Here is a 56,812-nt window from a genome sequence, read left to right as displayed (position 1 = left end):
CTTCGCGCTCCAGCTTCTCCAGACTCAGCCCCGATACTGCCAGTGCTTCTGGGTCGTGTTTTGGACTGTCAGGTCGTAGTTCAAGATAGATGGACGTGGCAGGTTGATCTACAAGGCAAGCTCCAATGGAAAGCAGGCTGTATTCGCCTGGTATAGGTCCAGAAGTCTCGACGTCGACGGAAACATAAAGCTCATCAGGGTTCATGTCATATCCTTTTCGTGTAGTTGCCAGATCACGCTCAAGCTCGGTAAGCGTCTGCCGAACACATCTTGTACCAGCCCGTTTGGTGTAGACGGACGCTCGAAACACCCTGTCGAGGCTATCGCGCTATTCGGTTTCGATGGCAGCTTGCTCCCCCTATGCTCTTGACTCGTCTAGGAGCAGCAACCAGAGCGAACCCCAGCAGCAGGTTCAAAAAGTGACTCAACAATCGTGCAGTCTGGAGTGTTCAAACCTAGGCATGTTGACTCACACATACCTGCCATTGAGAGCAGCTCTACCCGGATTTGCTGAAGCTTTGCTACCTTCGACTCTACTTCCGCTAGGTGCTTCTTGACCACCGAAAGCGCGTCAGCGCACGGACGATCAGCATCTGCTGCGAGCGCGATGAGTTCTCGGATATCTTCGAGCGGGAAACCCAATTCACGATTCTGCCGGATGAAGACGAGTCTTGATCGATGCTTTTCAGTATAGATTCGATGCCGCCCAGTCGACCGCAGGGCGGGAGGTAAAAGGCCTATTTTCTCGTAGTAGCGAATCGTTTCAATGTGGCAACCCGTTGATTTCGACAGCGCCCCGATTCCTGACATGCAAACTCCCCAAGCATTTTCTTGAACCTGTAGCAGCTACAGATATTAACCTGTCTTCAGAAAATAATTTCACGCGCTTGAAGGGCATTTTGTGGACAGAGAACAGCTAGAGACTAACCAGATTCCCATTTACTTCGTCGCGGTCATTGTCGCGGCCCTCGGAGGCCTGCTCGCCCCCAATGCGTCTGAAGCATTAGGGTCGACGGTGACACCCACCATCGCAGTGCTGATGTACGCCATGTTTCTACAGATCCCGTTCTTGGATCTCCGTAATGGCCTCGCAAATAAGCGTTTCATGGCAGCGCTGCTCACAGCCAACTTCGTGGCCATCCCCTTGCTGGTTTGGGCATTGACGATGGGGATAACCAATCACCCGGCGATTTTGGTGGGTGCCCTGTTGGTCTTGCTGACGCCTTGTATCGACTATGTGGTGGTTTTTACCCATATCGGTAAAGGCGACTCCAAACTCACTCTGGCGGCCACCCCATTGCTTCTTTTGATGCAGCTTGTGCTGCTGCCGGTGTACCTGACCTTCATGCTGGGTAACGACTCAACAGTGGTCATTTCTATAGGCCCATTTGTTGAGGCCTTTGTGATGCTGATCGCTTTGCCTTTGGTCTTAGCGGTAGCAACAGCTGCCGGGGCAAAGAGATCACGCATCGTTGAAAGCTGGAACAACGCATGGGCCTGGATGCCTGTACCGGCTATGGCGGCTGTATTGGTCGTAGTGATCGGCGCTCAGATTTCAACGGTGGTCAGAGACATCGACAAGCTGCTGCCTGTTATTCCCGCCTACATTGGTTTCACGCTCTTGGCACCGGTGGTAGGTGCGCTGGTGGCTCGGGCGTTTAAGTTACCGGCCAGCACGGCAAGATCAGTCGCTTTCAGCAGTTCGACACGAAACTCATTAGTGGTTCTGCCATTGGCATTGGCCTTGCCCGAGGAAATCAGAGGGCTCGCTGCGGCAGCAGTCATTACTCAAACGCTGATTGAGTTGGTCAGCGAACTAATTTACATCCGAGCAATTCCTGCTTTGGTGTGGCGCAAAATGTAGATGCCAGGGCAGACACCCTGCGCGATTAAACAGGCGCCCACATGTGCGGCAGCAGCTTGTTAATCTCACTCGCGCGCTGCGTCGGCAGGCGCATGAGAACATCCTTTAGATAGGCGTACGGATCATGGCCATTCAGCCGTGCTGACTGGATCAAGCTCATGATCGCCGCAGCCCGTTTTCCGCTGCGTAGCGACCCGGCGAAGAGCCAGTTCTTGCGCCCAAGAGCCCATGGCCGGATCTGGTTCTCCGCCCAATTATTATCAATGGGAACCGCCCCGTCATCGAGGTAGCGCGACAGCGCTGCCCAGCGTTTAAGGCTGTAATCGAGTGCTCTGCTGATGGCCGAACCTTCGGGCACAAGATCACGCTGCGCGATCATCCAGGCATGCAGCCTATCCATCACCGGTACGGCTTTTTCTTGCCGTATTCGGCGCCGTAAATCCGGCTCCAGGTCTCTGACTTCTCTTTCGATTTCGTACAACAACTGGATATAGCGCAGGGCTTGCTCGGCGAGCGTGCTTTTATTCGTAGCGTGCAGTTCGAAGAACTTGCGCCGTGTATGGGCCATGCAGCCGATCTCTGTCACGCCGAGTTCAAAGCTGGCCTTGTAGCCGCCAAAATCGTCGCAGACCAACTTGCCCTTCCAGTCCTGAAGGAAGTTGCGAGCATGCTCTCCGGCGCGACTGGAGCTGAAGTCATAAACCACCGCTGCCACATCCGAGAACTGGCTGGTAGCGTAGGCCCACACATAGGAGCGATGGGTTTTCTTTGTTCCCGGCATGAGCATCTGCACCGGTGTTTCATCTGCGTGGATGACTTGTTGCCCAAGCACTACTTCGCGCAGCGCATCGACCAGCGGCTGCAACTGAACTCCGGTCACGCCAACCCATTGAGCCAAGGTTGAACGTGGAATCGCCAGGCCCGCTCGACCGAAGATCGATTCCTGACGGTAAAGCGGCAGATGGTCAGCAAACTTGGCGATCATGACCTGTGCGAGCAGGCCCGAAGTCGGGATGCCCTTATCAATGACCTGCGCCGGAACCGGTGCCTGGATCAGCGTTTCGCAGTTATCGCAGACCCACTTGCCACGGACATGGCGCTCGACGGTGAACACGCCGGGCGTGTAGTCCAGCTTCTCGCTAACGTCCTCACCTATGCGCTTGAGGGCGCAGCCGCATGGGCAGTGAGTGTTGTCCGGTTCGTGATGGATCAACGTTCGCGGAAATTCTGCCGGCAATGCCGTGCGCTTGGGCTTTTGCTTTTCCTCGGTCGCCGTTGGTGCTATTTGCAACGCCTGAAGCTCGGCCTCAATCGCCGCGATATCAGTATCGATCAGGTCATCTAGCAGGCTGGCCTGTTCAGGATTCATCTGCTCGCTGCGCTTGGCAAACTTCAAACGCTTGAGCTGGGCGATCTCATGGGTCACTTTCTCAATGACTGTTTGATCACGGTTGATTTTCTTGCCCATAGTGTCGACTTGCGAGAGCAACTGCGCTGCGAGGACGCGCAGTTGAGTGGGAGACAGTTGGTCGAGATTGGGCGAAGAAGTCATACGCCGGACTTTGCCAGAGCAGGCGTTTCGCGACGATAGACCGATAGGCTAATGGCAGCCGTTAAAGCAGTATGATCGAGCCTCCAGAACCTGCGCGTTGCCATGGCAGCCCCAGCACCAATGCTTGAAGTTGCTCGGCATCCAGTTCCATCTCAGAACCATGGCGAATGCCAGGCCAGTGGAACTTGCCTTGGTTTAACCGGCGCGCCGCCAGCCATATTCCGAAGCCGTCATGCACCAGCACTTTCATGCGATTGGCGCGACGGTTGGCGAACAGATAAGCGCAGTGCGGCTGCGCCGCACCGAACACCGCGATCACCTTGGCTAGCGCCGTTTCGGTGCCTGCGCGCATGTCCATCGGTTCGGTGGCGAGCCAGATAGAGTCGATGCGAATCATCGCAGAATATCTCGAAGAAAAGCCGCGCAGGCGGCAGCACTTTCAGTGGGCCAGTTCACTTTGATGATGCCGCGCGGGTGCTGTATTTCAACGCAGATATTCGATGATGCTGGATGGGAGTTCGCCCCGGCCAGCGGCATGGCTAACGGAATAAATGCAGGTGGCGGCGCCGGGATTTTCTGCGCTTGCAGCCGAATCCATTTGTGGACGAGGTTTGCGTTGAGGCTATGACCGAGCGCGACGCTGGCAACCGAAGCGCCTGGTTGGGCGCACTCTTGAATGATCTGGGCTTTAAAGGATTTGGAATAGGAACGGCGTGTTGGCTGCATGAAATACCCGCTTAAAAGGCTAGAACTGGTGTCCACTTAATTTAAGTGCACACCATGTCTTCGCTTTGCAGGGCTGGGTAGATGACTTGGCCGGACGGTTACCAAGCTCGTAACCATGTGACGGTGGAAAGGCGGCAAAGCCATTGCCCCATTTTTTGCTGTTGCACTCGCTATCCGGCGTTCGAGCAGCGGCAGTGCATGTCTACTGGAGGAGTGCACGTTCCTTTGGTCAGCTCTGCGCCCGAGCATAATGATGTGTGTCATTCTCTAGTCGCGGATGAGGGCCGGACAATCATGAGCGAGCATTGGATAGTCAAGTGCCAGAATACTGAGGACGGTACTGGCGACATCATCATTGACCTACCTCCAGAGTTGCTTGACCAAATGGGGTTAGGTGTTGGTGATCATTTAGAGCTAACGATAGCGAATGGCACATTAGTGCTGACGCCCATGAACAGTGCAATATCAGTACGGCCGATGTTTGCTGGAGTCCTGCGTGAGGATGCCTATCATGCTTACCGCAAGCGGTTGGCTGCGTATCTCCATATCCCTTCCAACGCTTCGGATCAAGACATTCACGACATGATAGTAGCTGGCTTTTCGGCCGGCCTGATTTCATCGCTTTGTGCTGATGGCACCGTAAATCCGCAAGAACGCGACATAATCATTCACCCCAAAACGCTCAAAACAAAATTGGCAAGCGATCAGCTTTTAACGTCGGATGAGAGCGATCGCCTGTTCCGGTTCGCACACATTACCGCCATGGCCGAGATCATGTTCGGGGACGAAGGGAAGGCCAAACAATGGCTTTCCAAACCCAAAGCCCGTTTTTTGGGAAAAAGCCCACTGGCAATGGTCACTACGTCTCACGGCACACATCTAGTTGAAGAAATGCTGATTCAGGTGTCTGAAGGCATGTCATTTTAATCCTGCCACAGTTAACAGTGTGGACGGAAATAACGGGCAGCAGCATGCCCACTTCTATGACTATCACTGAATCTGAGAGTCAATCACTATGATCAACGCAAACGCTCTAGCCGGTATAGGCATCAAAGCCCAAGCGTTGGTTCATCCCTCAACGGCGTGCGTTACGTCATTGCACCTGCGACTCTTGATACCGCCAAGACGGAGTCGAAACCACCACATAGTCGATATAAATGATCAGTTCATTCAACAGGACTCCCGCCAAAATTGTGGGGTGGCCGGTTAGCATCCTTAACGGGGATTGGACATCGACTCGATAATACGGCACTGCTCGATCACGCCGCCCTCGCAACAAGCAATCAAACGCTCCAACTCCACCTCCAAGCCTTGCAGGTCTCGGATGCGCATTCGAACCTGCTCTAACTGCCCCTCGATTTTTGCGTCCACCCTGGCGCAGGAAGCGTCGCGGTTATCCGCAAAGCCCAGCAACTCTCGAACATCGTCAAGGCTGAAGCCCAGTGTGCGGCTACGTCGGATGAACAATAGACGGTCGCGCTCCTCGTCGGTGTAGAAGCGATAGCCTGATGCTGAACGCCCTGCAGAAGGCAGGAGGCCGACCTGCTCGTAATAGCGGATGGTCACCGCTTTGGTATCAGTCGCCTTCGCCAGATCACCGACTGTGTATTTGGTCGAACTCATTTCGCTTGACCTTATAGTTGCTAGAATCTTCATTCTACGCGCCTTAGGCGATAAGCAAATCTGCGTGCGCTCAATAGAAAAGTGGACTGAATCCTATGGAAGCCCCCTTAAAACAACATCAATCCGGAGCTTGGGCGCTGTTGCTCTGTGCCTGGTTGCTTGCTCTGGTATCAACAATCGCCGTGCTATTCGTTGGTGAAGTCATGGGGCAACTGCCCTGTGTGCTCTGTTGGTTTCAACGAGCCTTCATGTTTCCACTCGTCCTGGTATTGGGCGTCGCCTGCTGTTTATCGGACACCGGTGTTTGGCGCTATGCACTGCCATTAGCAGTCATGGGTTGGCTCATCGCTCTGTATCACAACCTGCTTTATTTCGGACTGATTCCTGAAAGCATCAAACCTTGCGGGGCCGGCCCTTCCTGCTCCGGTGCCGACATGACCATCCTCAGTGGTGTTCCGCTGCCACTTTTATCGCTGGGCGCGTTCAGCCTGCTGATCATTTTTCTCGTTCTTATCCGTCGGAGATTTACCGTATGAGCAGACGCGCCGTCGTCCTCTCCATCAGCGTGCTAGCCATCGTAGGCTTTGCCGTCGCAGCATTTTTCTACAATCGTGCTGCCACTGTGCCCCAGGCTACAGCACCTGTACCGCAAACCAGCGCGCTAGTGCGGTTTAACTCACCAAGCTTCGGCCCTGCCGACGCCCCGGTGACAATCGTAGAATTCTTCGATCCATCTTGTGAAAGCTGCCGTGCCTTCTACCCCATCGTCAAAAAGATGATGTCACAACACCCAGGCGATGTTCGCTTAGTGCTGCGCTATGTGAAGCTTCACGTAGGGTCTGAAGAAGCCATACGTCTGCTCGAGGCTTCACGTAAGCAGGGTGTTTTTGTGCCGGTACTTGAAGCTGTCCTCGCTGCTCAACCGCAGTGGCATGACGATGCGAAAGCATCAGCAGCTTGGGACGTAGCGGCCCAAGCGGGCTTGGACGTGGCTAAGGCTCGTGAGGACATGATGTCGCCGGAGATCACCGCCACGATAGAAAGAGATGCCGCTGATGCCAAAACTGTAGGTGTGAAGGGAACACCGACATTTTTCGTTAACGGTAAACCCCTGACTAACTTCGGCGCTCAACAGCTCTACGATCTGATTTGGAGCGAAATCAACCAAGCTCGTTAATAAGGGCGCGTGCGGAATGCGGAATGAAAAAAGCTCACCGGGCTCGACAATCCGCTTGACCTTATAGTGGCTATAGGGTGTTCACTCTTCACAATAAATTGTGGAGAGTGCCTTTATGAAAAGCTGTTGCGGTGATGAACAAACACCGAAAAGTGACGCCGCCGTTGAGGTATTTGACCCGGCAGCACCGACCGGCTGCTGTGCACCTGCCGCGACTATGTGTAATACAACTACAGCACAGTCCAACAGTAGTTGCTGCTCCGCGAAAACTTTGGACGTCAGCTCAGCGCCTTCTTCAGTAAAGGGCGCGGGTTGCTGCTCCCCCGGCTCCGATATCAGTAAATCGAACTGCGCTGTCGTAGCACCGCCATCTGCCCTGTACAGCCTTGCCGAGCCGAGCCAGCCTGCTGCTACGGTTGATAATGACCTTTTTATCGATGCTTGCTGCCCACCATCTGCTGCGGGTAGTCCCAAAGTCGGCATCGAAAACGTGTCTCCCACCAATACCGACGAAGCGACTCGTTTCAGCAGTTTCAGGATTGGGCAGATGTGCTGTCCTTCCGAGCAGACCATGATCGAGGACAAGCTCGCGAAGATGAGCGGCATTCAAAAGCTCGAGTTCAACATGATGAACCGCACGATGGCTGTCTGGCACGAGCTACCCGACACCTTGGGTATCGAGGCAGCAGTGCTATCGCTGGGCATGCACGCCGAACCTTTGAGGGCTAATGGCAATGCAACCAGCGCAGATACGCCAGAAGTCCTTCCCCAGGCGGAATCACCTAAGAGCACATGGTGGCCATTAGCGCTTTCCGGTGTCGCTGCCGTGGGTGCTGAAGTCCTGCACTTCACTAACTCCGCGCCTGAATGGGTGATAGCGGTCATAGCCTTGTTCGCCATCGTGCTCTGCGGGCCTACGACCTACAAGAAGGGTTTGATCTCGATCAAACACCTCAACCTGAACATCAACGCGCTGATGAGCATCGCGGTTACCGGAGCGGTGTTGATCGGACAGTGGCCAGAAGCCGCGATGGTCATGTTTCTCTTCACCGTTGCGGAAATGGTCGAAGCGAAATCGCTGGATCGTGCGCGCAATGCGATCAAGGGGCTGATGGACTTGACCCCTGAACGAGCTACCGTGCGCCAACCCAACGGTAGTTGGCTGGAAGTCGATGTAAAAACGGTCGAGATTGGGGCCTTGGTTCGTGTCCGCCCCGGCGAACGAATTGGCCTGGATGGTAAAGTCTCTTCTGGTAACTCTACTGTTAACCAAGCGCCCATCACGGGCGAGAGCTTGCCCATCGAAAAAGATGTCGATGATCCTGTCTATGCCGGCTCCATTAACGAATCCGGCTCCTTCGAGTATCGAGTGACAGCTGAGGCCAACAATACGACCCTTGCTCGAATCATTCACGCGGTTGAAGAAGCCCAAAGTTCGCGAGCTCCAACCCAGCGGTTCGTTGATAAGTTTGCCAAAATTTATACGCCAGGGGTGTTCTTTTTCGCCGTCGCGATTGCGGTATTCCCACCACTGTTTATGGGCGGATTGTGGACTGACTGGATCTATCGTGCACTGGTGCTTCTGGTGGTTGCTTGCCCTTGTGCGCTGGTCATTTCCACTCCGGTGTCCATCGTCAGTGGTCTGGCGGCAGCGGCTCGCAAAGGCATTTTGGTTAAAGGCGGCATCTACCTGGAAATAGGCGCCAAGCTGAGTTTCGTCGCGCTCGATAAAACCGGCACCATTACCCATGGGAAACCGGTTCAGACAGACTACATTCCGGTAGCCGAAGACTCAGAGGTACATCCTCAGATTGTTGCCGCCAGCCTCAGTGCACGCTCGGATCACCCCGTATCACAGGCAATTGCCAAGTACGAAGGCTCGGACGCATCAACGTTCCTGCAAGTGGAGAGTTTTGAGGCCCTTCCCGGTCGCGGGGTAAAGGGGATGATTGAAGGCCAGCTCTTCTACCTGGGCAATCACCGACTGATCCAGGAGTTGGGGCTCGGTACTTCGCAGTTGGACGAATCTCTGACTAGCCTGGAGCGCCAAGGCAAAACAGTCGTAGCCTTGACCAGCGCCAGTCAGGTTTTTGCGTTGTTTGCTGTAGCCGATACCGTAAAGGACTCAAGCCAGACAGCGATCAAGGAGCTGCATGCATTGGGTATCAAGACCATGATGCTTACAGGCGACAATTCGTACACGGCTGATGCGATTGCCAAACGAGTTGGGATAGATGAGGCGCGGGGAAACTTGTTGCCCAGCGACAAGCTTTCAGTAATTGATCAATTGAAGGGCCGTAAGCACGTGGTGGGGATGGTCGGTGATGGGATAAACGATGCACCTGCATTGGCCAAGTCTCAGATCGGATTCGCCATGGCCGCGGCTGGCACGGGAACCGCTATTGAAACGGCTGACGTTGCTTTAATGGATGATGATCTGCGCAAGATTCCGGCCTTCGTCCGCCTGTCACGCGAGACAGCTGTGATTCTTAAGCAAAACATTTTGTTCGCCTTAGGTATTAAGGCCATTTTCCTTGTGTTCACCCTCATGGGTTTGGCCACCATGTGGATGGCTGTTTTTGCAGACGTTGGAGTGAGCATACTTGTCGTGCTCAATGGACTTCGATTGCTAAAGAAGTAGATCGCGAGGTGAGGATGAAAGATAAAAGCGTCTTCGCCCGGCCAAGCAACTTTGTGGATGGCTCTTTTCGCCGATATGGGGACGAGCCCGCTTGTGGTATTCAATGGACCACAACTATTGCGGTATTGATTCGAAAGCTACATTGTCAAAATTGATTACTCACATAAGGAATTAAATATGCAATGTCCTATCTGCAAAGATATAGCTTTAGTAATGACTGAGCGCCAGAGCATAGAAATTGACTATTGCCCGCAATGCCGCGGTGTCTGGCTTGACCGAGGTGAACTCGACAAGATTATTGAGCGTAGTCAGCGACAAGAGACCGTTAGATTGCTTCCACAGAACCTCACATCACCTGTCCAAAGTTCGACGCCAGCAGAACAACCTGGTTACAACCAGTACGGGAATAAGCATGGTCATGGAGATCGAGGGAGCCACAGCGGTGGATGGAAAGAAGGTGGCCATCAAAGTCAAAGTGGGCATCAGGGACAACCGAGTCGCAAAAAATCGTTTTTGCAGGAACTATTTGATTAAGATGGCGATTTCTCGCTTATGATCTGAATACTACATCAAACCAGTATCCACCTTTGAATGATTGGTTTGATGATATGGAACGGTTTGGGTGCTAGTAGGTCTTTATATTCTACAGTCCACTCGTTGGATCTTCATTAGGCTACATTTGGGGAAAAATCATGAGTTCAGGGCACAGTCACGGTCAAGTACGTGCGGGTCATGAAAAGATGTTATGGATCGCACTCGCCCTGACGACAAGTTTTATGATTGCTGAGGTCATCGGAGCCTTTGTCACGGGCAGCCTAGCCTTACTGTCGGATGCTGCGCATATGCTGACAGACGTTGTGGCTTTGGCAATATCCTTGCTGGCTATTCATATTGCCAAACGCTCTGCTGACAGGAAGCGCACGTTCGGGTATGCACGATTCGAAATACTTGCAGCCACATTCAATGCTGTCTTGTTGTTTTTAGTCGCTATATACATTGTCTATGAAGCGTATCTTCGACTTAACGCCCCCGCAGAAATTCAGTCGACGGGCATGTTAGTAATTGCAGTGATGGGACTGATAGTTAACCTCATTTCAATGCGTCTGTTGAGTGCCGCTAGTGGGGAAAGTCTCAATGTGAAGGGCGCTTATTTAGAGGTTTGGAGCGATATGGTGGGGTCTATTGGCGTCATCATTGCAGCGCTTGTAATCCGCTTCACCGGTTGGAGTTGGGTTGATTCACTTGTTGCAGCAGGTATCGGATTCTGGGTGCTGCCTAGGACTTGGTCACTGCTCAAGGAAAGCATGAATATATTACTGCAGGGCGTTCCAGAGGGCATCGATATTCAAAAGGTGGAGGCGAAAATATACGGAATCGTAGGAGTAAAAAATGTGCACGATTTGCATATATGGGCTTTAACCAGTGGTAAGAGTGTAATGAGCGTTCACCTGGTCGCTGACTATACCTCCCGCAGTGAACAAGATATTTTAACTGAAGTCACGTCGCTTATGAGTGAAGAGTTTCAGATCAGTCATACTACTGTACAAATGGAAAAAGCAGATTTCCATAGCCAATTAGTTGACGATTATGAAGGCAAGGTCCACTAATTGAGTTCCACTTTTAAGACAAGTTGTTATTTCGGGGATCCACCCCAGAGGGCTAGTTAAAATGAAAAAATTATTTTAAATTGTGCTCTGCATGATAATGCTTTTGTCTCTAACAGTAGAGCCGGTTTTGTCGAGCCCGGCTAGACCAGAAAAGGTATTCGGGTGGATTGAAGAAGGGATACTTTTACCAGAAAATATCGCCGTGAAAATAAAGTTGGATACTGGGGCTCTTACGTCATCCATGGATGCGAAGGACTTAAAAAGATTCCAAAAAGATGGAGAAGAATGGATTCGGTTTAACGTTAAAGTCAAAGACACCAAAACTAAGAAGGTGAGTAGCGCACTCTTCGAACGACGGATTGAACGAAATGTAAAAGTTAGAGGTGCCGGCGGCGCTGAACATCGTCCAGTCGTCATGATGACGATGTGCATAGGAGATAAAATTTATAAAGAGGAATTTTCTCTGAAAGATCGAGGCGAGATGAACTATCCCGTACTGATAGGACGCCGAACATTGGAAGCTTTGGGAGCGGTCGATGTTTCGCGCAAATTCACCGAGGAACCCCACTGCAGTTAATTTTAAATATATTTATATTATAGTTTTAGAGTTACTTTATTTGCAAAGCACCTGGAAGGCATACTCGTATTGAGTGTTGCAAAGGCCGACTGAATCGTCAAATAAAAAGACGGACAGTCGGTCGCAGTTTTTTTAGATGCTTGAAAACTTACCATTCTAATATGAATGGCTCTGAGTGGAGTGTGCGTTAATTTTAATGATGATCTTTAGACTTCATTCTTGCCACTAGTTGGCTGCTATTACTGCTGCTGGCCAGTCATTGAAGTAAGTTTTAATGAGGCCAAGGCTTTGGATTGACATGCGCTAAACAGATCAAGCTCAGGTCGATATGCCGAAGTTTGGATATTCATCAATCCTAATATCGAATGGAATAAGTTGTCATGGGATAGTGATGCGCCTCGCTGTTCCCTCAAGCATTGAACGTCTAGTTTTTGACGAGATTGCATGTTTTTGGAGATCCAGAGAACCATGGGAATGCTAGTCTGCTCTTTGGGCGCCATAGCATAAGGCAGTCCGTGCAAGTATATCCCGTTCTCGCCGAGAGACTCACCGTGATCAGAGACGTAAAGCATAGCCGTATCAAAGCGCTCAGCGTTGCGCTTTAGCAAGTCAATCGTTTGTCCAAGTACATAGTCTGTATAGACGATACTGTTATCATAGGCACTGACTATGCTCTCGCGCGTACATCGCTCTAGTTGGTTATTATCACAAACGGGACCAAATCGCTCGAATTCGCGTGGGTAGCGCTTGTAGTAGGATGGGCCGTGACTACCTTTCATGTGGAGAACCACGACTGAATCACCCTGTTGTTGATCCAAGTAAGCTTGCAGGTCTTGCAATAAGACTTCGTCGTAACACTCGCCTGCTCTGCATAATCCTGATGTTTTCTGATTGTTCAATTTCTCATTTTTTACTCGGTCACAAATACCTTTACAACCCGAATTGTTATCTCTCCAAAGTACCGATACTCCGGCCCGCTGCAACACGTCTAATAAGCCTTCTCTCCGTAACGCCATACCGTCTTTATAGCCTTGTTTACCCGCATCCAAGAACATGCAAGGTAAGGAGATTGCCGTAGCTGTTCCACATGAACTGACATTGGTAAAACTTAAGACACCACGCCGAGTCAATTCCGGATTGGTATCGCGTGTGTAGCCATTAAGCGAGAAGTTCGCGGACCTAGCGGTTTCACCCACAATTAACAACGTCAGGCGTGATTTTTTTACACTCGCAGTAGTTTCTCCTTGGCGGGCATCAGCACCAATGATTTTTAGTTCTGTGGGCTGTGCTAGCTGGCGACGCATATACCCATGGATTGCCGAAACCACATTCGAAGGAACTAACATCAATCTGAGTTCGCGATGGTTACGTACGAGCGATGCATAAGATTGGTAAAGCGTAAATACGATGATTGCCAAACAGGTAAGTGCTGCCGCCAGCCCCATCAATCGATGAGCAAGCGCGCGGGTGCGCGATCGTTGTATCAAACGGACTCGGGTGATAAGCAGCACCGGTAGAACACCAAAACCCAGCATCCATCGCAGTAACTCCCAGTTCAGCAGGTCCGTGGTCTCAGAGATGTCTGTTTGAATAACATTCGTTAGCATGCTGTAGTCAATTACAATGCCGTAGCTATTCATAAAGTAACTCGCTGCTGCCGCAACCAACAGAACAATGGCTAGCACAGGCTTTATGAAGCGTCCCCAAGCCATCGCGCTGAGTAACACGTACAGCCACATCAACACGAACCAAGGCAGGCTAAGCACAAATAAGATGCTTCCGTCTTGTAGGCCTCCCACGCTTTTCCAAACAACTCGCCAAAATGGCCAGTTACTGAACAACAGAAGCCAAGTTGAAACTGCAATAATTAATTGATTGCTACTGAGTATAATTTTCGTACTCAGAATTGGTATTTTTTTATTCATGGGTATCTCGGAATATCTCGACATGATCGTGCGCGCAAACTGTCACTGGACTGCCGCTACGTTTTAGGGAAGAAAAAATCAGCAACAGAGCGATGTAATTCATGGATGCACCAGTGACCCTCAACGCTTTCCTCGGTTGGTTGAAGCTCCACGATTAGCCAAACCGCCAAAACGCCAAAACCGATGAGGATTTTTTTCATGAGATGCCCCCCAAGTAAGTGTTGTACTGATAGATCCGCTCGACTTGACTTAAAAAACAATTTTTTTTGGAGCGAAATGATGGTGGTTGGGTCGCGGGGGTATGGTTTTCTTGCTGACGTTGCGCATCTGTCTTAGTATCGAAGGCATAGGTGATGAAATTGTTTAGATCACTATTCTGATAGGCGCGACTAGTTGTCTAAAAAGGAATTCTAGTTGCGGATGAGAGACCAAAGCGGTCTTGATGCGCTTACCAAGTTCACCACTTTCGAATGCCGATAATCCTCATTGCGCGAAACATCGCCGTACTCGCATAACGCACACTCCTCGGAGTCAGGCGACGCCTTGCAGTTGATTTCAAATATTCGTTGAAAGCTTTGGCAGCCGTTTTTAGTACGGCATCGGGGTTCAAACTCTGTTAAAGCCTGGCTGCGCTATTCTGTATTTCCCGCTCGGCGTCTGCGAGTCTTGGCTCATTTGATAATACGGGTTGGTGACTGTTCCTCGTCTTACATTGGCTGGCTCATGCGCGGTCGTCATCAATGATTCCCGAGGCAGGGAATCAGCCGACCACAACATTTTTCTAATGCGAGATGGCATCACAAAATTTTCGCCCCCAAGGCGCGCCGTTTTCATCGTTTAACAGTAGGGACATCTGCAGCGTCTAGAGTGTTTAGATATATTGCATGCTCAATGTACTGCATAAGAGTTATCGCGAGGGTGACTGAAGAATTACAAATTTGTAATAAGACCATCTATCGTCATCAAGTAGTCTAAAATCTATTTGCCGTATGGTCGTGTGTCTCAATTCACTCATTTAACAGAAACTGAAAAAATGCGCGATATTCTGTAATGGCTTAACTCATCCAGTTGAGATGCTAAAGTGAACCGGTGAGTAAAGTTGCCTAAATGAGTGTGGTGGTATTTTCAATTAGTATCGAGACTTTATAATAAATGCGTATCTTGATAATAGAAGACGATCCGAAAACCGCTCATTATTTGCGCCAGGGTCTGACTGAAAGCGGCTTTATCGTTGATTGCATACAAAACGGAATCGATGGCATAAACTTAGTCTCCCAACAGGCTTATGACCTTGTAGTACTAGACGTAAACCCCCCGCAAAGTGACGACTGGGATCTACTTGTAAGTATTCGCGAGGTAATTATTACCCCGATCATGATGCTTACCGAGAAAGGTAGTGTTGAGGATAAAGTCTTGGGTTTTGATCTAGGCGCTGACGATTACATGGTCAAACCAATTGAGTTTCCTGAGTTGTTAGCTAGAGTCCGTACTTTAATGCGTCGAACTGGGTCGTCGGCATCGCTAAATGTGCTTCGCGTTGGCGATTTGGAGCTCGATCTGGGTAGGCACAGGACCTTTCGCGCTAACCAGCGAATTGACCTGACTAACAAGGAGTTCGCCTTGCTACACTTTTTGATGTGTCAATCAGGCACGACGCTATCGCGCACGCAGATTAAGTCTTCTGTCTGGGGTCTGAGTAGTGATTGCGACACGAACGTTGTTCAAGTAGCAATGAGGAGGCTTCGAGCTAAAATTGATGATCCTTTTGACGACAAGCTTATCCATACATTGCGAGGTGCTGGATATGTCCTTGAGTCGCGTGCCCATTAACCCCGTTTAGCCATTCTTATTTTGATATTGTGCGAAATAATTGGATTGCACTAAATTAAACGCGCTGAAAATATTGATTATAGAAAGGCAGTTATGTAATCTCTAAAATTGTCTCAGGAAGCGGAATGGTTCTGCAGTAGGGATTTAATTTTGCACCAAGCGCTTAAGATAACGTTAAAATCTAGATTGCACGAAAGTCTATACGATTTGCAGTTTAGAATAAACATGCTGAATTTAGCTTAATTCCGAAGTAGGGGGTTGCGACGCTATATCTGCAAGACCACACACTCTCGAGTGATTATCCATGAAGGCATGATCAACCTGCGTAATAGGTGGGTATCACAAAGATCGGTACCAATAGATGTTCACGTTGGATTGCTCTTGGGCACTAGTAATGTATCTTGACGAAGGTTATATTTTGCACAGGGCTATTAAATCTTCACTATCCATTGGTGAGTCATCGGTTTCATCTCTGGCTGAGCAAAAAGAGTAATGTTGTCTTTGGGTTTTTAAGCATCGATCCCCACTTATATATTACCTAGTGATCTGACTCGTGCAGCCAAGCTGTTTTATATTGCTTTTGATTAAATTAAATCCTAACTAAAAACCTCCCCCGGTCTTTGAGAGTTTAAGTTACTAGTTGAAATGTTCTTCGGGAATGTAATTCTGAAGGTTGTCGGATGCCCTGGTATACTAAAGACATCTGCTGTTCCATGATGGAGGCTCATGATAGATCGGACAATAGCCAATCCTAATCCAGTGCCACCTTCAGCTCGTGAGCGACTATTATCCACTCGATAGAAACGATCGAAGATATTAAGCAAGTGATGGCGTTCAATTCCCACTCCGGGATTGCTTATTGAAAGGGAGACTTCTTCGGTTCGCGTTTCAATGGAAATAACAACCGACTCTTCTATCGGGCAGTGACGAATGGCGTTTGATAAAAGATTCGAAATGGCGCGCTGAATCATGAGTCGATCGCCTGAAACTTTACCCTGACCACTGACGGTTATGCCGACGCACTTTTCTTCAGCCGAAAGAGAAAAAAGATCAATTACTTTTAAAGCTTCGTCTTCCAGCAAAATGTTTTCGAATGGTACAAGTGCGGCTGGGTGACTTACTTGGGCTAAAAAAAGCATATCAGATATAATTCTAGTGACTCGCCCCAACTCTTCGGTGCAAGACTCTAGTACAGACTTATACTCCTTTACTGAGCGATCACGAGAAAGAGTTACCTGTGCTTTCCCCATAAGGTTCGTAATCGGTGACCGCAACTCATGCGCCAAATCATCTGAAAACTGAGTGAGTTGTTGGACTCCGCTATCAAGTCGGTGAAGCATGAAATTTATGCCATGAGCTAGCTCACTGATCTCTTGGGGCATATTGACAACGGAGAGTCGGTGACTGAGATCTTGGGTTGATACCATTCCCGCAACTTCACAGAATTCCCGGAGTGGGGACAATCCGCGTTGCACTATCGCCCAAGCACTGATACCAATAAGGATCAACAACAGCGGAACCGCTACGATGGTTGAACTCAAATAAGAGCTTAACAGTGATTCATCATTCGAGCGGTCCATAGTCAGCAAGACTGATACGAATTCACCATCTTTTAGCCTCATGAGTTTCGCTGCTGTGAGGATGTGATTTTCGCTTTCCTGTGCCGAGGAGTAGTAAGAAATCTTAGTGCTATCGGTTGCTCCGATTTTGCTCCTAGAAACTACGGTTATATCTGCTCCAAAACTCAGGACAGGGACACTCAGATTTTCATCATCAAAAATAGTGAGATTAAGATTGTCATGCCCTAGCACTTGATCTAATAGTGCGTGTGGCTTTAGGCTCATGTTGCTAGTACTGATATCCATCAGTAAACTGTGCTCAATTTGATTCATTTTCTTTTCTAAGCTGTTTTTTGCACGCAAATCAAGCTCGTGGGTAAGCGCTAAATAGGCCAGAATCGCTAAAGAAACTACTAGTACTGCTCCCATTATACTTACTGTCAAACCCAATCGCATTGACAGGCTGACTTGCTTCATTTTCTCTCCTCCAGTACATAACCTACGCCGCGGAGCGTATGGATTAATTTAGTTTCAAATGGGTCATCTATTTTAGCTCTGAGCCTACGTATCGAAACTTCGACAACATTGGTGTCGCAATCAAAATTCATGTCCCAAACCAATGAAATGATCTGAGTACGAGATAACACCTCTCCAGATTGACGCATTAATAGATGGAGCAGTGCGAATTCTTTCGTCGTCAAATCTATGCGTTGTTTTCCGCGAAATGCGCGATGCCTTCCTTGATCAAGTTCAAGATCAGCAACTTTTAACACTTCTTGAATTGGTATGTGTTCGCTACGACGCATTAGAGTGCGTACTCTTGCCAGCAACTCTGGAAATTCAAATGGCTTGACAAGATAGTCATCAGCCCCCAGATCCAATCCTCTAATTTTATCTTCTAAGCGTCCTCTTGCAGTAAGCATCATTACCCTAGTACTGCTAGACCGCCGAATATTTTCAAGAACGTCCCATCCGTGCATTTCAGGAAGATTTACGTCAAGTAATACCAGATCATAAGCTTGCTGCCGTGCCAGATGGAGTCCATCAGCTCCTGTCGATGCGCAATCTACAATATAGCCACTTTCAGTTAGACCCTGATGTAAGTATTCAGCAGTCTTTGGCTCGTCCTCTATCACAAGAATACGCATAGGAATTAACCCTTCTTAAAGTGGTTCGTAATGGCTCTTTTCGTAGAATCTGTTTAAAGTTAACCATCTGTTTAAACGTTGGATTCTGGTTGCATTTTTAATTTTCTGGGATCATAGAGTTTAAAACTAACAAGGTTTCGTGCGACCCTCGTCACCCTGTAGTACAAGAGCCGCCTCCCGTTTTTGTCTAGGGATGTCGCTTGGTGCGAGCACTTATTGCCCTAATCCTAATGCATTAAGTGAGGCTTATTCGTTAGATAACGTATTTGTAATTCTTCAGTCACCTTGTTGATAGGTGTACGGAATTATATTTGCCTCATGGGAAATTCTTTTTGTATAAAGGTTTTGGGGAATGATGGAATTACTTCGGTTTAGAAAGTTTATTGCTCACCCAATCACGCATAAAACCATGCTACAAGCAGGTCTTATTTCGATCCTTGCTCTTTTGAATGCTCCTTTGTTAGCCGCAAACGCTCAAATGCTCACAATGGATCAAGCGCTTGAAACTGCATTTTCCAACAACCCAGACCTAGCGGCCGCTCAATGGGAGACAGGTATTGCTCAGGGAGAGCGACAGCAGGCTGGATTGATTCCAAACCCTGAGGTTTCCTGGGAGGCTGAAGATACTCGGCGAAACTCGCGCACCACGACGGTAATGATCAGCCAGCCGATAGAGCTTGGCGGTAAGCGTGGAGCTAGGATTGAAGTGGCCAATAGAGCTCAGGACGCAGCGGGGATTGAGTTGGAGCGCAAGCGTAACGTTCTGCGTGCCGATGTCATTCAGGCTTTTTATAGTTCCTCAACGGCTCAGCAAAGACTGCTGCTGTCACGTCAATCACTTGAGCTCGCCGAGCGCGGTTTGCGTGCAGCGCAAGGTCGCATCAAGAGTGGCAAATCCTCACCCGTTGAAGGTACGCGCGCAGAGGTTCAGCTATCAGAAGTGCGCCTAGAGTTGAGGCGGGCTGAGCGGGATGAGGCCAGTGCCTACCAGAGACTCGCTCAGGTCATGGGGGCGCCTTTGCCTGCATTTGTGTCCGTAGGTGATCCAAATCGGTCGATGCCAACCGTGCCCGATTCGTCGCTGCTGTTTAGCCGAATTGGTGAAACTGCAGAGCTACGATTAGCAAAACTGCAAATAGATCAGCGGGAAGCCTCTCTTGGTCTTGAGAAGGCTCGTCGAATTCCGGACCTGACCGTGAGTATCGGGAGTCAATACGACGAGCGTGAGCGCGAGCGGGTGAATGTCGTAGGGCTATCTATGCCCATCCCGTTGTTTAACCGTAACCAAGGCAACGTACTGGCCGCAGCCCGCCGTGCCGATCAATCTCGCGACCTTCGGAATGCCAGTGAGTTACGACTGCGCACAGAGATCCAAACCACCTTAGATCAGTGGCTGACTGCTAACACTGAAGTGGCGTCGTTCAATCAAACCATCCTGCCTGCAGCGCAAAGTGCCGTCGATACCGCTACCCGAGGTTTCGAAATGGGTAAGTTTAACTTTCTCGACGTGCTCGATGCTCAGCGCACATTGATTAGCGCTCGCACGCAATACATCCAAGCCATCGCCGAGGCGACAGACGCCTGGGTGCGTATCGAGCGAATTTTCGGTGATGTTGCCATTCTCACTCGTACCCCGTGAATTTCATATAACGCTTTTTTTACCGCTGCTCAGTATCGCAATACCACGTTAATCCGTGAATGCCGACTGGGTTGCGCAGGGAGTCTCCATGGATAAAAAACTAATCCTCGTCTCGGCACTAACCTTGGCAATAGGTATAGGCATCGGTTCGTTTTGGATGACAAGCCCATCGGTGCCTTCAGCTGAAGCTCAGACTCAGGAGGGCAAAGGCTATGACGATCACGGCGATGAAACTGCTGACGGAAAACCGGCCGAGGGCGAACACGCAGAAGGCGAAGCTGAAGAGGGTCATTTGACTCTGAGCGAAGAGCAGATCAGCTCTGCCGGCATCCAACTGGTTGAAGCGAAAGCGCAGAGCATCAGCCTTTCATTGCCCTTTCCTGGAGAAATCCGTTTTGATGAAGACCGCACTGCGCACGTGGTGCCCCGCGTACCTGGTGTCGTTGAGTCGGTTCATGCCAATCTTGGTCAACCAGTGAAAAAAGGTCAGTTGCTGGCCGTAATCGCTAGCCAACAAATTTCTGATCAGCGCAGTGAACAAGCCGCTGCGCAACGTCGTCTTGAGTTGGCGCGTACTACCTACGAGCGAGAGCGACAGTTATGGCAGGACAAAATCTCTGCAGAACAGGACTTCCTGCAAGCCCGCCAGGCTTTGCAAGAAGCTGAAATTGCTCTCAGCAATGCTCGGCAAAAAATTAGCGTACTGAGTGGTAGCTCGGTCGCCAGCGGGGGTAATCGATATGAATTGCGTGCGCCGTTTGACGGGGTTGTAGTCGAGAAACATTTGGCCCTCGGTGAAGTTGTCAGCGAAACCACCAATGCCTTTACGCTCTCCGACTTGTCGCGTGTGTGGGTGACCTTTGGAGTCTCACCAAAGGATTTGAACAAGGTACTCGTAGGCAAATCGGTCAAGGTCAGTGCGCCGGAGTTGAATGCTGAAGTCACTGGAACCGTGGCCTATGTCGGCAGTTTGTTGGGCGAGCAAACCCGTACAGCCACGGTCCGCGTGACATTGGAAAATCCACAAGGTGCATGGCGTCCGGGGCTATTTGTGACCGTGCAGGTTGACACCGGTACTCGGCAGACAAAGGTCGCTGTACCAGAGGCGGCTCTTCAGACGGTCGAGGACAAGCAAACTGTTTTCGTTCGAACGGAGGACGGGTTTAGAGCTCAGCCAGTGGAGACAGGTGGTCGTTCGGCGGGTCTGGTCGAGATCAAGGAAGGCCTGGAGCCCGGAGCTCAAATCGCCGCCGCCGGTAGTTTCATTTTGAAATCAGAATTGGGTAAAGCCTCGGCTGAACACGCCCACTGATCCGCCATTTCCACGAGAAGGTTCTCATGTTCGAACGCCTGATCCAATTTGCCATCGAGCAGCGCATTATCGTACTGCTCGCGGTTTTCCTCATGGCCGGCCTCGGTATAGCAAGCTATCAGAAGCTGCCGATCGACGCGGTTCCCGATATCACCAACGTCCAGGTGCAAATCAACACGGGGGCAGCAGGTTTTTCACCACTGGAAACCGAACAACGCATCACGTTCCCCATCGAAACAGCAATGGCTGGTTTACCGGCTCTAGAACAAACTCGTTCGCTGTCACGCTCGGGTTTGTCGCAAGTTACTGTTATTTTCAAAGAGGGCACGGACCTCTTCTTCGCTCGGCAATTGGTCAACGAACGATTACAGGTGGCCAAAGAGCAACTGCCAGAAGGTGTGGAAGCTGTCATGGGACCGATCTCAACCGGTCTTGGTGAGATTTTCCTGTGGACGGTCGAGGCTGAAGAGGGGGCTGTCAAGGAGGACGGCAGTCCCTATACGCCGACCGACCTGAGGGTGATTCAAGACTGGATCATCAAGCCTCAACTGCGCAATGTTCCTGGGGTCGCCGAAATCAATACCATTGGCGGGTTTGCCAAGGAGTATCAGATTGCGCCCGATCCAAAACGCTTGGCCGCTTACAAGCTCACGCTGACTGACCTTGTTACAGCGCTGGAGCGCAACAACGCTAACGTCGGTGCCGGTTACATCGAGCACAGCGGCGAACAGTTACTGATTCGTGCACCTGGTCAAGTAGCAACCACCGACGATATCGCCAATATCGTCATGGCCAATGTCGACGGTACGCCAATACGTGTGAAGAATGTTGCAACCGTGGATATCGGCCGTGAATTGCGCACGGGAGCAGCGACCGAAAACGGTCGTGAAGTGGTGCTCGGCACAGTGTTCATGCTAATCGGCGAGAACAGCCGCACCGTGGCGCAGGCCGTTGCCAACAAGCTTGAGCAAATCAACCGTTCACTGCCAAAAGGGGTTGTAGCAGTCACTGTCTATGACCGTACCAATCTTGTGGACAAGGCGATTGCCACGGTAAAAAAGAACCTGATCGAAGGTGCAATCCTAGTGATTGCGATTCTATTCCTGTTCTTGGGAAATATACGTGCAGCGCTGATCACTGCCATGGTTATCCCGCTCGCTATGTTGTTCACATTCACCGGCATGTTTACCAATAAAGTTAGCGCCAACCTGATGAGCCTTGGGGCTTTGGACTTTGGCATCATCGTCGACGGTGCGGTGGTAATTGTTGAAAACGCCATCAGGCGTTTGGCCCATGCGCAGCAACACCACGGGCGCATCCTCACTCGCTCTGAACGTTTTCACGAAGTATTCGCTGCTGCCAAGGAAGCACGCCGACCATTAATTTTCGGTCAGTTGATCATTATGGTCGTGTACCTACCGATTTTTGCGCTTACTGGCGTCGAAGGAAAAATGTTCCACCCGATGGCCTTCACCGTAGTGATCGCCTTACTGGGGGCGATGTTGTTGTCAGTAACTTTTGTCCCTGCTGCGATTGCGATGTTCGTGACCGGCAAGGTCAAGGAAGAAGAAAACGTCATCATGCGTGGCGCCCGCCGGATGTATGCTCCAGCTTTGGACTGGGTCATGGGCCATCGATCGTTGGCATTCGCCATGGCATTAGGCGTGATCACAATATGCGGTGTGGTCGCAAGTCGGATGGGTAGTGAGTTTGTGCCGAGTCTCAGCGAAGGCGATTTCGCGTTGCAAGCATTGCGTGTCCCAGGTACCAGCCTGACGCAATCGGTAGAGATGCAGCAACGCCTTGAAACCCTGGTATTGGCAAAAGTACCGGAGGTCAAACGGATGTTTGGTCGTACAGGTACTGCCGAAATTGCCTCCGATCCAATGCCTCCAAACATTTCTGACAGCTATGTGATGCTCAAGCCGAAGAGTCAATGGCCTGATCCGAATAAATCAAGGGAGGCATTGATAGACGATATTCAAAAAGCTGCAGCTGCGATGCCCGGAAGCAACTATGAGCTTTCTCAGCCTATTCAACTGCGTTTCAACGAGTTGATTTCAGGCGTACGTAGTGATGTGGCGGTCAAGGTATTCGGTGATGACATGGCGGTGCTCAACGGCACCGCTGCAAAAATCGCCGCATCAATGCTGAAGATCAATGGTGCCTCCGAGGTCAAAGTTGAGCAAACGTCGGGACTGCCGGTACTGACCATCAACATCGACCGCGACAAAGCCGCCCGTTACGGACTCAACGTAGGCGACGTGCAAGACACCATTGCGGTGGCAGTTGGCGGTCGACAAGCCGGTACGATGTATGAGGGAGACCGCCGATTTGACATGGTGGTGCGTTTATCCGACGCGATGCGTAAGGATCTCGAGGGATTGTCCACATTGCTAATCCCGGTACCGGCGTTGCTCAACACCAATGCTGACCAGATCGGATTCATAGCTCTTTCAGAGGTGGCGACCCTCGATCTAGTGTTGGGACCTAACCAGGTCAGCCGAGAAAACGGCAAGCGTCTGGTGATCGTCAGCGCCAACGTGCGTGGGCGTGATATCGGCTCTTTTGTACAGGAGGCCAGTAGCGCCATTGATAAGGAAGTGCAAATCCCATCCGGTTACTGGACCACTTGGGGAGGGCAGTTCGAGCAGCTCCAATCCGCTGCCAAGCGACTACAGATTGTAGTGCCGGTTGCCCTGCTTCTGGTGTTCGCACTCTTGTTCATGATGTTCAACAACCTCAAGGATGGCCTACTGGTGTTTACTGGTATTCCGTTCGCATTGACAGGGGGTGTCATGGCTTTATGGCTGAGAGACATCCCGCTATCGATCTCGGCAGGTGTTGGTTTCATCGCGTTGTCGGGAGTGGCGGTGCTAAACGGTCTGGTGATGATCGCTTTCATACGTAATCTACGCGAGGAAGGACATTCTTTAAGTTCCGCAATTAATGAAGGGGCTCTCACACGTTTACGTCCGGTGTTGATGACAGCTCTCGTGGCCTCTCTTGGGTTTATTCCGATGGCACTGGCAACCGGAACGGGGGCAGAGGTTCAAAGACCCCTAGCTACCGTAGTAATCGGGGGAATCCTATCCTCAACTGTGTTGACTCTGCTGATACTGCCTGCTCTTTATCAATGGGTGCACCGCCGAGACGAGGAAGAAACCAAAGACGACAAAATAGCATCCATATAATTTAGTTTTCTCAAAGCCTCCTATCGAGATTCGATGGGGGGCTTTTTTATGTGCGCAACATAACGAATCTGTAATCTAGGCGCCACCGTGTTGATAGGTTCGAATTGATACCCTAAGAGTGTCAACTAGATGAGGTGTCAGTATGAAAATTGCTCAAATTTTTGCTCTTGCGAGTGCTTTAGTCCTTTCTTCAGTTGCTTTAGCCGAAGGTGGCGGAGACAGAACCTTTGAGAAAATGATGGTCGCAAATGATCTAGCAATGGAGAAGTACGTGGCTAAAGAAGGAAAAATCGAGCCAGTAGTGTCAAGTGATGCTAAAGATGAGACTGATGAAATGTAAATGTAGCAGTACGCTGAATAAAAAAAACCGCTTCCGGTTTCCGGTTGCGGTTTTTTTTGGATGGCAGATTGGACATCGGTAATCCTGGCGCCACACCTACGCAATGTTCTAGTTGATATTCTGGTAACTGTTAATATATGAGGTACTCAATATGAAATTCATGAGCATTATTACTCTCGCTGGAACTCTGGCGTTATCCTCTCTTGTCTCTGCTGAAGGGGGAGGAGACAAAACCTTTGAGAAAATGATGGCGGCTAATGCTAAAGCTATGGAGCAGTATGCTATTAGCCAAGGGAAAAGCGCACCTGTAGCGAAACAATACGAGTACGGAATGAAGATGGATGTTGTGAAAGTGATCAGTGTGGTGCGGCCTGCAAAAGTCTGCGCGGTGGTGCCAGCCGCCATGACTTATGAAGATTCAAATGGGCAGCTAAATACGATTAGGTACACTGTGGCTGGAGAGTGTCGCAAACGTGGTGGCTAGTAGCTATCCTACTATCTGAACAATCTATAACGCTCGACTGATATGAAAAATAGGAATCGGGCGTTTTTTAGATTCGCTTCGAACAGGTATAAAAAAGACGTCCCGAGGGACGTCTTAAAAATTCACCCTTTTCCGAAGGAGCTTCTAAAGGTGAAATTGTAGCTTTAACTGAGCAACAATGAGTTTCCAGATTTTCACAGGCTTGCTACTTGTCTGTAGAGATCTAACCAGATGCGCTAGCTAGATTCCTAATAACTCCCACTCACTATAAGCAATCCTAGTTAACGTGGAGATGATTGAAAAATTACAATTTTGAAATTTTCAATCAAAAATGGGACAATTTAGAAGAACCGAGAATTTTCCCGTTTAGGTATTACAGAATGGCGAGTGGGTACTCAACAATCACACGGACCTCATCCAGATCCGATTCAAAAGCGGTTGCGCGAGTATTCGCTTGCCGCAAGCGGAAAGACATATCTTTCAAGGAACCTGTCTGAACGACGTACTTCACCTCAATGTCGCGCTCCCAACGTTTCTGATCTGTCAACGGGTTCCCGTCTGCATCGCGCCTCATGTATGTTGCGTTAGCGTTGGAATAGTCAGCGTCGGTGCCGCGACCATAACGTGTCATAAACGACAGGCCTGGTACGCCGTACGAGCTCATGTCGAGGTCGTAGCGAACCATCCACGAACGTTCTTTTGGCGAGTTAAAATCGCTGTATTGGATCGAGTTGTCGAGAAAGATAGAGTCCGACTGACGCAGATAGTCGAAGTCGTCATTACCATTATTTCGCTGGTGAGAAAGTGCAAGTGAGTGCGCACCATACTTCACGCCAACTTTAGTGCTCCAAATATTGTTGTCGAATTCTCCCAGCAGTTTCTTTCCTTCATCAACGGCCTTGTAGTAATTCACGCCACCGAATACAGAAAGCTGATCAGACAGTGAGTAATTCAATCCCGTGCCCGCATAGTATTGATTCCAAGCGTCTTTGAGGCGACTGGAATAGAGACTAACGATGATATTTTTGTTAACGTTGTAGTCGCCGCCGAAATAGCCTACCCAAGGTGAATTAACAGGCCCTGCATAGAATGTCGCGAAGTTGTCGCGCATATTGCTGGAGACTGGTTGGCTCATGGCGTGCAGGCGACCACCTTGAACAGTCAGTCCTTCAATGCTGGTATTGGTCGCGGTTACACCGCGGAAACTTTCGGGTAGTAGTCTTGAGTCGCCAGAAGCCACGACGGGGTTCGCTGGAAAAACATCACCAACTTTCACTACTGTGTCAAAAGCGCGAACCTTTGCTGCCCCACCGACTTTTGTGTACTCATCTCGAGCCTCACCATCGCCATTGACAGGCAGTACATCGAACGAACTACGACCACCATTTCGACCGTCACCCGTATCAAGCTTCAACCCAATCATCGCGAAAGCATCGACGCCCACACCGACAGTGCCTTGAGTAAAACCGGATTCAAATTTACTGATGATCGCGTGCGACCAAGTCTCTGAATAACCATTGCCTGTGGGGCTTGATTGCCCGTTACGATGGTCACGATTGAAGTAGAAATTTCGATTTAGCACGGAAAGACTACTATCTTCGATAAATCCCCCAGTCTTTTCCTCTGCGAATGCCATGGAAGGCCCAGAACTGACAACCAACGCTAAAGCGGCCATTGAGAATTTTGTATTGTTATCCATTAATCACTCCTTAGGTTTGGCAGAACTAGTAAGTTCTTCGGCTGGAATTATTGTTTACGGAAAGCGCGTTGCGCTTTCGTATCGTCGCCGACTTGTATCGTTGCAATTTGAAGATAACAGGGAGATGATTGAAGAATTACAATTCTGTAATGTCTGTATTTTTTTTCAAAAAAATATTTCTGCGGCACATACCCACCGATGAGTGGCTCCTATTTACAACGAATCTTCGCATGTGTCTCCTGACGGGCGGCATGATTTAAACTTGAAGCGCATGCGTAGGGGCCGACTGGTTTTTAAGTGCGAATCCGGCGGTGACGATTGCTCGCGTGTTCACCAATACATTCTCGGGGATACGGATGTCAGACGTAGCGCTGTTCATCATCGCGCAGTTTTTCGGTGGGTTAACGGCGCTGTTCCTGGCGAAGGTTCTCGGTGCTAAAGACGTTGTCGTGGATATCCCGCAGCCTAGTCCCCATGAGCAAAAGCTCACAATTCACTGAACGATGCTCTCTACGGTTCGTGGATGCGGTAAGCCCGCTCAAGGCGTAGTTCACGTTCCTATCGCGACATCCTGAAGGGCTAGGCCTTAAGGTGGTTCAGCCTTTCAAACGCGATTTTTTAAAGGGGCAGTAAGGAAAGACATGAATTACAAAGTGAGGGTTGCTACACCATCTGATGCCCCTGCCATCCAGATTATCTATGCTCCAATGGTTTGAACTCAGTCATCTCGTTCGAGCTGATACCACCGACTGTTGATGAGATGGCATCAAGAATAACCGCAACACTACCGCCGCATCCCTATCTGGTAGCCGAGGTGGAGGGCAACGTCGTTGGATACGCTTACGCAAGCGAGCATCGAGCGAGAGAAGCCTATCGATGGTCGGCGGATGTCACCGTGTATGTTGATCCGGCTGTGCACCGAAAAGGGGTTGGTCGTGCGCTTTATCAGCAGCTTCTACCAGTTCTAGAGAAACAGGGGATTCATGCAGCCTATGCCGGCATTGCCTTACCCAACGCAGGAAGTATAGGTATCCATGAAGCACTCGGGTTCACCCACATCGGCACCTACCCAGAGGTTGGGTTCAAGCACGGCCAATGGCATAGCGTGGATTATTGGCGTAAACCGATTTGTGCTGTGACGCCGCCAATAGAAATCATCCCGTTCAGTGAGATAAAGGGAGAGTTGAGAAACCAGGTGTGAGGCGACCTGGCTACTATTCGTCGCCATCGGTACCAGGCTGTTCGCTGAGAGCTATGCTTATGGATGATTCACGTTCGAGTCAGTTTACCGACCGGCTGGAGGGATGAATGAATTTGGCGGCGTTTACCTCGCTGCTTTCCGCAGGCGAAAACATAAACGGGTGCCCACTCCCCGATTTAGATGCAGTGACATTCGCAGGTCTGCATTTTCCTTCCCGTGCATATTGCCTTGTTGCTGATTGGGTAATCTTGGATCTCGAAGTTACAACACGTCAACGAATAGCCATCACCGATAGAGGGCTTATCCCTGCCTTGGTTTACGCATTGACGGTTATCCAAGATAGAAAAGGTCGTTTTGCGCCTGGTGATTGGGTCAGATCAACGTTGGGGGTTTCCTTCACTCACAACTGCTTGTTTGAGACGAAAAATACGGTTTATGTGCTTATGGGAGCCGGCCGTAGGTTGCGCACAGATTTAGACATCGCACTGAGCTTGTGCTGAAGACCGCAGATTATGCTGCTCCCCTCCTGACCGCTTACTTCAGTTGTTGGTGTCACACTATGTTGGGAGCAGCCCGGCCCTGTATTTGAAGCGCAGCCCATCTGTGTCAATCTATGTTGCTGTTGTCTTTATCGCGAATCATCCTACAGACCCCGATTTACGCGATGGGTTGTGTCAAACTATGTTGTTGGTACCCAACCCGCAAAAATCGCAGCCTCGGCTGCGATTTTTGTATTCGACTCGAGGGCATCCATGGACCGCTTCCAGGAAATGCAGATTTTCGCCACGGTGGCTCAGGCGCAGGGCTTCTCGGCAGCGGCGCGACGCCTTGGCTTGTCCGCCGCCAGTGTCACCCGCGCGGTAGCAGCGCTGGAGCAGCGTATTGGCACGCAGTTGCTGATCCGTACCACACGCAGTGTGCATCTGAGCGAAGCGGGTCAGCGTTATCTGGAAGACTGTCGGAGAATTCTCGCCGAGGTGCAGGAAGCCGAGGATTCGGCGGCCGGCAGTCATGCCCAGCCCCGCGGGCAATTGACGGTGACCGCGCCGGTTTTGTTCGGCGAGCTGTTTGTCACACCGCTGATGGCGGCTTATCTGACGCAATACCCGGACGTTTCGATCAATGCGCTGTTGGTTGATCGGGTGGTGAGTATGGTCGAGGAGGGCATCGATGTCGCGGTGCGCATCGGTGAGTTGCCGGACAGCAATCAGCACGCAATCCGGGTTGGCGAAGTACGGCGGGTGATCTGTGCGTCGCCGGCCTATCTGGCCCGGTACGGCCGCCCCGAGCATCCACAGGCACTGGCCGGCGCGCCGGTAGTGGCGACCTCGGCCATCGGCCAGTTGCGCAGCTGGCCGTTTGTGGATCAGGGCGAAGCGATCAGCGTGCGGCCTGAACCGAGGCTGGTGGTCACCGCTAATCAGGCGGCGATTACTGCGGCCTGCCTGGGTTTGGGGCTGACCCGGGTGTTGTCTTATCAGGTTGCCGGCAAGGTGGCCTGCGGCGAGCTGGAAATTGTCCTCGCCGACTTCGAACTGCCGCCGCTGCCGATCCATGTGGTGTATCAGGGCGGGCGCAAGGCGCCGGCGCGGGTGCGCAGTTTTGTCGACCATGCAGTGAAAGCCTTGCGAGAGCATCCGGCGCTGCAGAACGCAGCGTTATTTCATCCAGTGAAATAATCGATTGCGATTGCTGGTGATTCTGTTGCTTTGAGGATGGGGGGAAGATGGCCTCCATCGGCGCTGCCATCCCGAACGGCGCCACCTCCAGCGGAGTCGACCATGCAAGCGATCAAACTCTACAACTTCCCGCGTTCCGGCCACGCCCATCGGGTGGAGCTGATGTTGTCCCTGCTGCAACTGCCGACCGAACTGATCCTGGTCGATCTGGCCAAGGGTGAGCACAAGCAGGCGCCGTATCTGGCGATCAACAGTTTCGGCCAGGTGCCGGCGATTGACGATGACGGCGTGGTGCTGGCCGACTCCAACGCGATTCTGGTGTACCTGGCGCTCAAGTATGGCAATGGTCGCTGGCTGCCGACCGATCCGCTGGGTGCGGCACGGGTGCAGCGCTGGTTGTCCGCCGCTGCCGGACCGATTGCTTTCGGACCTGCTGCTGCCCGATTGGTGACGGTGTTTGGCGCACAGTTGAATGCTGAAGAAGCGATTACCCGTGCGCACAACCTGCTCAAAGTGATGGAAGTGGAACTGGGCAAGACCCCCTATCTTGCCGGCAACGAGCCGACCATCGCCGACGTGTCCGCCTACAGTTATATCGCCCATGCGCCGGAAGGCAACGTGGCGCTGGACGACTACGCCAACGTGCGTGCCTGGCTGGCGCGGGTTGAAGCCTTGCCCGGTTTTGTCGGCATGCCGCGCACGGTCGCTGGTCTGCAAAAGACTGCCTGAGGTTCAGCCCTGATCTGATCGAGTTATCCACAATGCGCCGGCGGCGCGGGGAGAGGCGTGATGGAACGTTCACCGTGGCACGCTGGCGAGCAACAACTGCAGGCCCATGTCGGCGTCGCCGAGCGCATGGAGGCCTTTGGCCGAAAAGTGATTCGCGACTGGATGCCGGATCAACACCGCGCCTTTTATGAGCAATTGCCGTTCATGCTGTACGGCGCGGTCGATGCTGACGGGCGTCCATGGGCCAGTGTGCTCGAAGGCGCGCCAGGGTTTGCTCATTCGCCTGATCCCGGGCATCTGCATTTCGCCAGCCAACCCGCTGCTGATGATCCAGCGCAATTGCGCAATGGCGAACCGATCGGATTGCTCGGCATTGAATTGCATACCCGTCGCCGCAATCGCCTCAACGGTCATGTCGCCAATCTCACCGAGCAGGGTTTCGAGGTGAGCGTGGATCAGGCTTTCGGCAACTGTCCGCAATATATCCAGCTACGCCAGTTCCAGCGCGTACCGCTGAGCGATCCGCAGACGCGGCCAGCGCAGCACGGCAACGGTCTTGATGACGCGGCTCGGGCGATGATCGAAGGCGCCGACACCTTCTTTGTCGCCAGTTACGTCGATGCCGACGGACAACGTGCGGTGGATGTTTCCCATCGTGGCGGGCAGGCCGGATTTGTCCGGGTCGAAGGTAATCGCCTGACCATCCCGGATTTTGCCGGCAACCTGCACTTCAACACGCTCGGTAATCTGCTGCTCAATCCCAAGGCTGGTCTGCTGTTCATCGACTTTTCCACAGGCGATGTGCTGCAACTGAGCGGGCGGACCGAAATCATCCTTGAAGGGCCGCAGATTGAAGCGTTCCAGGGCGCCGAGCGTCTGTGGACATTCGAGGTCGAGAAACTCGTGCGGCGTCCGGCGGCACTGGCCCTGCGCTGGCGCTTCGACGGCATGTCGCCCACCAGCCTGCTAACCGGCACCTGGGCCCAGGCCGAAGCACGCTTGCAGGCCAAGGCCTTGGGTGACCGCTGGCGGCCGCTGCGGGTAACTCGCCTCGAAAGGGAGAGCCAGCACATCCGCTCGATCTATCTGCAACCGGACGACGGTGCAGGGATGCCAGTGTTTCAGGCCGGCCAGCATCTGCCGCTGCGCTTCACTCTGAACGGGGAAACGCATATCCGCACCTACAGCCTGTCGAGTGCGCCATCGGATGATTTCCTGCGCATCAGTGTGAAACGCGAGGGCTTGATCTCAGGCCATTTGCACCAGCAGATCCGGGTCGGCGATGTTCTTGAGGCACGGGCGCCACAGGGGCACTTCACAGTGGCGCCGCTGGAACAACGGCCGCTGGTGCTGCTGGCGGCGGGGGTTGGCATTACGCCGTTGCTGTCGATGCTGCGCGAGGTGGTGTATCAAGGCCTGCGCACCCGGCGGATTCGGCCGACGTGGTTGCTGCAAAGTTCGCGCAGCCTGGCCGATCAGCCGTTTCGCCAGGAACTTGATCGCTTGCTGGAAAGTGCTGGCGACGCGGTGCGGGTGATTCGCCTGCTCAGCCAGCCGGAAGCCGACGTGCATGAAGGCGTGGATTTCGACCGCCGTGGGCGTATCGACGGGGCACTGCTGCGCGAACTGCTGGAGGTCGAGGATTACGACCAGATCGATTTTGCTGTGTGTGGCCCCGGCGCTTTCACCCAAGGTGTCTACGACGGTCTGCGCGAGCTGGACATTCGCGACGCGCGGATCCATGCCGAAACCTTCGGCCCGTCGACGCTCAAGCGCCAGCCAGACCCGGATGCGGTGGTCATCGAGCAGCCACCGGCCGCGATCACGTCAGTGCCGGTGATGTTCGAGCGTTCTGCCAAGGAGGCGCGCTGGCAGCCGGACGGCGGCAGTCTGCTGGAGCTCGCAGAAAGCCGTGGCCTGCGCCCCGAGTTCAGTTGCCGTGGAGGTTCGTGCGGCACCTGCAAGACACGCCTGGTCAGTGGCGCGGTGAATTATCCACAGCCCCCGGCGGACATGCCGGAAGCGGGGCAGGTGCTGATTTGCTGCGCGGTGCCAGCGCAGAGCGAGCAGTTGCTGGTGCTGGATCTGTAACGCAATTCTCCTGTAGGAGCTGCCGCAGGCTGCGATCTTTTGATCCTGGGTTTTTACAATCAAAAGATCGCAGCCTGCGGCAGCTCCTACAGAGGATTGGCGTGTTGTGGTGGATCAGGCGTAAGACAGGTCTTTCTCTTCGAGCAGCTCCTGATACAACGCGGTCCACTTGCGGCCCATCTCGTCGGCGGTGAACAACTGCCGGTACCGCGCCTCGGCCTTGATGCCCATGGCCGCCGCGCGTTCGGGGTTTTCCCAGAGGGTACGCATCGCCTCGCGAAACGCCTGTGGATGACTCGGTGGCACCACCAACCCGGTTTCGTTGTGGATATTGATGTAGCTGGTGCCGGTGCCGATCTCGCTGGAGATCATCGGCTTGCCGTACATCGCGCCTTCGAGCAGCGAAATGCCAAACGCTTCGGAGCGCAGGTGCGAGGGGAATACGATGGCGTAGCTCAGTTGCAGCAGGGCGACCTTGTCTTCATCACCCAGACGCCCGAGGAAGTGGATATTACGCAGGCCCAGCGCGGCGGCCTGGGCATGCAGTTCCAGTTCCAGCGGCCCGGCACCGACGATGACCACCGGATAATCCACGTCCTTCAAGGCATCGAGCAGGATGTGCAGACCCTTGTAATAACGCATGACCCCGACGAACAGGAAAAACTTGTCCCCAAGCTGTTGGCGCCAGCGATTTATGCGTTGGCTGTCGGCCTGTGGATAACCCGCCTTGTTCAAACCGTATGGAATCACCCGGGTCTTGTCCTGGAATTGCTGCAACACGTCGCTGGTGTGCAGGTAGTTCGGCGAGGCCGCGACAATCCGGTCGGCGCTGGCCAGGAAGCGGTTCATCAGCGGGCGGTAGAGTTTGAGCAGATGTTTTTGGCGAATGATGTCGGAGTGATAGGTCACCACGCTCGGTTTGTTCAGGCCGCTGGCAAAGTGCACCAGGTCCATGAAGGGCCAAGGAAAGTGGTAGTTGATCACATCGGCTTCGGCCGCCAGTTCGCGAAACTGTTTGAACACGCTCCAGGAAAACCCGGTGGAGGCGAACTGGATGTCGAGTCTGGCGCGATGCACTTCGTGTGAGCCGAGTTGCATCACGGGAGGGGTCGGGTCGGCGCTGAGGGTCAGCACCTGACCGTCGATGCCGTGATGCGCGCCGCTTTCGCAGAGCTGGAAGATCACTTGTTCGATGCCGCCGACCGAATCTGGCAGGTACGTCTTGAAAAAATGAAGAACTCGCATTCAGCCTCCCATGGCCTGGCGGTAGGCACCGGCGGTGGCCTGTGCGCAACGTTCCCAGGAAAATAGCCGCGTCCGGTGCAATCCGGCTTCTCGGCAGGCCTGCCAATGCGCTTGATCGTCGATCAGGCGGATCAGCGCATCACGCAAGCCCTGTGCATCATCAGCTTCAATGTAGTTGCCCGCCGCGCCGGCGACTTCCGGCATGGCTGAAGAACGGGTGAGAATCACCGGAGTGCCACTGGCCATGGCTTCCAGTACCGGCAATCCGAAGCCTTCATACCGCGACGGAAACACCAGCGCCCGGGCGCCGGCCAGCAGTTGCGCGACCTGTTCATCCGGCAGATAGCCGAGCAGGCATACGTGACCCGACGCGAGGGCCTGGCGCAGCTCATCGCTGAACTGCGTCTGCTGCCAACCGGCCATGCCGACGATCAGCAGTGGAAAACGCTGGCGCACGGCCTCCGGCAGCAGGGCATGGGCGCGCAATGCCAGGCTGAGGTTCTTGCGCGGCTCCAGAGTGCCGACACACAGGAAATATTCGCGCGGGGCAACGGCATGTGCCTTGAGCACCGCTTCGAGGGCGTCGGGTTGCCGTGGGTGGAAGCGTTCGGCCACACCCAGTGGCGCCACCACAAAACGCTCGGCCGGCAGACCGAACCAGGCTTGGGCCTCGTCGGCAATTGCCCGCGAGTCGGTGATGATCCGTTGCGCCTGTTGCACGCCAGCCGCCAGACGCCGTTCGATTTCCTTCAGGCGCGCCAAGGGCTGGGTCTCAGGAAAGTGCAGATGGGTCAGGTCGTGCAGGGTGATCACGGTCGGGCCATCGAAGGCCAGCGGCCACAGGCTCGGCTCGTGATACAGGTCGATGCCTTGCGTGCGGCCCTGATCGAAACGTTTCTGTTCCAGCCAGCGCCGCGCCTGATAGGCCCCGGGGATCTGCCGCAGCAGTGGCGTCAGGCGCGAGTAGCCGGGCATGGCCGCTTCCGGCAGGGCCGAGCTCCAGCCCCAGCCGTGGAACAACGCCACTTCGACATCGGTTGTGTCGCGCAAGGCGCGGACCAGTTCGGCGACGTAGTGGCCGATGCCAGTGCGTGGCGCCTGAAGAATCCGCGCGTTAAGAGCAATGCGCATGCTGGCCTTCGGATGCGGGCAGTGGATGGTTCAGGTTGCGCTCGATGCGCTGCACCAGTTGCGCGCTTGCTTCGCGCCAGCTCAGCCAACGCCATTGGTCGAGGCTCAGAGGTGCCGGAAACTCACCCGAGCGCTCCATCCCGAGCACCAGGTCGGTAAGGCTCTGCGGGTTGTGCAGGTCGAAATACGCCATGTAATCGCCGCCGATTTCGCGGAACACCGGAATGTCGCTGGCCATCGCTGGCAAGCCGCGTTGCATGGCTTCCACCAGCGGCAGGCCGAACCCTTCGACATGCGACGGGAATACCAGCGCGGTGGCGTGGGAATAGGCGTGCTCAAGGCTTTTGTCCGAGAGCGAGTTGAACATGAACAGGCGACGGTTCAGTTGTGGATGCTGGCGGATCCGCTCGATCAGGGCTTCGCACTTCCAGCCGATTTTCCCGGCGATGCACAAGCGCGCCGTGGAGCCAGCCGCCCAGGCACGTTCGAAGGCATCGAGCAGGTAGGCGTGGTTCTTGCGCGGCTCGATGGTGCTGACCATCAGGAACACCGGCTCCGGGGTCTTGAACAGGTTCAGCAGGTTGCGATCGACCTCGGCTGCGGCGTCGGTCAGGTCCAGTTCGGAACCCAGGTGGAAGTAGTCGAACCAGCGCTGCTGGACCTGTTGCGTGCCGATCCGGCGCACCATCTCCTGGCGCACCTGATCACGAATGGTGGTCGAGATCGCGACATAGCCGTCAGCGGTGCGCGCGATCCAGTCGAACCAGTCATTGAACACCTTGACCAGACCCGCGTCGCAAAACTGCGGATGGGTCAGCGGGATCAGGTCGTAGATTACCGAAACGATACCGACGCCGTCGCGTTTGAGTTGTTCGGCCAAGGGGAAAAAGTTGGCGTGCCAGGAGGAATCGAGCAACACCAGTTGATCGCCGGCCCGATGTTGCAGCGGCACGCAACGTTCGGGGATCGGTTTGCCCTTGAGCAGGCGCCCGAGCACGCGCATCGGCAGGCTGAAACAGGCGAACGCCGTGAGCCGGCAGAGCACGTACAGCACTCGCCGGGCGAAATGCGACTGGCTGAAAGGCCGGCGTCGTTCCAGAGCGCGATGGCGCAACCAGAAGCTGTTGGCCCACTGTTCCAGCTTCACCCGCAGGCTGGTCAGATTGATTGTCGGGGTTTTGATCGGCGCCAGGCTTTTCACCTCATACAGGGCACCGTCGAGCATCACCACCGGGATGCATTCGCGCTCGGCGTGGGCTTCTGGCAACTGTTGAATGACGTTGCGCACCACGCGTTGAATGCCCGAGTTGGCGGACGGGTGTTCGAAAACGTAGGTGCACTCCATCAACAGTCGTGTCATCGCGAGATCTCCTTGTCTGCCTGCTGCGCCGGGTGTTCGCTGGAGCGGCTGATCTCGGTCCGGGCCTGCAGCCATGAGCAACCGACAAAGTCTTCCTGACGGTTGTTGATGACGTGGAAGACCAGACCGTAATCGCGCCATTCGAAATTGCGATCCAGATGCGAATCCAGACGCGACAGGCTCAGCGCCACCGAATAGCTGCCCTTGCCCAGGCGCATGTCGAAGGCGAAGCGGAACGTCACCTGCTCTCCGGCGCTCAGGTCGCTGATTGCCTGGTCCTGGCGATGGGTATTGATGCCGTAGATCGCCTGGCCGAGGCGATCCTTGATCAGAAAGCCCAACACCAGTCGTTCGATGTCCTCGCGCACCTCGGTCTGCACTTCCAGCACCACTGGCTGGCCGACTTCCGCCACTTCCAGGCTGCGCCCTTGAGCGTCGAGCAGGCGCACGCTGACGATCCCCGCTTCACCAGTCCCGGAAATGGTCTGCACCTGGCCGTTGGCGAGCATTTCCTGGCGCACGATCTGCCCTTCGCGCTGGGCAAGCATGGCGTTGTAGTAGTCCATGACCTCTTCGGGTTTGCCGCGCATGGCCAGGCGGCCGTTCTCCAGCAGGATTGCGGTGTCGCAGATCGACTGAATCGCCGAACGGTCGTGGGACACGATCAACAGCGTGGTGCCAGCCTTGCGAAAGTTGCGGATGCGCTCGAAGCTTTTGTGCTGGAAGTAGGCATCGCCCACCGACAGCGCTTCATCGACGATCAGGATATCCGGACGACGTGCGGTGGCAACGCTGAAAGCCAGGCGCATCTGCATGCCGCTGGAATACGTGCGCACCGGGTGATCGATGGCTTCGCCGATTTCGGCAAAGCTTTCGATCTGCGGCATCAAGGCTTCGATCTCTTCGACCTGCATGCCCAGTAACTGGCCGGCCATGAACGCGTTCTGACGCCCGGTGAAATCCGGGTGGAAACCCATGCCCAGTTCCAGCAGCGCGGCCACGCGACCTTGCAGTTGAATCTGCCCGCAGCTGGGTTGCGTGGTGCCGGTGATCATCTTCAGCAGCGTACTTTTGCCCGCGCCATTGACCCCGACGATGCCGACGGCTTCGCCGGGCTGAATCTCGAAATCGATGTCCTGCAGGATCCAGTGCAAGTGGTGCCGGGTGCCGGAAAACGGCACCAGCCACTCGAACAACCGGCTCCAGCGATTGGGGTATTGCTTGTAGGCCTTGCCCAGGCCGCTGACGCGTATATGTCCCATCAGAGTTCATCCACCATTTCGCCGACACGTTGCCGGAACAGGCGCAGGGCCATGGCGCAGAACAGCAGGCCGAGGATCAGCAACGGCAGCAGCGACGGCCAGTTCGGCCACTGGTTGTAGAGGAACAGGTTCTGGTAACTGGTCATCAGTGCCGTCATCGGGTTCAGGCTGATCAGGTGCTGGATGCCCGGCGGCAGGATCGACAGTGGATAAACGATGGGGGTCAGCCAGAACCAGAATTGCAGGCAGATGCCGAACATCTGTCCGACATCGCGGAAGAATACGTTGAGGATGCCGAGGATCATCCCCAGCCCGGCGGCGAAGATCACCTGCACCAGCAACAGTGGAATCAGCGCCAGCAAAGCCATGCCGGGCAGGCGCCCGCTGATCAGCAGAAAACCGAAAAACAGCGCCAGGATAATCGCGAAGTTGATCCCGGCGTTGAGCAGCGCAATCACCGGCAGGCAGATCCGCGGGAAGCTGATTTTCTTCAGCAGGTTGGCGTTTTCCAGAAACATGCTCTGGCTGCGCGAGGTGATTTCCGCGAACAGTCCCCAGGTCAGCAGGCCGGCGCACAGGTACACACTGTAGGCCAGGCCGTCATCCACACCCGGCAGGCGCGCGCGCATGATCTGGGAAAAGATCACCGTGTACACGACGATCATCGACAACGGGTTGAGCACGGTCCACAGCGCGCCGAACAGCGAATTGCGATAACGCGCCTGAAACTCCCGCTTGACGCTGCCGAGGATGAATCCGCGGTAGCTGCGCAGCGAGCGATACAGGGAAAGCAGCATCAAACCGTCCTGCCGTATTGGTCTTCGAAGCGCACGATATCGTCTTCACCCAGGTATTCGCCGCTTTGTACTTCAATGATCACCAGGTCGATCACGCCGGGGTTTTCCAGGCGATGGCGGTGCCCGGCGGCAATGAACGTCGATTCGTTCTTGGCCACCAGATGCGTGCCGCTGCCGTTGTTGGTGACCTTGGCCATGCCTTCGACCACCACCCAGTGTTCGTTGCGGTGATGGTGCATTTGCAGTGACAGCTTGCCGCCGGGCTTGACCACGATGCGCTTGATCTTGAAGCGCGGGCCTTCCTCGAGCACCGTGTAGGTGCCCCACGGACGGCTGACCGTGCGATGCAGGCGGTAGGCTTCGTGGGACTTGTCCTTGAGCTGCTTGGCGACGCGCCGCACATCCTGGGCACGATCGGCGTGGGCCACCAGCACGGCGTCGGCGGTGTCGACGATGATCAGGTTATCCACACCCACGGCGGCCACCAGCCGGCCTTCGCTCTGCACGAAGTTGTTGTGACTGTCGATGAACACCGCTTCGCCGCTGGCGCGATTGTTGTCGGCATCGGCCGGTACCAGTGCTGCCACGGCGCCCCATGAACCGATGTCGCTCCAGTCGAAACCGGCGGGCACCACCACGACTTTTTCCGAGCGTTCCATCAACGCGTAATCGATGGAGATGTCGGTGATCTCAGCGAACAGCGCTGCTGACAGTTCCTGTTGCAGACAGCCGACGGTTTCCACCGGGGCGCTGGCCTCCATGCAGGCGCGGGTCTGCTCCAGCAACTCCGGTGCGTGCAATTGCAGCTCGTTGATCAGGGTCGCGGTGGTGAAGCAGAACATGCCCGAGTTCCACAGGAAGTTGCCGCTTTCCAGGTAATGTGTGGCGGTTTGCAGGTCAGGCTTTTCCACGAAACGCTGCACTTTTGCCGCGCCTTTGGCATCCAGTGGCGCGCCGGTTTCGATGTAGCCGAAGCCGGTTTCCGGGGCGGTCGGCAGTACGCCGAAGGTCACCAGATAACCGTCCTTCGCCAGGTTGACCGCGTGTTCGACGGCGCTCTTGAGGGCTTGCTGATTAACGATCAAATGGTCGGCGGGCATCACCACCATGATCGCGTCGTCACCGTGCAACGCTTGCAGTGACAAGGCCGCCGCAGCAATCGCCGGGGCGGTGTTGCGCCCGGTCGGCTCCAGCAGGAAGTGTCCACGATGGCGCGACACGTGGGCGGCGCAATAGTGATCCTTGCTCTGGAAGTAGTATTCGCGGTTGGTCACCGTAACGATGTCGCCCCAGCCGTCCAGCAATGCGGCGGCACGCTGATAGGTCTTGCCCAGCAGCGACTGGCCGTCGGGCAGGGTCATGAACGGCTTGGGATGGCCCTCGCGGGACACCGGCCACAGACGAGTGCCGGCGCCGCCGGACAGAATCACGGGGATCAGCATGGCCTACTCCTTGGCGACGCGTTTCATGTCCGCATCCATCATCATGCGGATCAGGGTGTCGAGGTCGGTTTTCGGTTTCCAGCCCAGCACGCGCTGCGCCTTGGCCGGGTTGCCGAGCAGCACTTCGACTTCGGCGGGGCGGAAGAACGCCGGGTCGATCTTCACGTAATCGCGGTAGTTCAAACCGACGTGATCGAAAGCGATGCGGCACATCTCGCGCACGGTGGTGGTGATGCCGGTGGCGACCACGAAATCGTCAGGTTTGTCCTGCTGCAGCATCAGCCACATGGCTTCGACGTAGTCACCGGCAAAGCCCCAGTCGCGTTTGGCGTCGATGTTGCCCAAGGCCAGTTCCTGCTGCTTGCCCTGTTTGATCCGGGCAGCGGCGTCGGTGACCTTGCGCGTCACGAATTCGATGCCGCGCAGCGGCGATTCGTGGTTGAACAGGATGCCGCTGCTGGCGTGCAGGTCGAAACTTTCACGGTAGTTGACGGTGATCCAGTGGCCGTAGAGTTTGGCGACACCATAGGGGCTGCGCGGGTAGAACGGCGTGTTCTCGTCCTGCTGCTCAGCCTGGATCAGACCGAACATTTCGCTGGTCGAGGCCTGATAGAAACGGGTGTGCGGGCTGAACTGGCGGATTGCCTCGAGCAGGTGGGTCACGCCCAGGCCATCGACGATACCGGTGGTCACCGGCTGATTCCAGGACGCGGCGACAAAGCTTTGTGCGGCCAGGTTGTAGACCTCGTCCGGCGCCGACTTGATCACCGCGCGCTGCACCGAGCAGGCATCGGCCATGTCACCGTCCAGGTAGACGATGTCGCCTTCGACGCCCATCTCGCGCAGGCGCCAGCGTGAATCGCTGCTGCGCCGTGCGACCAGACCGTGAACCTTGTAGCCCTTGTCGAGCAGCAGTCTGGCCAGATAAGCGCCGTCCTGGCCGGTGATCCCTGTGATCAGTGCACTTTTCATTCTTGTCGTACTCGCTGCTCCCAGTCGGACAGGATCGCCCGCAAGGATTGTTGTGTTGTAATTTTCGGCGCCCATTCCGTGACTTGGGCAAGCCTTGCATGACTGCCGCAAACGCGACGCTGATCCGCGCGGCGCATGCGCGCCGGATCCTGGACCAGTTGCAGGTCGACCTCGGCAAGGTCGGCCATTTGCTCGATCAAACTGCGGATGCTTTGCTCGCGGCCCGAGCAAATGTTGTAGACCTGCCCCGGCGTACCCTTTTCCAGCAGAGCGAAATACGCCGAGATCACATCGCCGACATCGAGGAAATCGCGCGTGACGTCAATGTCACCGACTTCCAGTTGCGCGGCTTGCAGGCCTTGTTTGATGCGGTTGATCTGGCGTGCAGCACTGGCGATGACAAAGTTGTCTTTCTGCCCGCTGCCGATGTGATTGAACGGCCGCGCCACCAGCACTGGCCAGCCTTCACTCAGGCCCCACTGCAGGCTGAGAAACTCTGCCGACAGTTTGCTCACCGCGTATGGATTGCGCGGGCAGGGCGGTTGCAGTTCGGTAATGGGCAAGGCGCTCTCGTCGACTTGTCCATAGACGTCGCCGGAACTGACATACAGGAACGTCCCGCGAAAACCGCGGGCCTTGAGGGCCTGTAACAGATTGAGGGTACCGAGCAGATTGATTTCGAGCGTTCGGCCCGGGTCACGGAAAGCTTCGGGAACGAAGGTCTGACCGGCCAGGTGAATCACCGCGTCGGGCAATTGTGGCCACAGATCGGTGAGGCTGGTCGCAGCCGTGAGATCGTAAGGCGCCGCCGCAGGCAGCAGTTCCCACGTCGAGCCAGGCTGTTCCAGATGCGACTGGAGATGTTGTCCCACGAACCCACTGAGGCCCGTGATGAACAGACGCTTTTTCAAACACTGACCCCTTGGTCTTTAACCTTCGCCACTTTCCCATAGGCTTTGGGGAAAAGTCTGTCAGGCCGGATGAGAAAGACCGGCAGGACAATCGGCAAAGTCGTTGTTGTAGTTATTTGTTACCAATCTGTGCCAAATGATCGGCAATTTCAACAGCGCAAACCGTGACCGGTCAGTTCTCGTCAGCGTAGCCCTATTTATTCTTGTCGGGCGGTTCCCGGATTCGCAAAGGATGTGTTTAGAATGGCCCTCGTCGCCATCTCCCCAGGTTCGCCGGGGTAATTGCGCAACAGGGTGAAACCAGCCACTAAAACAAGAACGAAGACGAGCTCAGGACGAAGGACGAGCAGCGGTGATCCCGACTCGATTCAGCGCCTGGTCGTCATAGCGTGAAACTGCCGGGATGGTGGTGTCACCGTGGGATGCCATGAATTTCATTCTTTACTCGGACGTCAATGACCGCTCCATCAGCCAGAGTCTGGGGCGTCCGGAATACAGCTATTACTTCGTGCTCAAGGCCTACCGTCCTGTGCTGGAAAGCCTTGGACAGGTGCACGTCGTGTCGTCGGCGGCCGAAGTCGACCCGTTGTATCGGCAGTTGCAACTGGCCGGTCAGGACTGCCTTTTTCTTTCGTTTGCGCCGCCGCATAAAACCCCGACCGACCTGCAATGCCCCGTGGTCTGCGTGATCGCGTGGGAGTACGACTCGATCCCGGATGACCCTCATGAAGATGCCCGGCATGACTGGAGCCAGATCCTGGCCCGCCACGGTCGGGCGATCACGTTGTCCAGTCACACGGCACAAGCCATTCGCCGGACCATGGGCGAAGATTTCCCGGTCCTGGTATTGCCGACACCGTTGTGGGAAGGCTTTGCCGGGGTGCGCCAGCAGTACCCTGCTGCGCCGGTCAACCCAGGCACGGTGTTGCAGATCAAGGGCTGCATTATCGATAGCCGCACGCTCGGGTTGTCCGCCGATGGGCTGATCGCACCCGCCGTCGATGTGCAGGAGCCGCAGCCCGCCGCGGTGGTTACGCCCGAAGCAGCGCCGTTACCGCCACTGACCTTGCGCCGACGTGCGTTCATCACCAAACACTACCTGCGCGAAAGTTATCGCGCCGCCGCGACCCCGACGGACCACGGGCCGCTGTTTTTGCTCAAACACAATCTGTTGCTGTGGTATCGCGAAGCCGTTCGCGACTTGCTGCCGCTCGCCCTGCGCCGCCAGCTCTTCCGGTTGCGTAGCCCGGCCCCCGAGCCGTTGCCGTCGGCCGTCATCGTCGAAACACCGCCGGTGGTCGAGCATCCGCAGGCCAGCCTGCCGGACATCAGTGCCACGGTACAGACCGAGGTCAGCGGTGTGGTCTATGTGAGCGTGTTCAACCCTGAAGACGGACGCAAGAACTGGCATCACCTGATCACTGCGTTCTGCTGGGCCATGCGCGATGTCGAAGATGCCACGCTGGTGCTGAAGATGACGCAGAACGATCTGGCAACTTACTACGTGCACCTGATTACCTTGTTGTCGCAGCTGTCGCCTTTCGCCTGCCGGGTGGTGGTCATGCACGGCTACCTGGAAGACCAAGAGTTCGCCAGGCTGTACGGTGCTGCCAGTTTCTACGTCAACGCGTCCCGCTGCGAAGGTTTGTGCCTGCCACTGATGGAATTCATGTCCTGCGCTCGTCCGGTGATCGCGCCGGACCACACGGCAATGCACGACTACATCGACGAGCGCGTCGGTTTCATCGTCAAGTCCGGCCGTGAGCCGACGATCTGGCCGGATGACGTGCGGATCCTCTACCGCACCCTGCGCCATCGTCCGGATTGGGGCTCGTTGAAAACCGCCTACGAAAACAGTTACGCCATGGCCAAAAACGATCCGGTGGCTTATCAGGCCATGGCCCTGGCGGCCAATGAGCGCATGCGCGAGTACTGCAGTTTTGCTCCGGTGCAGCAGCGTCTGGCGCAGTTTTTTCAACTGACGCCGAGTGCAAGCCCACAGCTGATCGCCGAGGCGGGGACTGCATCATGCTGATCATCATTCATTCGGAAACCAACAAGAGCAACATCCAGCAGAACCTCGGCCGGCCCGAGTACAGCTATTACTTCGTGCTCAAGGAATTCCGCCCGGTGCTGGAACGCCTTGGGCAAGTCATTGAAGTGAGCAACCCGGACGAACTGGTTGATCGCCTGTACTTCGATTGTCTGAGCCGTGGCGAAGCGTGCGTGTTCCTGTCGTTCTCGCCACCGCATCGCACACCGATTCATTACGCCTGCCCGACCATCCCGGTATTTGCCTGGGAATTCAGCACCATCCCCACCGAAAGCTGGCACGGCGAGCCACGTCACGACTGGCGCGTGGTGTTGAACGCCTGCGGCATGGCGATTACCCATTCGAGTTTCACGGTGAACGCAGTCTGCGACGTGATGGGCGCGGACTATCCGATCTGCGCGATACCCGCGCCAGTCTGGGACCGTTTTGCCGCACGCGGTGCGCAGTTGCGCAAGCAGCCTGTGGTCGAAGCGGTGCAGTTGAAGTTGCGTGGCCTGTTGCTCGACAGCCGCACGGTGGATCTGCGCGCGTACGGTCCGCCGGGGTTGCGCGAAGGCACGCCAATGTCGTTTGCCGGGCCACCGCAGGACTGCCAACTGCAACTGGACGGCGTAGTCTACACCTCGGTGTTCAACCCGTACGACGGGCGCAAGAACTGGCAGGACATGATCAGTGCCTTCTGCACCACGTTCCGTGACGTCGCCGATGCGACATTGGTGCTGAAGCTCACGCACCATGACATCGCCAATGCCCTGAATGACATGCTGCATCACTTGTACAAGAACCAGTCCTACCACTGCCGGATCGTGCTGATCCACGGTTATCTGGCGGACGCCGATTACGAAGCGCTGGTGCAGGCCACCAGCTATGTGGTCAACAGCTCCTATGGCGAAGGGCAGTGCCTGCCGCTGATGGAGTTCATGTCCTGCGGCAAACCGGCGATCGCCCCGCTGAATACGGCAATGGCCGATTACGTCGACAGCGACAACGCGTTCATCGTTGATTCCACCGACGAGCTTACGGCTTGGCCTCACGACCCACGCGCGGCTTACCGTACCTTGCGCTACATGACCGATTGGGACTCGTTGTGCGCTGCGTACCGCGACAGTTATGAGGTGGCGAAAAACGACGTCGAACGCTATGCGCGAATGTCCGGGCATGCCGTTCACAACCTGCAGAAGTTCTGCAGTCAGGCGAGTGCAGAAGAACGCCTGCGGAGGTTTTTTGCGCAGCGCGCGCAGGCCCTCAAGCCGTTGTCCGTGGAAGCTTCGGGCGCATGATCCGGCGTCTGCTCGCACGCTTGCTCCCGGTTCCGTCGCCTGCTGCACCTGAGCCTAGCGCGCAGGTCTCGCCACGGGATGTGGGGTTGCATGACGCGATTCTCGACGGCTGGTTTTTGCCGGGCAGCGGCGAGTTGCTCAAGGGCTTCGCGATCACGGCTGACGACACCTTGCTCGACGTCGGTTGCGGCGAGGGCGTGGCGACGCTGTTCGCTGTGCGGCAGGGCGCCTCGGTAATTTTCACCGACAGCGAACATGACAAGGTTCGCGATCTGGCCCGGCAGGTTGAGGCGCAGAGCACAAAGCCGAATCTGGGGCTGGTCAGCAACAGCCTGCCATTGCCGCTGGCCGCCGGTTGCGCGAGCAAAGTGGTGTGCATGGAAGTGCTGGAGCACATCGACCAGCCGGAACCGTTCATGGCCGAACTGGTGCGCATGGGCCGCCCCGGTGCGCAGTATCTGCTGAGCGTGCCGGCACCGGTGGGCGAGCACCTGCAACAAGGCATCGCCCCGGCCAGTTATTACCAGACGCCCAATCATGTGCAGATTTTCACTGAGCAGCGCTTTGCCGAACTGGTGGAGAACGCCGGGCTGGTGATCGAGCATCGGCAGGCCAGCGGCTTCTTCTGGGTGATGGGCATGATCTTCTTCTGGGCCAGCGAACGCGCTGCCGGCCGGGACCTCGGTGGCGCGGTACGCGACCGGATTCAGGCGCCGTATCCGCCGCTGATGGAAAGCTGGGCACGGACCTGGCAAGACCTGCTGGCGCAGCCCGACGGTTTGGCGATCAAGCAGATGCTCGACCGCTTCATGCCCAAGAGCCAGGTGATCATCGCCCGCAAACCGCTGGCTGGCGAAACCTGCACCGGGGACCAGCCATGAGCGCCAGGCGGATCATGGACATCGAGGTGCTGCGTGCCATCGCCGTGCTCGGCGTGCTGTTCCATCACTTGCAGGGCAGCCTGTTCACCGACACGGTGCCGCTGCTGGAGAACATTCATGCCTGGGCGCAACCGTGGTGGGGCGTTGATCTGTTTTTCGCGATCTCCGGCTTCGTCATCGCGCGCAGTCTGATCCCCGCGCTGCAAGGCTGCACGACGCGTCAGGAGTGCTGGCAGCAGACGCGCAATTTCTGGCTGCGCCGGGTGTTTCGCCTGTTGCCGTCGGCCTGGTTGTGGCTGGCGCTGATCCTGCTGGCATGCGTGTTTCTCAACCGCTCCGGGGCCTTTGGCAGCTTGCACGCCAACTTGCAGGCGACGCTGGCGGGGGTGTTGCAGTACGCCAATTTCCGTTTTGCCGACAGCTTTTTTCATTACGAATACGGCAGCAGTTTTGTTTACTGGAGCCTGGCGCTGGAGGAGCAGTTCTACCTGCTGTTCCCGCTGCTGATTGTGCTGTGCCGCAAGCATCTGGTCTGGGCCTTGCTGGCGCTGGTGGCGGTGCAACTGTTCACCCTGCGCACGCCGTTGCTGATGGTGGTGCGCACTGATGCCCTGGCGCTCGGCGTGCTGCTGGCGCTGTGGAGCGCGCAACCTTCCTGGCAGCGCTGGCAGCCGACGTTTCTGCGGCGGCCGTGGGCCGGGGTATCAGTGCTGATCGGCGTGGCACTGCTGATGAGTTTCATGGCCACCGACCGTTTCACCTTCGCGCCTTACCGCATCGGCTCGATTGCCGTGCTCGGCGCGCTGCTGGTGTGGATTGCTTCTTACAACCGCGATTACCTGCTGCCGGCGGGCCATTTGCAGCGGCTGATGGCGTGGATCGGCAGTCGTTCCTACGGCATTTACCTGATTCATATCCCGGCCTACCTGCTGGTGCGGGAGCTGATTTTCCGGCTGCAGGCTGCCGATTTGCCGAGCCCGGCCGGGCACCCGATTCTCACCTTGCTGATCGCCTTCGGCCTGATCGTGCTGCTCAGCGAGCTGAACTACCGCTTCATCGAAATGCCGATGCGCAATCGCGGTGCCGCCCTGGTGCGGCGCCTCGACACGTCCCGAACTGCCGTTTCAACCCCCGGAGCCACCTCATGCTGAGCCTATTGAAAAAACTCACGGCGGCGACGCCTGCACCGGCCCCCGCGCAACCCGTCGCCCCGGTGGCGGACAAGGTCGATCCGTACATGCTCGGTCTCTACGATGCCAAGCTCAGCGGCTGGTTCAACCAGGAGACCGGCGAGCTGTTCAAGGGCTTCCCGGTGACCGCCGATGACACCTTGCTCGATGTCGGCTGTGGTGACGGCGGCAACGTGCATTTTTGCGGCATGCGCGGGGCGAAGATCATCATCGCCGACATCGACGGCGCCAAGGTCGAGGCCACCCGCCAACGCCTGAGCGATACCCCGGCGCGCAGCGTCGAGTGCCATGTCACCGACTGTAATCCGTTGCCGATCGCCGACGGCACCGCTACCCGAGTGGTCTCCACCGAAGTCATCGAGCACGTCGACGACCCGGCGCAGTTTCTCGCCGAGCTGGTGCGGGTCGGCCAGTCTGGTGCGCTGTACCTGCTGAGCGTGCCGCACCCAAGCTCGGAAGATTTGCAGAAGGACATTGCGGCGCCGGAGTATTTCCAGAAGCCCAACCACATTCGCATCATCAGTGAAGATCAGTTCAAGACGCTGGTCAGCGACGCCGGGCTGGAGATCATCAGCCACAGCCAGTACGGTTTTTACTGGTCGATGTGGATGCTGTTGTTCTGGGAAGCCAAGGTCGATTTCAGCAACCCTGATCACCCGTTGCTCGAGCATTGGGCCAACACCTGGCAAGCGGTGCTCGATTCGCCCCGTGGTGCGCAGATCAAGCAGGCGCTGGACGCGGTCGTGGCGAAGAGTCAGGTGATTATTGCCCGCAAGCCTTGAGTCGCTCCTCTAGGGATTTGTGTACCCTGCATTTTTGTATTGGCAGGGAATAAGCATTTCATGCGGTTCGGCTTTTCGATTTTGATCGCGGCAACGCTGCTGCTCGCTGCTTGCGAGCGGCAGGATGCCCCCGCCCTCGATCAACAACTTTATATCTGGCAACGTCAATGGACGCCGGCCCATGACGCTGCCCTGCGCGAAAGCCGCGAGAGCTTCTCGACATTGCGCGTGTTGGCCTTGCAGGCATTCCCCAATGACGGCTGGCATCGGGCGCAAATCGATGCGGCGTTGCTCAAGCGCGATGGCCGACCGCTGATTGCGGTGGTTCGTCTCGACGGTCAGCTCAAGGCGCTCGATCAGCAACAGGTGAACACACAGATCCTTCAGATGCTGGCTGACTGGCAAGCGCAGGGCCTGACGGTGAGCGGGGTCGAGATCGATCACGACGCCGGTAATGCGCGTCTGCCGGCGTATAGCGAATTTCTCGTGCGTCTGCGTGGCGCATTGCCGGCCAACTTGCCGCTGAGCATCACTGCGTTGCCGGCGTGGCTCGACAGTTCGCAACTGCCGGCACTGCTGGCCAGCGTCGACAGCAGTGTGCTGCAGGTGCACGCGGTCAGCGATCCGCGTCGTGGTCTGTTCGACCCCGGGCAGGCGCGGCGCTGGGCCAAGGCCTGGGGGCGGGTGAGCGACAAACCGTTTTATCTGGCGCTGCCGGCCTACGGCGTGGCGCTGCTGCCGGATGCCGATGGCGTTCCGGTGGTGGAAAGTGAAGTGCCACTCGAGCGCGGCGGCCAGCGGCGCGAATTGCTCGCCGATCCTCAACAATTGAGCCGACTGGCCAGTGACATGCGCGAGGATCGCCCGGAACATCTGGCCGGGTTGATCTGGTTTCGTCTGCCGCTACCCAATGATCGCCGCGCCTGGAGTCTCAGTACGCTGCGCGCTGTGGCCCTTGGCGATACGTTGAGCAGCCGGCTCGGTCTGACGTTCAGCGACCACGATGGTTTGCAGGACATCGCCCTGCGCAATGTCGGTAACCTCGACAGTGCCTGGCCCACGCGCATCACCGTCAAGGCCAGCGCTTGCGAAGGCGCCGATGCGCTCGCCGGTTACGCGTTGCAACAAAGCGCGGATCTGCTTACCTTCACCCGCCTGCGCGACGGTCGTCTGCCGGCGGGTGGACAACGCGCCATCGGTTGGGCGCGCTGTGCATTTATTGATCAAGGAGGTTCGCATGTTGACCCGTAACTGGCCCCGCCATCTGCTCTGCCTGAGCCTCAGCCTGCCGCTGGGTTCGGCGCTGGCCTGCGGCCCGGACTTTCCGATGCGCCTGCTCGACAATCGTGGGCAAAGCCTGGCTGAGCTGCCGGAGGGCAACTTCAACTTCGAGATCAGCCGCCTCGGCAAAACCATTGCCGGGCTGAAGAACGTTACCGCCGCGACGCACAATCCCGACGACATGTACGGCGACGAGAACGAGCCTGCGGCGCTTCGCGAAAAAGCCGAACAGGTGGGTCTGAGCGCCGAGCAACAAGCACTGGTCAAGCAACTGCGCGGCCTGACCGACGCGCGTCAGGTCGAGGCGCAGGGCGCCAGTCTGCCAGCGGAAATCCGTTTTTACGTGGCCGGCGCGGTGGCGTTTGCCACCGGCGATCATCCACTGGCTGTCGAATATTTCAACAAAGTGCTGGCGCTGCCGGCCGATCAGCGCCCGCTGCGCAGCACTTGGGCGGCGTACTCCCTGGGCCGCGCCTGGTTTGCGATGAGTGCCGAGGCGGGCGATGTCATCGAAGTGCTGGAGGACGCACGCGCAGCCTTCCGTCAGACCCGACAATTGAGCATCGATGGCTTCAGCGATCCTCTGGAACTCGGTGTCGCCAGTCTCGGTGAGGAGGCGCGAGTGCTGCGCAACGCCGGCGACTGGAACGGCGCCATCGAACTGTATGAAGCGCAGAACCTGCACGGCTCGGCCGTGGGTTATACCTCGCTGAAACAACTGATGAATGAGCTGGCCGAACTGCCCGAGCCGCAACTGGCCAAGTTGCTGGAGCGCAAGGCTGTGCAGCAATTGGTTACCGCCTCGTTGATTAGCCGGATGGGCTGGTCGTTCGACGAACAACCACCGAACGAAAAGAAACTCATCAAGCTGTTGCAGAACAGCACCCGTGGCAGCCTGGAAAACGCCGATCGACTGGCGGCCATGAACTATCAACAAGGTGATTACGCCAGCGCCAAAGCCTTCCTTGAGAATGCCGGTGACGGCGGACTGGCGTGGTGGCTTCGAGCCAAACTGGCGGTGCGTGACGGTGATAAAAATGCCGCGGCTGCCGCCTATGCCAAAGCTGCGCAGGCTTTCCCGCAGAGCGAGGATTGGGGCTACCGGCGCACCCCGGACTGGGACTTCGAAACCGTCCAGCCGAAATGCCGGGTCGAGGGCGAGAGCGCGATTCTGGCGCTGCAACGTGGCGAATACCTGCAAGCGTTCGTGCAGTTGTATCGCAGCAACAGCATCTACTGGTTCGACGCGGCAACGGTGGCCGAGCGCGTGCTGACGGTCGATGAGCTCAAGCGTTATGTCGATGACAACGTGCCGGCGCCGCCGGCATTGACCCAACAGCAGCGCGACAACTACGTGCCGCTGCCGGTCGCCGCCAGCCTGCGCAATCTGCTGGGACGGCGCTTGCTGCGTGAAGGGCATTACGAGGAAGCGGTCGGCTATTTCGACAATCCGGACCTGCAGCACAAGGCCCGGCTCTACGGCGAACAACGAATGAAGGCCGACGCTGCGTGGTGGCCGACCAAACGCGCCAGCGCCTTGTACAACGCGGCGTGGACCGCACGTGAATGGGGCATGGACATTCTCGGTTACGAGATGGCGCCGGATTACGCCACGTTCGGCGGCAGCTACAGTCTGGAAAACACCGAGCTGAAAGTCGGGCCGCTGGTGGCCGAGGCTGAAGTCCAGCGCCAGAAGGCCAGCCAGGCGCAACCGGACGAGCGTTATCACTACCGTTTTGTCGCCACCGCGCTGGCCAGCCGGGCTGCCGACAACTTGCCGCACACCAGTCAGGCGTTTGCTGCGGTGTTATGCAATGCCGCCGGTTTCAACAGCAGCCTTGAAGAACAGAGCGCGTTGTATCGACGCTACGTCAACGAAGGCCCGTACGTGCCCTGGGCGGTGGACTTCGGCAATCAGTGCCCGTACCCGGATTTCGAAAACGCCGACAAGCGTTACGTCACCCAGGTGACCGATGCCGTACGCAATACGTTGCGTCCGTATAAATGGCCGGTGGTCGGTGTCCTGGTGCTGTTCAGTGCGGGCGCCTTGGTGTTGCTCAGTCGTCGGCGCAAGGCGCGCAAGCCCTAAGCCTGCTGGATAAACGTCAGGCGCACGGCAAAGCCGATCAACAGGCTGCCGAACAGCCATTGCTGGACGCGCTGGGCGGTAGGACTGTGTTGCAGCCAACGACCCAGCGCGGCGCCGGTCAGGGCATAGGCGCTGTCGAACAGCAGCCCGAAGCCCACCAGCAGAACACCCAGGGTGGCAAATTGGGTCAGCACCGCTGCGCCGTCATTGACGATGAATTGCGGCAACAGCACCGAGCAGAACAGCAACGCCTTGGGATTGAGCAGATTGGTCAGCAGGCCACGGCGAATCGCCTCGCGCCATTGCCCTTGGGTCTTTGTCACGGCAGGCGTGTTCAGGTTCGGCAGCAGGCTGCTGCGCAGGCATTGAATGCCGATCCACAGCAGGTACGCCGCCCCGGCCAGGCGCACCAGATCAAACGTCCACGGCGCCGCCTTGAACAGCGCGGCCAGCCCCAGCGCCGCCAATGCCACATGACAGCCCCGGGCCACCGCCAACCCCACGGCGGTCGCCAGCGCCGCACCGCGACCCTGGCGGGCACCGGTTTGCAGCAACAGGATCATGTCTGGCCCCGGCAACAGGAAGACCACCGCCAATGCCAGAAAAAACAGCCAGATACTTGTCATGTCGCAGCCCTTTCGTTGTCGATTCGGTGAGCAAAGTTTAGGGCGCAAGGGCGGGGCAGGTGCTTGCGAAGTCAGCTTCAAAAAGCCACAGGATTGGCATAACCTGCTTTCTTTTTGCCACTTGACCAGCAGGATCTGCCAACCATGAAATTCGACGCTTTTGATCGCAAGATTCTCGCGGCGCTGCAACGCAACGGCCGGCTGAGCAACGTCGAACTGGCGGATGAGATCGGTCTGTCGGCGTCACCGTGCCTGCGTCGGGTGCGGATGCTCGAGGAGGCCGGGGTGATTCGTGGCTATCAGGCCAACCTCGATCGCGATGAAGTGGGGTTGGGGCTGACGGTGTTTGTCGGGGTCAAGGTCGAGCGCCATAACGATGAGCAAGCCGAAGCCTTTTACGCGGCGGTCACGGCACTGCCGGAGGTGATCTCAGCGTTTCTGGTGTCCGGGGAATCGGACTTTCTGTTGCAAGTGGTGGTGCCGGACCTGCGCGCGTATGACCGCTTTCTCAGCGGCTGCCTGCTGAAGCTGCCGGGGGTGAGTGACATTCGCAGCAACTTTGCAATTCACACGGTGAAGACGCCGGGGGCGTTGCCGTTGGGGCATCTGCCGCTGTAGAGCGGGTTGCTCCCACATTCGACCGCAGTCCTCCAGCAGGAACACGGTCAACTGTGGGAGCTGGCTTGCCAGCGATAGCGGTGTGTCAGCGACCGCAACGGTTACAGGACTGACGCCATCGCTGGCAAGCCAGCTTCCACAGGGTTTGGGTGGCCACCTAGATCTGCGTCGCCATCCCTTCGACATTCATCGCCGCCTGACGCAGCGCCTCGGAGCGGGTCGGGTGCGGATGGCAGGTCAGCGCGATGTCTTCGGCCGAGGCGCTGAACTCCATGGCCACGCAATATTCTCCAATCATTTCGCTGACGCTCGGGCCGACCAGGTGCACACCGAGGATTTCGTCTGTGCGTTCGTCGGCGAGGACTTTGGCAAAGCCTTCGGTTTCGTGATTGATCTTCGCCCGACTGTTGGCGGTGAACGGGAATTTGCCGACTTTGTAGGCACGTCCTTCGGCCTTCAGTTGCTCTTCGGTCTTGCCGACGCTGGCCAGTTCCGGCCGGGTGTAGATGACGTTGGGAATCAAGTCGTAATTGACCTCGCCGGCCTTGCCGACGATCTGTTCGACACAGGCCATCGCTTCGTCTTCAGCCTTGTGCGCGAGCATCGGCCCGGACGTTACGTCGCCGATTACCCAGACGCCATTGACTTCGGTGCGGTGCTGGCGGTTAGCGAGCATGCCGCGCTTGTCGGTGCTCAGGCCGACGTTCTCCAGGCCCAGGCCTTTGGTGTATGGGCGCCGGCCGATCGCGACCAGTACGTAGTCGGCGTCCAGTAACTCGGCGCTGCCGCCCGCTGCAGGTTCGACGCTGAGCTGCACCCCGTTGGCCGAGGGCGTGGCGCTGGTGACCTTCGAGCTCAATTTGAAGGTGATGCCTTGCTTGCTCAGCGAACGCTGCAGGGTCTTGCCGGCCTCGGCATCGACGCCCGGACAGATGCGGTCGAGGTATTCGACCACGGTCACCTGGGCGCCGAGACGCCGCCAGACCGAGCCCAGCTCCAGGCCGATCACTCCGGCACCGATGACCACCAGATGCTTCGGTACTTCGCTCAGCGACAGCGCGCCAGTGGAGTCGAGGATGCGCTGATTGTCGATCTCGACGCCGGGCAGGGGCGTGGGTTCGGAGCCGGTGGCAATGATGATGTCCTTGGCGCTCAGCTCGGTCGTGTTGCCTTGATCGTCGGTTACCGTGACTTTGCCCGGACCCTCGATGTGGCCCCAGCCTTTGATCCAGTCGACCTTGTTCTTGCGAAACAGAAACTCGATGCCTTTGGTCAGGCCGCTCACGCTGTCGTCTTTCTGTTTCATCATTTGCGCGAGGTTGAGCGTGGGTTTGACCTCGATGCCGAGGTTGGCGAACTCCGCACCCATGGCCGCGTCGTACAGCTCCGAAGCATGCAGCAAGGCCTTGGACGGCATGCAACCGACGTTCAGGCACGTGCCGCCGAGGGTGGCGCGGCCTTCCACACACGCCGCTTTCAGGCCCAACTGGCCAGCGCGGATCGCCGCGTTATAACCACCGGGGCCGCCGCCCAGAATGACCACGTCGTAGTGACTCATGCTCTTGCTCCTCGTTGGGGATGCGGATCGCTAAAAGTAGTAGGCGATTAAAATTACGAACGTAATATGTGCGTTTCCAGACATTTCGGTCAAGGCTTCAGGCAAGCGACAGGTTGCGCATCTTTAGATAGGCGTATTTGTGTACGAATATTTCACGCTTTTCGTTATATCGTAACGATAAGACCGGTGAATCAATGGCTTTGGGGTGATATGCAAGTCGATCTGGATGTCGATGGCACGCAAGTGACCGGGTTGCCGCGCTTTCAACAAGCGGCTGCGCAGGGGCGACGATTGCGCCGCCTGGCCTTCGGCCTCGGCGGATTGGCTGGGGCAGGGTGGGTGCTGGCGTTGTTTGTCGAGCTGTTTGCCGCGCAATCGATATGGCCGGCCTTGCTGGTGAATCTGGGCGCGGCGTGGCTGGTGCTGGTCGCCGGACTGCAGTCGGCGTGGTGGGTGACTCAATGGCGCGCGCGGGTCATGCACCCAGTGGCGCAGCAACCGCTGAACGAGGTCGAGCAAACCGCTCCTGACGGCTGGTACGAACGGGTGCTGGAGCGATTGAGTCAGCGCGGTCTGCACCTGCTCGGTCAGATTGGCGCGGCCACGTTGTGGCTGGGCGGCTGGTCGGTGCTGGTGATTATCGGCATCGAACAAGTCTGGAACCTTGCGTTGCCGCCAGCTGCGGTTGGGCTGTCGGCTACGGTGGGCGCCGTGCTGATGTTGCTGTTGGGTTTCGGCCTGTTGGTGCTGGAGCGGCAACTGGCTCAGGAGAATCCGGCGCAATGGCCGGAAGCCGGTTCGCTCGCACAACTGTCGCGCGTCGCGATCATCAGTCTGGTACTGGGTGCGATGTGCCTGTTGTTTGCCAGTGAAACTTCCGTGTGGCCGGTGCGGCTGGCGGTTCTCATCGGAATCCTGCCGGGATTGGTCGCGATCGAGTTGCTATTGCGCGCAGTTCTGTCGGTGTTCAGCCCTCGACGCGAGCAGCTGGAACCGACCCTGCTGGCGCGCAGTTTTGTTGCCGATATGCTGCGTTGGCCACCACAGCCGTTACTCGCTTTGCAGCACGAATTGCACAACCGTTTCGGCATCGATTTGCGCCAGATCTGGGCGTTCAGCTACATGCGCCGCGCTTTTCTGCCGGTGCTGGCACTGGTCGCCGCCGTCGGCTGGCTGCTGACCGGGATCCACGAAATCCCGCTGCAGGGGCGCGGTATCTACGAGCGCTTCGGCAAACCGGTTCAAGTGTTTGGCCCTGGCTTGCACGCCGGTCTGCCGTGGCCTTTGGGCCGTGTATTGAGCGTCGAGAACGGCGTGGTGCACGAGTTGGCAACCAGCGTCGGCGATGCTCCGGCGCCAACCCTGGCTGAGCCTGCCGAAGGCCCGGCGCCGATGACCGCCAACCGCTTGTGGGATGCCAGTCACGTCAACGACAAATCTCAAGTGATCGCCAGCAGCCGTGGCGATCAGCAGAGCTTCCAGATCGTCAACATGGACGTGCGCTTCGTTTATCGCATTGGTCTGAGTGATCAGGATGCTTTGGCCGCAACTTACAACAATGCCGATGTGCCGACGCTGATTCGCAGCACTGCGAGCCGGATTCTGGTGCACGATTTTGCCTCGCGTACCCTCGACGGTCTGCTCGGTGCTGACCGGATAGGGCTGGGCGATGAGATCGGTCGCGCGGTGCAGGGCGATCTGCAGAAACTCGACAGTGGCGTGGAAATTCTCGCCACCGTGGTCGAAGCCATTCACCCGCCGGCCGGTGCCGCCAATGCTTATCACGGCGTGCAAGCGGCACAGATCGGCGCGCAGGCGTTGATCTCTCGTGAGCGCGGTGCGGCGGCCGAAGCCAGTAATCAGGCGCAGTTGCAAGCCAGCCTCGCCCGTGATCAAGCCAGTGCCAGCGCCCGTGAAATCAATGCGGCGGCGCAGGCCGCAGACCTTAAGTTCAGCGCTGAACAGAAAGCTTACGCCAGCGCCGGTCAGGCGTTCGTGCTTGAGCAATATCTGAGTCAGCTCAGCCTGGGGCTGAGCAAGGCCAAACTGTTGGTACTCGACCACCGTTTAGGCGGCAGCAGCAATGCGCCGACCATCGACCTGCGTACGTTCACGCTGCCGGCTGATCCGACGCCTGCGCGTACCACCGCTCAACCAGGAGTTGCCCCTTGAGCCAGTCGCACACTCACGATTCCCATGACCACAGCGGCCACGATCACGGCCACGCCGGGCATCACCATCATCATGGGCATCATCACCATCACCACGGTGCGCCGGAAGACGCGGGACCGTTCCCTTGGCGGCGGATGGGCTGGGCACTGTTGCTGGTGGGGTTTGCCATCGCGGCGGCGAGCCTGGTGCAAGTGCGCTCGGGGGAGGCCACGGTCATCACCCGTTTCGGTAATCCCTCGCGGGTGCTGCTTGAGCCGGGTTTGAGCTGGCGCTGGCCGGCGCCGTTCGAAGCGGCGATCCCGGTAGACCTGCGCTTGCGTACCACTTCCAGCGGTTTACAGGACGTCGGTACCCGCGACGGTTTGCGCATCATCGTTCAGGCCTACGTGGCGTGGCAGGTGCAGGGCGATCCGGACAACGTGCAGCGTTTCATGCGCGCGGTGCAGAACCAGCCGGACGAAGCGGCGCGGCAGATTCGCACCTTTGTCGGCTCGGCGCTGGAAACCACCGCCAGCAGTTTCGACCTGGCGGATCTGGTGAATACCGATGCCGGCAAAGTGCGTAT

At 56.0% G+C, this 56,812-nt stretch carries 50 protein-coding genes and 1 pseudogene (2 of these 51 cut by a window edge); 30 read left to right on the top strand and 21 right to left on the bottom strand.

Going from position 1 to position 56,812, the window contains the following annotated elements:
- Both GTQ41_RS28305 and GTQ41_RS28300 read right to left on the bottom strand, forming a co-directional pair.
- Positions 1-205: the start of a 3'-5' exonuclease gene (locus tag GTQ41_RS28305; protein ID WP_010565120.1), read on the bottom strand. Its footprint begins 344 nt before the window's first position; the window shows 205 of its 549 coding nt (coding positions 1-205); the start codon lies at positions 203-205; the stop codon falls past the left edge of the window.
- Between the two features lie 170 nt (positions 206-375).
- On the bottom strand, positions 376-810 hold the full coding sequence (locus GTQ41_RS28300) for a helix-turn-helix domain-containing protein (protein ID WP_080896083.1): 435 nt from the start codon (positions 808-810) through the stop codon (positions 376-378).
- Positions 811-901: 91 nt separating this feature from the next.
- Here GTQ41_RS28300 and GTQ41_RS28295 point away from each other — a divergent pair, with 91 nt between their 5' ends.
- Positions 902-1,864, top strand: a complete 963-nt coding sequence (locus tag GTQ41_RS28295) for an arsenic resistance protein (RefSeq protein ID WP_108184780.1) — start codon at positions 902-904, stop codon at positions 1,862-1,864.
- 25 nt (positions 1,865-1,889) lie between these two features.
- On the opposite strand, the gene GTQ41_RS28290 is transcribed toward GTQ41_RS28295, so the two are convergent.
- The 3 genes from GTQ41_RS28290 to GTQ41_RS28280 all read right to left on the bottom strand — a co-directional run bounded on the left by GTQ41_RS28290 (position 1,890) and on the right by GTQ41_RS28280 (position 4,142).
- Complete coding sequence (locus tag GTQ41_RS28290) at positions 1,890-3,416, bottom strand: IS66 family transposase (RefSeq protein WP_047297381.1); 1,527 nt, start codon at positions 3,414-3,416, stop codon at positions 1,890-1,892.
- Positions 3,417-3,477: 61 nt separating this feature from the next.
- Positions 3,478-3,813 carry an IS66 family insertion sequence element accessory protein TnpB gene (gene tnpB, locus GTQ41_RS28745; RefSeq protein ID WP_042561913.1) on the bottom strand — a complete coding sequence of 112 codons (336 nt, stop codon included), beginning with the start codon at positions 3,811-3,813 and terminating at the stop codon, positions 3,478-3,480.
- Positions 3,810-4,142: a transposase gene (locus GTQ41_RS28280; RefSeq protein ID WP_108184288.1), complete on the bottom strand. Its 333-nt coding sequence runs from the start codon at positions 4,140-4,142 to the stop codon at positions 3,810-3,812. The genes tnpB and GTQ41_RS28280 overlap by 4 nt, the downstream gene beginning before the upstream one ends.
- A gap of 294 nt (positions 4,143-4,436) precedes the next feature.
- On the opposite strand from GTQ41_RS28280, the gene GTQ41_RS28275 reads away from it, so the two are divergent.
- Positions 4,437-5,069 (top strand): antitoxin Xre/MbcA/ParS toxin-binding domain-containing protein, encoded by a 633-nt coding sequence (locus GTQ41_RS28275; protein ID WP_080963325.1) that lies wholly within the window; start codon positions 4,437-4,439, stop codon positions 5,067-5,069.
- Positions 5,070-5,357: 288 nt separating this feature from the next.
- On the opposite strand, the gene GTQ41_RS28270 is transcribed toward GTQ41_RS28275, so the two are convergent.
- Positions 5,358-5,765 carry a helix-turn-helix domain-containing protein gene (locus GTQ41_RS28270; protein ID WP_042562261.1) on the bottom strand — a complete coding sequence of 136 codons (408 nt, stop codon included), beginning with the start codon at positions 5,763-5,765 and terminating at the stop codon, positions 5,358-5,360.
- Between the two features lie 95 nt (positions 5,766-5,860).
- Between GTQ41_RS28270 and GTQ41_RS28265 the strand changes: the two genes are divergently transcribed.
- Entirely contained in the window at positions 5,861-6,301 is a 441-nt protein-coding gene (locus GTQ41_RS28265) for a disulfide bond formation protein B (RefSeq protein ID WP_047297380.1), read from the top strand.
- The gene (locus GTQ41_RS28260) at positions 6,298-6,942 is read left to right on the top strand and encodes a thioredoxin domain-containing protein (RefSeq protein ID WP_042561909.1); all 645 of its coding nucleotides are present in this window, start codon (positions 6,298-6,300) and stop codon (positions 6,940-6,942) included. The genes GTQ41_RS28265 and GTQ41_RS28260 overlap by 4 nt, the downstream gene beginning before the upstream one ends.
- Before the next feature lie 81 nt (positions 6,943-7,023).
- Here the strand turns inward: GTQ41_RS28260 and GTQ41_RS28740 are convergent, their stop codons facing one another.
- A complete protein-coding gene (locus GTQ41_RS28740) occupies positions 7,024-7,548 on the bottom strand; it encodes a hypothetical protein (RefSeq protein ID WP_162184570.1) in 525 nt (174 codons plus the stop codon).
- Here GTQ41_RS28740 and GTQ41_RS28255 point away from each other — a divergent pair.
- The 4 genes from GTQ41_RS28255 (at position 7,490) to GTQ41_RS28240 (ending at position 11,767) form a co-directional block, all read left to right on the top strand.
- On the top strand, positions 7,490-9,583 hold the full coding sequence (locus GTQ41_RS28255; RefSeq protein WP_047297379.1) for a heavy metal translocating P-type ATPase: 2,094 nt from the start codon (positions 7,490-7,492) through the stop codon (positions 9,581-9,583). The genes GTQ41_RS28740 and GTQ41_RS28255 overlap by 59 nt on opposite strands.
- A gap of 177 nt (positions 9,584-9,760) precedes the next feature.
- Positions 9,761-10,117, top strand: coding sequence for a zf-TFIIB domain-containing protein (locus GTQ41_RS28855; RefSeq protein ID WP_080896081.1), 357 nt, complete (start codon positions 9,761-9,763; stop codon positions 10,115-10,117).
- A 158-nt stretch (positions 10,118-10,275) separates the two neighbouring features.
- The gene (locus tag GTQ41_RS28245; protein ID WP_042561907.1) at positions 10,276-11,190 is read left to right on the top strand and encodes a cation diffusion facilitator family transporter; all 915 of its coding nucleotides are present in this window, start codon (positions 10,276-10,278) and stop codon (positions 11,188-11,190) included.
- A gap of 91 nt (positions 11,191-11,281) precedes the next feature.
- The gene (locus GTQ41_RS28240; RefSeq protein ID WP_155416825.1) at positions 11,282-11,767 is read left to right on the top strand and encodes an ATP-dependent zinc protease; all 486 of its coding nucleotides are present in this window, start codon (positions 11,282-11,284) and stop codon (positions 11,765-11,767) included.
- Positions 11,768-12,006: 239 nt separating this feature from the next.
- Here GTQ41_RS28240 and GTQ41_RS28235 read toward each other — a convergent pair whose 3' ends face one another.
- Entirely contained in the window at positions 12,007-13,692 is a 1,686-nt protein-coding gene (locus GTQ41_RS28235; protein WP_047297378.1) for a phosphoethanolamine transferase, read from the bottom strand.
- A 1,152-nt stretch (positions 13,693-14,844) separates the two neighbouring features.
- On the opposite strand from GTQ41_RS28235, the gene GTQ41_RS28230 reads away from it, so the two are divergent.
- On the top strand, positions 14,845-15,522 hold the full coding sequence (locus GTQ41_RS28230; RefSeq protein WP_047297377.1) for a heavy metal response regulator transcription factor: 678 nt from the start codon (positions 14,845-14,847) through the stop codon (positions 15,520-15,522).
- Positions 15,523-16,118: 596 nt separating this feature from the next.
- On the opposite strand, the gene GTQ41_RS28225 is transcribed toward GTQ41_RS28230, so the two are convergent.
- Together GTQ41_RS28225 and GTQ41_RS28220 are read right to left on the bottom strand one after the other, a co-directional pair.
- Positions 16,119-17,558, bottom strand: a complete 1,440-nt coding sequence (locus tag GTQ41_RS28225) for a heavy metal sensor histidine kinase (protein ID WP_042561904.1) — start codon at positions 17,556-17,558, stop codon at positions 16,119-16,121.
- Positions 17,555-18,229 carry a heavy metal response regulator transcription factor gene (locus GTQ41_RS28220; RefSeq protein WP_080896080.1) on the bottom strand — a complete coding sequence of 225 codons (675 nt, stop codon included), beginning with the start codon at positions 18,227-18,229 and terminating at the stop codon, positions 17,555-17,557. The genes GTQ41_RS28225 and GTQ41_RS28220 overlap by 4 nt, the downstream gene beginning before the upstream one ends.
- A gap of 409 nt (positions 18,230-18,638) precedes the next feature.
- Between GTQ41_RS28220 and GTQ41_RS28215 the strand changes: the two genes are divergently transcribed.
- From GTQ41_RS28215 to GTQ41_RS28195, 5 genes are all read left to right on the top strand, one after another.
- Complete coding sequence (locus GTQ41_RS28215; protein ID WP_225138954.1) at positions 18,639-19,868, top strand: TolC family protein; 1,230 nt, start codon at positions 18,639-18,641, stop codon at positions 19,866-19,868.
- Between the two features lie 88 nt (positions 19,869-19,956).
- The gene (locus GTQ41_RS28210) at positions 19,957-21,180 is read left to right on the top strand and encodes an efflux RND transporter periplasmic adaptor subunit (RefSeq protein ID WP_042561903.1); all 1,224 of its coding nucleotides are present in this window, start codon (positions 19,957-19,959) and stop codon (positions 21,178-21,180) included.
- A gap of 26 nt (positions 21,181-21,206) precedes the next feature.
- Complete coding sequence (locus GTQ41_RS28205; protein WP_042561902.1) at positions 21,207-24,374, top strand: CusA/CzcA family heavy metal efflux RND transporter; 3,168 nt, start codon at positions 21,207-21,209, stop codon at positions 24,372-24,374.
- A gap of 142 nt (positions 24,375-24,516) precedes the next feature.
- Positions 24,517-24,714, top strand: a complete 198-nt coding sequence (locus GTQ41_RS28200; protein WP_042561901.1) for a co-regulatory protein PtrA N-terminal domain-containing protein — start codon at positions 24,517-24,519, stop codon at positions 24,712-24,714.
- 151 nt (positions 24,715-24,865) lie between these two features.
- Positions 24,866-25,198, top strand: a complete 333-nt coding sequence (locus tag GTQ41_RS28195; protein WP_042561900.1) for a DUF2790 domain-containing protein — start codon at positions 24,866-24,868, stop codon at positions 25,196-25,198.
- Positions 25,199-25,571: 373 nt separating this feature from the next.
- Here GTQ41_RS28195 and GTQ41_RS28190 read toward each other — a convergent pair whose 3' ends face one another.
- On the bottom strand, positions 25,572-26,897 hold the full coding sequence (locus GTQ41_RS28190; protein ID WP_217325398.1) for an OprD family porin: 1,326 nt from the start codon (positions 26,895-26,897) through the stop codon (positions 25,572-25,574).
- 326 nt (positions 26,898-27,223) lie between these two features.
- Between GTQ41_RS28190 and GTQ41_RS28185 the strand changes: the two genes are divergently transcribed.
- From GTQ41_RS28185 to GTQ41_RS28160, 6 genes and pseudogenes are all read left to right on the top strand, one after another.
- Positions 27,224-27,397, top strand: a complete 174-nt coding sequence (locus tag GTQ41_RS28185; protein WP_230679402.1) for a hypothetical protein — start codon at positions 27,224-27,226, stop codon at positions 27,395-27,397.
- 141 nt (positions 27,398-27,538) lie between these two features.
- Positions 27,539-28,098 (top strand): annotated as a pseudogene (locus GTQ41_RS28180) (arsinothricin resistance N-acetyltransferase ArsN1 family B).
- A gap of 107 nt (positions 28,099-28,205) precedes the next feature.
- Complete coding sequence (locus GTQ41_RS28175; RefSeq protein WP_140396033.1) at positions 28,206-28,598, top strand: hypothetical protein; 393 nt, start codon at positions 28,206-28,208, stop codon at positions 28,596-28,598.
- A gap of 252 nt (positions 28,599-28,850) precedes the next feature.
- On the top strand, positions 28,851-29,777 hold the full coding sequence (locus GTQ41_RS28170; RefSeq protein ID WP_047297376.1) for a LysR family transcriptional regulator: 927 nt from the start codon (positions 28,851-28,853) through the stop codon (positions 29,775-29,777).
- A gap of 102 nt (positions 29,778-29,879) precedes the next feature.
- The gene (locus GTQ41_RS28165) at positions 29,880-30,506 is read left to right on the top strand and encodes a glutathione S-transferase family protein (RefSeq protein WP_047297375.1); all 627 of its coding nucleotides are present in this window, start codon (positions 29,880-29,882) and stop codon (positions 30,504-30,506) included.
- A gap of 60 nt (positions 30,507-30,566) precedes the next feature.
- The gene (locus GTQ41_RS28160) at positions 30,567-32,597 is read left to right on the top strand and encodes a pyridoxamine 5'-phosphate oxidase family protein (protein ID WP_047297374.1); all 2,031 of its coding nucleotides are present in this window, start codon (positions 30,567-30,569) and stop codon (positions 32,595-32,597) included.
- A 114-nt stretch (positions 32,598-32,711) separates the two neighbouring features.
- On the opposite strand, the gene GTQ41_RS28155 is transcribed toward GTQ41_RS28160, so the two are convergent.
- The 8 genes from GTQ41_RS28155 to GTQ41_RS28120 are packed head-to-tail and all read right to left on the bottom strand — an operon-like array spanning position 32,712 to position 41,717.
- The gene (locus GTQ41_RS28155; RefSeq protein WP_047297373.1) at positions 32,712-33,842 is read right to left on the bottom strand and encodes a glycosyltransferase family 4 protein; all 1,131 of its coding nucleotides are present in this window, start codon (positions 33,840-33,842) and stop codon (positions 32,712-32,714) included.
- Entirely contained in the window at positions 33,843-34,973 is a 1,131-nt protein-coding gene (locus GTQ41_RS28150; protein ID WP_047297372.1) for a glycosyltransferase family 1 protein, read from the bottom strand. It lies immediately after the preceding gene.
- Positions 34,957-36,333: a glycosyltransferase family 1 protein gene (locus tag GTQ41_RS28145; RefSeq protein WP_047297371.1), complete on the bottom strand. Its 1,377-nt coding sequence runs from the start codon at positions 36,331-36,333 to the stop codon at positions 34,957-34,959. Before GTQ41_RS28145 ends, GTQ41_RS28150 begins: the two co-directional genes overlap by 17 nt.
- Complete coding sequence (locus GTQ41_RS28140; RefSeq protein ID WP_047297370.1) at positions 36,330-37,595, bottom strand: ABC transporter ATP-binding protein; 1,266 nt, start codon at positions 37,593-37,595, stop codon at positions 36,330-36,332. The genes GTQ41_RS28145 and GTQ41_RS28140 overlap by 4 nt, the downstream gene beginning before the upstream one ends.
- Positions 37,595-38,392 (bottom strand): ABC transporter permease, encoded by a 798-nt coding sequence (locus GTQ41_RS28135; RefSeq protein WP_047297369.1) that lies wholly within the window; start codon positions 38,390-38,392, stop codon positions 37,595-37,597. The genes GTQ41_RS28140 and GTQ41_RS28135 overlap by 1 nt, the downstream gene beginning before the upstream one ends.
- Positions 38,392-39,834: a mannose-1-phosphate guanylyltransferase/mannose-6-phosphate isomerase gene (locus tag GTQ41_RS28130; protein WP_047297368.1), complete on the bottom strand. Its 1,443-nt coding sequence runs from the start codon at positions 39,832-39,834 to the stop codon at positions 38,392-38,394. The genes GTQ41_RS28135 and GTQ41_RS28130 overlap by 1 nt, the downstream gene beginning before the upstream one ends.
- A gap of 3 nt (positions 39,835-39,837) precedes the next feature.
- Positions 39,838-40,806, bottom strand: coding sequence for a GDP-mannose 4,6-dehydratase (gene gmd / locus GTQ41_RS28125; protein ID WP_047297367.1), 969 nt, complete (start codon positions 40,804-40,806; stop codon positions 39,838-39,840).
- The gene (locus GTQ41_RS28120) at positions 40,803-41,717 is read right to left on the bottom strand and encodes a GDP-mannose 4,6-dehydratase (RefSeq protein ID WP_047297366.1); all 915 of its coding nucleotides are present in this window, start codon (positions 41,715-41,717) and stop codon (positions 40,803-40,805) included. The genes gmd and GTQ41_RS28120 overlap by 4 nt, the downstream gene beginning before the upstream one ends.
- Before the next feature lie 427 nt (positions 41,718-42,144).
- Here GTQ41_RS28120 and GTQ41_RS28115 point away from each other — a divergent pair, with 427 nt between their 5' ends.
- The 7 genes from GTQ41_RS28115 to GTQ41_RS28085 are packed head-to-tail and all read left to right on the top strand — an operon-like array spanning position 42,145 to position 51,273.
- Positions 42,145-43,752: a glycosyltransferase gene (locus GTQ41_RS28115; protein ID WP_047297508.1), complete on the top strand. Its 1,608-nt coding sequence runs from the start codon at positions 42,145-42,147 to the stop codon at positions 43,750-43,752.
- Positions 43,746-45,050, top strand: a complete 1,305-nt coding sequence (locus GTQ41_RS28110) for a glycosyltransferase (protein WP_047297365.1) — start codon at positions 43,746-43,748, stop codon at positions 45,048-45,050. Before GTQ41_RS28115 ends, GTQ41_RS28110 begins: the two co-directional genes overlap by 7 nt.
- Entirely contained in the window at positions 45,047-45,931 is an 885-nt protein-coding gene (locus tag GTQ41_RS28105) for a bifunctional 2-polyprenyl-6-hydroxyphenol methylase/3-demethylubiquinol 3-O-methyltransferase UbiG (RefSeq protein WP_047297364.1), read from the top strand. Before GTQ41_RS28110 ends, GTQ41_RS28105 begins: the two co-directional genes overlap by 4 nt.
- Positions 45,928-47,082: an acyltransferase gene (locus GTQ41_RS28100; RefSeq protein WP_047297363.1), complete on the top strand. Its 1,155-nt coding sequence runs from the start codon at positions 45,928-45,930 to the stop codon at positions 47,080-47,082. The genes GTQ41_RS28105 and GTQ41_RS28100 overlap by 4 nt, the downstream gene beginning before the upstream one ends.
- Positions 47,076-47,903 (top strand): class I SAM-dependent methyltransferase, encoded by an 828-nt coding sequence (locus tag GTQ41_RS28095; RefSeq protein WP_047297362.1) that lies wholly within the window; start codon positions 47,076-47,078, stop codon positions 47,901-47,903. Before GTQ41_RS28100 ends, GTQ41_RS28095 begins: the two co-directional genes overlap by 7 nt.
- Positions 47,904-47,963: 60 nt before the next feature.
- Positions 47,964-49,154 carry a DUF3142 domain-containing protein gene (locus GTQ41_RS28090; RefSeq protein WP_047297361.1) on the top strand — a complete coding sequence of 397 codons (1,191 nt, stop codon included), beginning with the start codon at positions 47,964-47,966 and terminating at the stop codon, positions 49,152-49,154.
- On the top strand, positions 49,141-51,273 hold the full coding sequence (locus GTQ41_RS28085) for a hypothetical protein (RefSeq protein WP_047297360.1): 2,133 nt from the start codon (positions 49,141-49,143) through the stop codon (positions 51,271-51,273). The genes GTQ41_RS28090 and GTQ41_RS28085 overlap by 14 nt, the downstream gene beginning before the upstream one ends.
- On the opposite strand, the gene GTQ41_RS28080 is transcribed toward GTQ41_RS28085, so the two are convergent.
- Positions 51,270-51,899: a LysE family translocator gene (locus tag GTQ41_RS28080; protein WP_047297359.1), complete on the bottom strand. Its 630-nt coding sequence runs from the start codon at positions 51,897-51,899 to the stop codon at positions 51,270-51,272. The two genes, GTQ41_RS28085 and GTQ41_RS28080, sit on opposite strands and share 4 nt — an antisense overlap.
- Positions 51,900-52,043: 144 nt before the next feature.
- Between GTQ41_RS28080 and GTQ41_RS28075 the strand changes: the two genes are divergently transcribed.
- Positions 52,044-52,517, top strand: coding sequence for an Lrp/AsnC family transcriptional regulator (locus tag GTQ41_RS28075; RefSeq protein WP_047297358.1), 474 nt, complete (start codon positions 52,044-52,046; stop codon positions 52,515-52,517).
- 157 nt (positions 52,518-52,674) lie between these two features.
- On the opposite strand, the gene lpdA is transcribed toward GTQ41_RS28075, so the two are convergent.
- Complete coding sequence (gene lpdA / locus GTQ41_RS28070) at positions 52,675-54,075, bottom strand: dihydrolipoyl dehydrogenase (RefSeq protein ID WP_047297357.1); 1,401 nt, start codon at positions 54,073-54,075, stop codon at positions 52,675-52,677.
- A 210-nt stretch (positions 54,076-54,285) separates the two neighbouring features.
- Here lpdA and hflK point away from each other — a divergent pair, with 210 nt between their 5' ends.
- Both hflK and hflC read left to right on the top strand, forming a co-directional pair.
- Positions 54,286-56,247 (top strand): protease modulator HflK, encoded by a 1,962-nt coding sequence (gene hflK, locus GTQ41_RS28065; RefSeq protein WP_047297356.1) that lies wholly within the window; start codon positions 54,286-54,288, stop codon positions 56,245-56,247.
- Positions 56,244-56,812 carry the 5' portion of a protease modulator HflC gene (hflC, locus tag GTQ41_RS28060; RefSeq protein WP_047297355.1) on the top strand. 478 nt of this gene lie beyond the right edge of the window, so 569 of the gene's 1,047 nt are visible here — the first part of the coding sequence; the start codon lies at positions 56,244-56,246; its stop codon lies beyond the right edge, outside the window. Before hflK ends, hflC begins: the two co-directional genes overlap by 4 nt.

The sequence above is a fragment of the Pseudomonas sp. AN-B15 genome (genome assembly GCF_019056475.1).
In the GTDB taxonomy this organism is placed as follows: domain Bacteria; phylum Pseudomonadota; class Gammaproteobacteria; order Pseudomonadales; family Pseudomonadaceae; genus Aquipseudomonas; species Aquipseudomonas parakoreensis.
The sequence above is the reverse complement of the archived record's forward strand: the minus strand, read 5'-3'. Positions and strand labels throughout refer to the sequence as shown.

What these genes read in the sequence shown, in the direction of transcription:
- GTQ41_RS28175 (WP_140396033.1), top strand. Translation starts at nt 28,206, where the DNA reads ATGAATTTGGCGGCGTTTACCTCGCTGCTTTCCGCAGGCGAAAACATA.
- GTQ41_RS28155 (WP_047297373.1), bottom strand. Translation starts at nt 33,842, where the DNA reads ATGCGAGTTCTTCATTTTTTCAAGACGTACCTGCCAGATTCGGTCGGC.
- GTQ41_RS28240 (WP_155416825.1), top strand. Translation starts at nt 11,282, where the DNA reads ATGATAATGCTTTTGTCTCTAACAGTAGAGCCGGTTTTGTCGAGCCCG.
- GTQ41_RS28075 (WP_047297358.1), top strand. Translation starts at nt 52,044, where the DNA reads ATGAAATTCGACGCTTTTGATCGCAAGATTCTCGCGGCGCTGCAACGC.
- GTQ41_RS28230 (WP_047297377.1), top strand. Translation starts at nt 14,845, where the DNA reads ATGCGTATCTTGATAATAGAAGACGATCCGAAAACCGCTCATTATTTG.
- GTQ41_RS28260 (WP_042561909.1), top strand. Translation starts at nt 6,298, where the DNA reads ATGAGCAGACGCGCCGTCGTCCTCTCCATCAGCGTGCTAGCCATCGTA.
- GTQ41_RS28080 (WP_047297359.1), bottom strand. Translation starts at nt 51,899, where the DNA reads ATGACAAGTATCTGGCTGTTTTTTCTGGCATTGGCGGTGGTCTTCCTG.
- GTQ41_RS28150 (WP_047297372.1), bottom strand. Translation starts at nt 34,973, where the DNA reads ATGCGCATTGCTCTTAACGCGCGGATTCTTCAGGCGCCACGCACTGGC.
- GTQ41_RS28270 (WP_042562261.1), bottom strand. Translation starts at nt 5,765, where the DNA reads ATGAGTTCGACCAAATACACAGTCGGTGATCTGGCGAAGGCGACTGAT.
- gmd (WP_047297367.1), bottom strand. Translation starts at nt 40,806, where the DNA reads ATGAAAAGTGCACTGATCACAGGGATCACCGGCCAGGACGGCGCTTAT.
- GTQ41_RS28300 (WP_080896083.1), bottom strand. Translation starts at nt 810, where the DNA reads ATGTCAGGAATCGGGGCGCTGTCGAAATCAACGGGTTGCCACATTGAA.
- tnpB (WP_042561913.1), bottom strand. Translation starts at nt 3,813, where the DNA reads ATGATTCGCATCGACTCTATCTGGCTCGCCACCGAACCGATGGACATG.
- GTQ41_RS28160 (WP_047297374.1), top strand. Translation starts at nt 30,567, where the DNA reads ATGGAACGTTCACCGTGGCACGCTGGCGAGCAACAACTGCAGGCCCAT.
- GTQ41_RS28135 (WP_047297369.1), bottom strand. Translation starts at nt 38,392, where the DNA reads ATGCTGCTTTCCCTGTATCGCTCGCTGCGCAGCTACCGCGGATTCATC.
- GTQ41_RS28740 (WP_162184570.1), bottom strand. Translation starts at nt 7,548, where the DNA reads ATGCCGCTCATCTTCGCGAGCTTGTCCTCGATCATGGTCTGCTCGGAA.
- GTQ41_RS28130 (WP_047297368.1), bottom strand. Translation starts at nt 39,834, where the DNA reads ATGCTGATCCCCGTGATTCTGTCCGGCGGCGCCGGCACTCGTCTGTGG.
- GTQ41_RS28255 (WP_047297379.1), top strand. Translation starts at nt 7,490, where the DNA reads ATGTGCTGTCCTTCCGAGCAGACCATGATCGAGGACAAGCTCGCGAAG.
- GTQ41_RS28280 (WP_108184288.1), bottom strand. Translation starts at nt 4,142, where the DNA reads ATGCAGCCAACACGCCGTTCCTATTCCAAATCCTTTAAAGCCCAGATC.
- GTQ41_RS28105 (WP_047297364.1), top strand. Translation starts at nt 45,047, where the DNA reads ATGATCCGGCGTCTGCTCGCACGCTTGCTCCCGGTTCCGTCGCCTGCT.
- GTQ41_RS28215 (WP_225138954.1), top strand. Translation starts at nt 18,639, where the DNA reads ATGCTACAAGCAGGTCTTATTTCGATCCTTGCTCTTTTGAATGCTCCT.
- lpdA (WP_047297357.1), bottom strand. Translation starts at nt 54,075, where the DNA reads ATGAGTCACTACGACGTGGTCATTCTGGGCGGCGGCCCCGGTGGTTAT.
- GTQ41_RS28145 (WP_047297371.1), bottom strand. Translation starts at nt 36,333, where the DNA reads ATGACACGACTGTTGATGGAGTGCACCTACGTTTTCGAACACCCGTCC.
- GTQ41_RS28235 (WP_047297378.1), bottom strand. Translation starts at nt 13,692, where the DNA reads ATGAATAAAAAAATACCAATTCTGAGTACGAAAATTATACTCAGTAGC.
- GTQ41_RS28210 (WP_042561903.1), top strand. Translation starts at nt 19,957, where the DNA reads ATGGATAAAAAACTAATCCTCGTCTCGGCACTAACCTTGGCAATAGGT.
- GTQ41_RS28205 (WP_042561902.1), top strand. Translation starts at nt 21,207, where the DNA reads ATGTTCGAACGCCTGATCCAATTTGCCATCGAGCAGCGCATTATCGTA.
- GTQ41_RS28195 (WP_042561900.1), top strand. Translation starts at nt 24,866, where the DNA reads ATGAAATTCATGAGCATTATTACTCTCGCTGGAACTCTGGCGTTATCC.
- GTQ41_RS28190 (WP_217325398.1), bottom strand. Translation starts at nt 26,897, where the DNA reads ATGGATAACAATACAAAATTCTCAATGGCCGCTTTAGCGTTGGTTGTC.
- GTQ41_RS28225 (WP_042561904.1), bottom strand. Translation starts at nt 17,558, where the DNA reads ATGAAGCAAGTCAGCCTGTCAATGCGATTGGGTTTGACAGTAAGTATA.
- GTQ41_RS28170 (WP_047297376.1), top strand. Translation starts at nt 28,851, where the DNA reads ATGGACCGCTTCCAGGAAATGCAGATTTTCGCCACGGTGGCTCAGGCG.
- GTQ41_RS28095 (WP_047297362.1), top strand. Translation starts at nt 47,076, where the DNA reads ATGCTGAGCCTATTGAAAAAACTCACGGCGGCGACGCCTGCACCGGCC.
- GTQ41_RS28100 (WP_047297363.1), top strand. Translation starts at nt 45,928, where the DNA reads ATGAGCGCCAGGCGGATCATGGACATCGAGGTGCTGCGTGCCATCGCC.
- GTQ41_RS28165 (WP_047297375.1), top strand. Translation starts at nt 29,880, where the DNA reads ATGCAAGCGATCAAACTCTACAACTTCCCGCGTTCCGGCCACGCCCAT.
- GTQ41_RS28085 (WP_047297360.1), top strand. Translation starts at nt 49,141, where the DNA reads ATGTTGACCCGTAACTGGCCCCGCCATCTGCTCTGCCTGAGCCTCAGC.
- GTQ41_RS28290 (WP_047297381.1), bottom strand. Translation starts at nt 3,416, where the DNA reads ATGACTTCTTCGCCCAATCTCGACCAACTGTCTCCCACTCAACTGCGC.
- GTQ41_RS28265 (WP_047297380.1), top strand. Translation starts at nt 5,861, where the DNA reads ATGGAAGCCCCCTTAAAACAACATCAATCCGGAGCTTGGGCGCTGTTG.
- GTQ41_RS28245 (WP_042561907.1), top strand. Translation starts at nt 10,276, where the DNA reads ATGAGTTCAGGGCACAGTCACGGTCAAGTACGTGCGGGTCATGAAAAG.
- GTQ41_RS28855 (WP_080896081.1), top strand. Translation starts at nt 9,761, where the DNA reads ATGCAATGTCCTATCTGCAAAGATATAGCTTTAGTAATGACTGAGCGC.
- GTQ41_RS28110 (WP_047297365.1), top strand. Translation starts at nt 43,746, where the DNA reads ATGCTGATCATCATTCATTCGGAAACCAACAAGAGCAACATCCAGCAG.
- GTQ41_RS28200 (WP_042561901.1), top strand. Translation starts at nt 24,517, where the DNA reads ATGAAAATTGCTCAAATTTTTGCTCTTGCGAGTGCTTTAGTCCTTTCT.
- GTQ41_RS28090 (WP_047297361.1), top strand. Translation starts at nt 47,964, where the DNA reads ATGCGGTTCGGCTTTTCGATTTTGATCGCGGCAACGCTGCTGCTCGCT.
- GTQ41_RS28275 (WP_080963325.1), top strand. Translation starts at nt 4,437, where the DNA reads ATGAGCGAGCATTGGATAGTCAAGTGCCAGAATACTGAGGACGGTACT.
- GTQ41_RS28140 (WP_047297370.1), bottom strand. Translation starts at nt 37,595, where the DNA reads ATGGGACATATACGCGTCAGCGGCCTGGGCAAGGCCTACAAGCAATAC.
- GTQ41_RS28220 (WP_080896080.1), bottom strand. Translation starts at nt 18,229, where the DNA reads ATGCGTATTCTTGTGATAGAGGACGAGCCAAAGACTGCTGAATACTTA.
- hflK (WP_047297356.1), top strand. Translation starts at nt 54,286, where the DNA reads ATGCAAGTCGATCTGGATGTCGATGGCACGCAAGTGACCGGGTTGCCG.
- GTQ41_RS28115 (WP_047297508.1), top strand. Translation starts at nt 42,145, where the DNA reads ATGAATTTCATTCTTTACTCGGACGTCAATGACCGCTCCATCAGCCAG.